The organism is Tellurirhabdus rosea (genome assembly GCF_026278345.1).
GTDB classification, from domain to species: Bacteria; Bacteroidota; Bacteroidia; order Cytophagales; family Spirosomataceae; genus Tellurirhabdus; species Tellurirhabdus rosea.
The window spans coordinates 1,870,339-1,928,009 of sequence record NZ_CP111085.1 but is presented as its reverse complement, the minus strand read 5'-3'; the positions used below and the strand labels follow the sequence as shown (position 1 = coordinate 1,928,009).

Genomic DNA, 57,671 nt, shown 5'->3' with positions numbered 1-57,671 from the left:
GACGGCGATAAACCTCGGCAAGCGTCCGGGGCGTGTGGGCAAACCGGACGGTCGTAACGCGGTCGCGCAGGGCTTCGGCCGTGCTGACGGTCTGTTCCTGGGCGCTGAAATCGTTGGTAACCAGTTGCAGGGAGCTGGCGTTGCGGAAGAGGCCGAGCAGTTCGTCCAGCTTGCCGGTGGCGATGTCGAGGTAACGTTTTTCGTTTTCCTCGTTCTGCATCGAATAGGAATTATCCAGATAAAGGCTCGTAAAACCCTGCCGCGAGACGCCCAGTCGGCTTTTGCTGGGAATGAACGGCTGCGCAAACGCCAGCACCAGACAGGCGATTGCCAGACAGCGACACGCCAGAATCAGCAGGTGTTTCAGCCGCCTGAACGATTTGGTTTCGGTCTGTACCGTCTTCAGCAGGGCGACGTTGGTGAAAAACACCCGGCGCGTCCGGCGAAAGTTGAAAAGATGGATCGCTACCGGCACCGACAGCGCCAGCATGCCAAACAAAAAGGAGGGATAGAGGAAACTCATGATATAATAACGCAATTGACCTGAAAAATACAATGAATTTTCTGAAATTCTTATTCATCATAAGGATAGATACGGTAAGTTACGTTTAATAAAAACAGGGTATAAACGTTTGGCTGATAATGGGTTACGGCTTTGAATGAAGTTGACGGAAGTTTACATTTACTTCGGCGGCATTCGTTTGGCCGTTCTTTTTTTCTCTAGTCGTACTAATCACCTCTTAACGCTTTTATCCATGCCTTATCTTAACAGACATCTGCTTTTGCTGGGCGCCCTGACGGGCGTTCTGGCGGCCTGTCAACCCCAGGACGTTACTGCGCCCGGGGCCCCGAAAGCACACAGCGCCGCCCGCACGGACGCTTCCGAAACCCGTTATGTGGTTCTGTTCAAAGAAGATTTGCCGGAGATTGCCCGGTTGCTGCCCGAGGACGAGGAAGATTACGGTAAACGGGTCGATGTAATGCGCGCTTTTGTGAGCCAGCGACTGGGCGATCAGCTCGCTGACCGGGCCGCGCAGGTATACACCTTTGCGGCGCATGGATTTGCCGCCCCGCTGACCGAGGAGGAGCGCGAGGTGCTGCTGGCTTCGCCGCTGGTGGCCTCCGTGCTGCCCGACGAGGTGATTGCCCTCGAAGAAAAGCTGGAAGACAGCCAGCCGGTGCAGCCGATGAGTACCCAGATTACGCCCTGGGGTATTCGGCGGGTCGGCGGGTTTGTGATGATGGAAAATCCCAACCGCCGCGCCTGGGTTATCGACTCGGGGATCGATCTGGAGCACCCGGACCTGAACGTGGACGTCGCCAACGGCCGATCCTTCGTGTCCTATACGACCTCGTTCGACGATGATAATTTCCACGGAACCCACGTGGCTGGGACGATTGCCGCGAAAAACAACAGTTTCGGCGTGGTCGGTGTAGCGGCGGGTGCTCCGGTGGTGCCGATCAAGGCGTTCAACAGCGGCGGTGCGGGATTTACCTCCGATATTCTGGCGGCCGTGGATTATGTGGCCGTACGGGCCAGACCCGGCGACGTCGTGAACTGTAGTTTTGGCGGTTTTGGGACCAGAACCTACAACAGTGTCATCCTCAATGCCTCCGACCGGAAAGCCCTGCGGTTCGTGCTGTCGGCGGGCAACTCAAACCTGAATGCCGCGTTGTTTTCGCCCGCTATGCTCAACGGCCGGTACATCTACACCATCTCGGCCATCGACATTGCCGACCGGAAGGCCGGTTTCTCGAACTGGGGCAACCCGCCCATCGATTTTGCCGCTCCCGGCGTCAGCGTCTCTTCGACCATTCCCCTGAATCTGTTCACGCAGTTCGGTGGCTACGCTTCCACCAGCGGAACGTCGATGGCCGCCCCGCACGTGGCCGGATTGCTGCTGAGCGGAACCCAAATCGGGACGGATGGCTACATGATCAACGACGTGGACGGCTCGCCCGACCCCATCGCCCGGCGCATCCGCGTGCCGATCAAATAACCCGCGGAGGGTACTTAAAAGCCGGATGGGTGGTCGCCCTTCCGGCTTTTCTGTTTTTAGCTGGTCCGGTCCAGAATGGCCTGCGCCGCCCGGATGCCCTGATAAAAAGCTTCTTCAAAAATGGAAATGCCGCTGAGGTCGGAGTGGGCGAAAAAAAGCCGGTCGGCAACGGGCAAAACGGGCGGGCGTTGCAGAAAACCGGGCGTCGGAGCGACCATGCCGTGGCCCCAGATCCAGATGTCGGCCTCCGAAATGCGCGGGGTAATGCCGGGGTGGGCCGTTTCCAGTTCCGCCAGCACCGCCTGCAGCCAGTCCCCATACGTTGTCTGGTAGGCGCGACGGCGGGCCTCGTCGGGAGCCTCTTCCGTCAGCGGGCGGTAGTAAGTGATCACCTTCCGCTGCGTCTGGTGGAGGTGCTGGTGACTGGCCGTAATGTACCCGACCGAGCGGGTTCCGTACAGCACATTATCCCAGCAAAGCGGGGCGCCCCTGTCCTGCGGCAGTCCGTCGATGGTCAGATTGGCGATTAGCCAGGGGGCGTAGTGCAGGTCAGGCGGGGTATACGCCGGAAGATTCCGGAGCAGCGGGCGGTTCACAAACTGAGGGGTCGCCATGATGACGAAATCCGCCCGAATCCCGGCGGTTTTCTGCGTTTCGGTATCGTACGCCGATACCAGCACCTTTTTGCCGTCGAGCCGTACGTCAAAAGCCATCAGCTTGCTCCGTATCGCCGAGTCGGCCTGCTGGCGCAGCTGACTGACCAGAAACTGGTTGCCCTCCGGCCAGGTGAGCACGGCAGAGGCGTCGGCGTTGGCGGCCTGTCCTTTCCGGGCGGCAAAATAATGAATGCCCGCCCAGGCGGAAGTCTGCCCGGTTGTGGCGCCGTAATCGTCCCGGCAGCAATAGTCCAGATACCAGCGCAGATGCGGCGAAGTGAAACCGTGGCTATCCAGAAAATCCGCGAACGAAAGTCTGTCCAGTTCCCGAAACCGGGCATCGGCCGAAGAATGGACCAGCGGGATGGCGAAGGCGTCTTTCCCGTCCGCTCCCCGTGCCTGCCGGTAACCTTCCATCAGCCGGTCAAAGCGGAGAATCTGGGCTTTTTCGTCTTCGGAAAGGCCGGTTTCCGGAACCAGCCCTTCCTGCCAGAAGCCGTTGATAAACAGCCGCTCTTCCGGGTCGTGGCACAGGTGGTATTCGTTGTAAATGGGTTTTTGGTCCGGATCAAAGCCTGTGAGGCTTCCGCATTCTTCCAGAAACTGAAGCAGTTCCCGGTTGCGCAGGTCCAGAACGGGAAGGTAGTGCGCACCCCAGGGATGAGCGGCCGTGGGTGTTTCGTCGCCCCGGGAATTTCCGCCCACGGCCTCTTCGAGTTCAACCAGCAGCACATCCCGAACGCCCTGCCGGTGAAGCCAGCGCCGGGCCGACAACCCCGCGATTCCGCCGCCGATAATGAGGACATGCGTGTCTGAGAACCCGTCGGGCACAGGCAGGCGGGCGATGTTCCGGAGCAGGTGGCCGGCCGCGTGGCTGGGGCCTTTCAGGCCGCCCCGGATGTGGGCCGTCGCGGGCTGGCAGGAAGACAGTCCGGCCGGACCGGCCAGCAGCACCCCCGCGGCCAGTGCCGCCTGTTTAAGAAAAAAACGACGCGGTATCGGGGGAAATGCCATATCTGCGAGATATGGCATTTCCCCCGATACCAGGGACGGTTTGTCGTTAGCGTGCATACGGAGCCCAGTCTTCTTCAAAATAACGAACCAGCGCCTGGTTGTTCAGCCGGTTGGTGTCGGTCGGCACCTCGGCCATATCGGGCGGAAAATGCAGCATCTGGCGGATGATTTGCGGCGTGACAAACCGCAGTCCGGCGGGCAGAGCACCGTCCCCGCGCCAGTGGCCGTTGCGTCCGGCCAGCACGAAGCCCCACTCGCCGAACGACGGCACGTAGACGTGGTACGGAAGGGTATGAAACCCGGCCGCGGCCAGTGTGTGCCGGATGCACCAGAACGCATTTCGAGCCACGTACGGCGAGGTCGCCTGTACGACAATCCGCCCGTCAGGAGCCAGTAGCTTATCCAGTTCGCCGTAGAAAGCCGTGCTGTAGAGCTTCCCAATCGAAAAATTGGACGGGTCGGGGAAGTCGATGACGATCAGGTCGTACCGGGTGGAATCCTGCCGCACGAAGCCAAACGCGTCTGCATTGATGACATGCACTTTCGGGGATTGCAGGGAGCCGCCGTTCAGCCGGGTCAGCATCGGGTTGGTCCGGAAAAGGTCCGTCATGCCGGGGTCCAGGTCCACCAGCGTCACGGACCGGATGTGCGGATAGCGGAGGATTTCGCGGACGGCCAGCCCGTCGCCGCCGCCGAGCACCAGCACCCGCCGGGCGTGGGGCAGAGCCTGCAGCGCCGGATGCACCAGCGCCTCGTGGTAGCGGTATTCGTCGGCCGAACTGAACTGAAGGTTTCCGTTCAGAAACAGGCGGAATTCGCGCGGGTTGCGGGTCAGGACAATTCGCTGGTAGGCCGTAGTTTTGCTGTAAATGACGTTGTCCTGCAAAGCCAGACTTTCGGTAAAGGTCATCAGCCGGTCGGAGCCGGCAAAACCCGCCGCCAGCAGCAGCAGACTCAGGCCGATGGTCCACAGAAACGGGCGGCGGAAAGGGCGTGTTTCGGGAAAAGGATACAGTAGAAAGGCCGCCACCCCGATGTTGAGCATGCCGAAAAAAAGCGAGGTCCGGACGAGGCCGAGATAAGGCACCAGCACCAGCGGGAAGATGAGCGAAGCCAGCAGCGCCCCGATGTAGTCGAAGGTGAAAACCCGCGAAACGAGGTCCCGAAACGACAACTGGTTTTCCAGAATCCGCATCAGCAGCGGAATTTCGAGGCCCACCAGCACACCCGTCAGACTCACCAGGGCGTACAGCATGAGCCGGAACGAAGCGGCGTATTCGAACAGCAGAAACAGCAGCGGCGCGCTGAGTCCGCCGACCAGCCCGACCAGAATTTCGATCCGGATAAACCAGCGCAGCAGATTACCGTCGAGGTAGCGCGACAGCCAGGAGCCGATGCCCATCGAAAAAAGATAGACCCCGATGATGGTCGAAAACTGCGTCACCGAATCGCCCAGCAGATACGACGCCAGCGTTCCGGCGATCAGTTCGTAAATCAGGCCGCAGGTGGCAATCACAAATACCGACAGCAGCAGGAGCATCTGACGGGAGTTCACTCGCCTCGTCTCCGCCGCCTTCGGCTCTTTTTCGTTAACCATGAATCGCGGAACTGATAATCAGTGCCAGCGACAGCATGAAGCCCGCCGCCAGAATCGCCAGCGCCACGTTCTGCTTGTCCACGATCTCTTTCCAGAGATTTTCCGGCGCAATTTTTTCGATAATCACAAAGCAGACCACCAGCACAACAACCCCCAGCAGGGAGTAAACGACGGAGGCAATCAGGTACTTGGCTTCGAGGTATTCCATGTTCGTTTGACGGTTAAGTGTCGCCAGCCGGGTTTCGGAACGGCCCGGCGACGGAGGACATTATTTATGATAAAACCGGGACGTACGGCCACCCGAACGGTGCGAGCCGCCCTGTCCGTTGACGTTTTCCGTGCGCTCTTCGTCGTTGCCTATCAGCCGGACGCCGTTCAGCCCCGCCCAGAGAAAGCCCACAAAAAGCAGGAGGATGAAAGCGATGTAAAAGCGAATCGTGCGGAACGGTCTGAGCATCGGTTACTGGTTTTCGGGGCCGTAATCACTGTTGGCCCACCGTTTCTGTTCGATGTGTTTGGTATGAAAAAACTGATACACGGGGTAAATCAGCAGCAGCAGGGCAAACAGAAGAAAATTGGACAGCAGCGACGGATTCTGCACCACCTTTACCTCCAGTTTCACGGTTTTGCCAGGGTCGGTGGTCGGGTACAGATTCAGGTGGTAACGTCCCGACGGAATGCGCGACAGAACAGCCTCGTCCTGCCGGCTGCCTTCCGACCAGCTTTCGCCGTCTTCGTAGCCCGAATAATATTCCAGAACCTTCGTCAGGTTGTAGGATTTGCCGGTTTGTTCGTTGATGAGCGACAGGGGCAGTTCGACCCAATTGTTGTCCAGCAGGGCTTCCAGCCCGATCTCGATAGCTGCCGGGCCGTCGACCGCAAAGGAACCCGTTACAAACGGCTGAAACCGGAAAGACGCCGAATCCAGGCCGACAACGAGGGATGAACGGACGAGCGTTCGTTCGGGTTTGAGTCCAATCAGAATAACCTGCCCGACCAGAAGCAGCCCCGCCATCACCATCGTAAAAAGCTGCAGGGGCTTCCAGACCTCATCCTGGCCCGAAGGTTGCAGCGCGCCAACGCCGTACCGGGCGGGCAGGTCCGCAATGCCGAAAGCCTGCTCGATGTCGCGGCGGCTTTTGTGCACGGAGCGATACCAGGTCTCTTCCTGCCGGACTTTTTCGCGGACCAGCCCGTGCGGCGGCGCGATGTACTCCGAAACCCTCATTTTGTCGTCCAGCAGAATGTTCCAGTCGAATTCGCCCACGGCGTGCAGGGTCTGGGGCGTATAGCGGTTGTAAAGCTCGTAGCGCCGGTCGTCGGCGTCCACGTACCCGACTTTGGGGTTGATGCGCACCTCGCTGAAGGTCGTTTCGGCGGGTGTAATCAGGGTCCAGTGGCCTTCAAACTCGGCCAGCTGCCAGTAAACACCGGGGCTGAGCAGCAGCATGTACTCGCTCCATTCCTCGCTGTACTGCGCTTCTTTCCGGCGGATGTGCCCGACTACCCGAACCGGCTGCCCCTCCAGCGTGCCGGTCGTGCCGATGGGCAGCAGCAGGGGCGTGGCCGGAGCCGAAAAGGTCAGGATGGGGTTTGGCGGGCCTTCGTTTTCGTATTCAAAAAAAGCATGGCAGGCCGGGCAGGCGTAAAACGAACTGCCCGTTACGTCGTAATACGGCACGGAGGCGTGACATTTCGGGCAGTCCAGCTGCGCCGGGGCCTGGACAGACGACGGACTTCCGGGCATGAATTAGCGCGAAATGGAGGCGCGGTTCTTCACTTTAGCCTCGAAAAACTGGATGGTTTCCTCAAAAATGACCCGCGTCCGTTCGGCGTTGTCGCGTTTGAAATTGGACAGAAAAATGTCAAACGTAGCCATGCCGAACTCCGGCCAGGTATGGATGGAAATATGCGATTCGGAAAGGGCGATGACGGCCGTAAAGCCGCCGTTGGGAAAGGCGTGGTAGACCTCGCCTACTTTCTGGAGCTGCTGGGCCGGAATCAGGCGGTCGAAATGGGCGCGGCAGCCTTCCAGATCGTTTAATTTTTGGCCTGAGGCACTAAAGGATGAGAGCAGGTGGGTCCCCGGTTTATAACCGTTCATCGTTTCTGATGGATAAGGTGGTTTGGCCAAAACTACTATTTTTTTGTATACACCTGTCGGCCGCTGAAAACGCTTTACTGATCGGTTGACGGTGCCCCGGCCGCCAGGGCAAAGCGGACCGAAAAGGAGCGCCAACGATGAGCGGAAATGCTTTGCTAGGGTTTACCCCAGGAAAATTTTTTAAAAAAATTGCAAAAGTGTATAAGTAACTAAGACTCAGCTTTACATTCTCTCAATTAAACAACTATAGTTATCTGATTATTAATGATTTATAAGAATTAAATTTCAATGATTTATATAAGTATTTATACTTATTAAGATTTTGCAACTGAACGACGGTTTCGGCCCGATTCCGGCCTTTTTGGTAAAATAATACAGTAGAATCCACCAATAGTTAATTTTCTCGGATAGGCTTGCTGCCGATTAGATCCTCAATCTACCTAGACTAGCCGCGATGGTGGCTGTTTTTATGAAACATTCTCTACCTCCTTCGGCCGGGCCTGGCCGTGTCCGGGGCCTGTTGCTTACGCCTATCTTACTGGCCTGTCTTATTCAACCTACACAGGCTTTCTCTGCCATCGATCCCCCGCTTTTCCGCTCCGCTTTGACGGGCGAAACGCAGCCGGCCATCAGAACTATCACCGGTCGGGTGGCGGATGAAAAGAACGAACCTCTGCCGGGCGTCAGTGTCGTGGTCAAAGGGACCACCCGCGGTTCGGTTACGGACGCGACCGGTCGTTACCGGCTTGACGTGCCCGATGAAGGCGCTACGCTCGTGTTCTCGTTTGTCGGCTACCTCACCAAAGAAGTGGCGGTCGGCACGCAGAGCAGCATTGATATTTCCATGGAAGCCGACAATAAGCAGTTGACGGAAGTGGTCGTGATCGGTTACGGTACCGCCCGCAAGTCGGACCTGACCGGCTCGGTAGCCAGCGTGAAGGCGGACCAGATCATGGAACGCCCGGCGCCGTCGCTCAACCAGGCACTGGCGGGCCGCATGCCGGGGGTACAGGTCAATACCAACTCGGGTCGTCCGGGTGGCCGTACCACGGTGCGTATCCGGGGTTTCAGCTCCATCAACTCGTCCAACAACCCGCTTTACGTAGTGGATGGGGTACTCTTGCCGCAGGGTAACCAAAACCAGTTCAGCTCGGCGATTGACTACATCAACCCCAACGACATCGTGTCCATTGAGGTTTTGAAAGATGCATCGTCAACGGCTATTTACGGAGCACGGGGTGCCAACGGGGTTATTCTCGTAACGACCAAAAAAGGTAAGGCCGGCGAGGGTACGGTAACGTACAATGCCGACTTCAGCGTAAACACCATCGGCCCCAACCGTCCGCGGGTGCTCAACGCCCGCGAATATCTGGCTACGGAAGAACTGGCGTACAAAAACATCGCCAAGTATGACCCCAAAGGCTGGGCGGCTGGTCAGTACACCTACCTTGACCCCATTGCCCGCCGGAAAACCTTCAGTGCCAACTTCCCCGGCGTGTTCGATGCTAACCTGAACCCGCTGCACGATACCGACTGGTTTAAGGAATCGACCCAGAACAAACTGTCGCAGAACCACCAGTTGAACTTCAGCGGCGGTAGTGATCGCACCCAGTATTCGCTGTCACTGGGTTATCGCGACGATCAGGGTCTGATCAAGACGTCGTACCTGAAGCGTTACTCGGGTCGTTTCACCATTGACGATCAGGTGAAAAAATGGCTCAAAATCGGTGGTACGTTGAGCTACAACACCCAGTCGGAGAACCTGGTCGACATCAATGACGCCGTAGCCCGGCAGATTGTAGAAGACTTCCCGTTCCTGCCGGTGAAGTACGCCAACGGTCAGTACGCCAACAACCGCGACTACCCCAGCGCCGAAGGAACGATGAGTTCTGTACACCGTCTGATGGGTCGCCGGTATATCCTGAACACGCAGACCCTGCTGGGTAGCCTGTACGCCAACATCAATCTGGCTAAAGGTCTGGAGTTCAAGACCATCGTGGGTACCAACATCGTAACCCAGGAGAACAACGAATCGCAGACGCGGACGCTGAACATTGGTGGCAACGGTAACGCCCGGACGTACAACCAGAAAGAAACGTTCTGGTCGCTGGAAAACCTGTTGACCTATAACCGTCAGATTGGCACCGACCACTCGATCCAGGGCTTGTTAGGGGTTTCATGGCAGGAGAATGATTTCTTCTCGATGAATGCTCAGGTTAACAACTTTGCGACAGACTACTTCGGCTTCAACAACCTGGGAGCGGGTGCCACTAACCCACAAGTTGGTTCAAACGCATCGCGGTTTGCCTTTAACTCGTACTTCGGTCGGGCCAACTATGGCTATAAAGACAAGTACCTCGTTACGGTAACAGGCCGGGCTGACGGATCGTCACGATTCGGGGATAACCACAAGTTTGCCTTCTTCCCATCAGCGGCTTTGGCATGGCGGGTATCCGAAGAGGATTTCCTGAAATCCAACTCGCTCATCTCGAACCTGAAACTGCGGGCCAGCTACGGTCTGACGGGTAACTCCGAAATTCCGACCTACCAGTCACTGGCAACGCTAAGCTCTACCTACGCAGCCGTTTACAACGATACGCGGGTGAGCGGAACGGGTATCAACCGTCTGGCTAACCCCGACCTGCGTTGGGAAAAAACGGCTCAGTCGGACATCGGTCTCGAAGTTAGCCTGTTCCAGGGCCGTGTTAATCTGGAAGCAGATTACTACTACCGCAAGACCACCGACATGCTCCTCGATGCGCCCGTACCGCAGTCAAGCGGCTATGCTACCATCCGCCGGAACGTCGGTTCAATGGAAAACAAAGGGTTTGAGTTTGGTGTGAACACGGTGAACGTCAACCGCAACGGTTTCTCGTGGAATACGTCGTTCAACCTGTCGCTCAACCGCAACAAGGTGTTGACCCTGGCAACGCCGGCTGACATCTTCAACGTAGGTGGTCCGAACTTCACCAACCCGACCAACATCATCCGGGTGGGCGAGCCGGTTGGTTCGTTCTGGGGCCTGACCCGTCTGGGTGTGTGGAGCGAAGCCGAGCGCGAAGAAGCGGCCAAGTTTACCAGCTACCGCAACAACCTGACGATTCTGCCGGGCGACATCAAGTACCTCGACGTGAACGGTGACAAGGTAATCAACGACGCTGACCGCAGCATTATCGGTAACGGTAGCCCGAAAGGCTGGGGTGCCCTGACCAACAACCTGCGTTTTGGCAACTTCGACGCCACGCTCGAACTTCAGTTCATGTACGGCAACGATGTGATGCTGATGAACCTGCACCCCAGCGAAGACCGTCAGGCACTGGCTAACAGCTACACCTCGGTCCTGAACGCCTGGACACCGCAGAACCAGAATACGATGATTGCCGAAATCCGGGAAACGCGTGCTGGTTACGTAACCAACGTAGATACCCAGTGGATCAAAGACGGATCCTTCCTGCGGGGCCGCAACATTCTGTTGGGTTACACGCTGCCCTCGCAGCTGGCGAGCCGCCTGAAAGTAAACCGTCTGCGCTTCTACGGTACGGTTCAGAACTTCTTCCTGTTGGTTGATGATCCCATCGTTGGTGATCCTGAAGTGACGCCGACCAACCAGGGTGGTGGTAACAGTGCCTTCTCGCAGGGTATGATCTGGCACAATTATCCGAAGCCAACAACCTACATGCTCGGCCTGCAGGTTGGTTTCTAAATCTTATTAAAATCTTGAAGCTATTATGCGATCCAACATTGCAAAAACTATAACCAAGGCGTTGCTGTGCGGAACCGTTCTGCTCGGTCCCGTTGGTTGTTCGGACTTCCTGGACGAACAGCCGCCCTCGAACCTGCAGCCTAACGATTTCTTTACCATTCCTGACCATGCCGAAGCAGGACTGGCCGCCGTTTACGCCGACACCCGTTTCTTCGGCGGTGGGGCCGGTATCTTCTCGTCGAACTGGCAGTTGCTCGAAGCCATGACGGGAACATCGACCACCGAAACGGCGCAGAACTCGGACCTCAATAACCTGTATAGCCTCTCGCACGATGGCAATACGGCGCATATTGTGAACTACTGGAACGGCCTGTATCGGGTTATTGCCAACGCCAACCTCGTACTCGACCGCGTGCCGGCAATCACGCCGATGCCCGAAGCGCAGAAAACCAAAATTCTGGGTGAAGCTCGCTTCCTGCGGGCATGGGCTTACTTCACAGCGGTACGTTTGTGGGGCGATATTCCTCTGATCACGAAGCCCCAAACGGCTACGTCGGAGGACTTCCTGCCCCCGCGCACGCCGCAGGAACAGGTGTACAACCTGATCGTGGAAGACCTGAAAGCGGCAGAAGCGGCCGGTCTGCCGTGGATGGATGCAAGCGGACGCGTAAACCTGGCGGCGGTGAAAACCCAGCTGGCCAAGGTGTACCTGACCATGGCGGGCTTCCCCCTGAGCAAAGGTGCCTCGCACTACAAGCTGGCAGCCGACAAGGCACTGGAGGTAATCACCTACGCCAACGCCAACCCCGCTTCGATCAACCTCTTCCCGACCTACGAGGACGTACACCGCGAAAGCCTGAAAAACCGGACGGAGCACCTGTTCCAGCTTCAGTACAACGCCGTGGTAGCGGGTAACCCGATGGATAACTTCTACGGAAACTTTAAACCCATCAACTTCAACGGCCCTACGGGTACGGGTAGCTCGATTCCGACGCTGTCGTTCTATAACTCGTACGAACCCGGCGACCTCCGGGCGAAGGACCAGGATGGATACTTCTACACGACCTACTTCACCAACGGAACCGGAGCCCGGTTTGAGTTGGGCCGTCCGTACGTGTTCAAGCACTTCAACCGGACTTCAAACGGAACGCAGGGTGTTGCCGGAACGCGTAACAACAACCTCAACGTGCCGCAGATCCGCTATGCCGAAACGCTGCTGATTTTTGCCGAAGCGCAAAATGAAGTCGGCGGCCCGACGGCCGAAGCGGTTCAGGCCCTGAAGCGCATTCGCGACCGGGCACAACTGACGACCCCTGCCCTCGGCACCTTTACGCAGAACAGCTTCCGTGAGGCCGTTTGGCGTGAGCGCTGGTACGAGTTCTGCTACGAGCAGATCACCTGGTTCGACATGGTTCGCCTGCGGAAAGTGTTCAACGAAACCACCAAAGGGTTTGACAACTTTGTGGGTCACGTCAACCTGAGCACCAACAAGGCGCTGGAGGCCAAGCACCTGCTGCTGCCCCTGCCCCGTCCGGAAATGCTCAACAACCCGAATCTGAAAACCCAGAATCCGGGCTATCCGAATTAAGTCTGAAAAAGGGTTAGGAATCGAACTCCGGCGGGTGTAAACCGGCCGGAGTTTTTGTTTTACGGGCGGCTCGACAATGACCCGGTCTGGCGGCTCCCGGAATCGCCTTCGTTCTTCACCGCATAGGCACCGATGATGGGGTAGTGGTCGGAGAAGTTATATTCTTTCAGCGTGGCAAACGAAAGGGCGTTCAGACTCCGGGAATCGTAGAACTGGTTGTCGATACGAATAAAGCCGGGCGGCTTGTGGTACGAAAAATCAACGCCCCAGCCCGCCGATTCGAAGGCATTGCTGAGCTGCCGCCGCAGCCGGCCGTACACCACGCTGTAGGGCGTATCGTTGAAATCGCCGCAGACAATGACCGGATGCGGGCTCCGGCCGATGTGTTCCTCCAGAATCCGCACCTGATCCCGGCGCAGCGTAAATCCTTCCCGCAGACTCCGGATAATGCCCCGCGCTTCCTTTTTGGCCGTAGAGGCGCCCTCCGCCTCGGTGATGCGCTTGACCCGGATGCCCATCGATTCGAGGTGGACGCTGAAAACCCGCACGGTGTCGGTCCGGGTCTTTACGTCGGCCCAGACAAACCCGTTGAAGCCGTTGTGCTTTGGATCGAAGCTGAGGCTTCCCCGGTCCAGAATCGGGAGACGGGAGAAAAGCGCGCAGCCGACAAATTTTTCGCCGTAGGGCGTGTTTTTCTGCTCCAGAAACGAATAGTAGCGGTAACCGGCCCGTTCGAGCTTCCGCGTGACGCTGAAGAGCACGGACTCGCTCTGGTTGTAATACTCCTGAAAGCACTTCACATCCGAGGTATCGTTCACAATCCATTCGATCATCGGGCGGGCCTGGTCCGGGTGCTGCGTCATGTTGACGTCGTATTTGTTGAACCCCGATACATTGTAGCTCATCACGCGCAGCACCGGCTGGGCGGCCGGCGGGTTTTCGGGCTGGTGAAAGGCAAAGGTGCGGGGCCAGAAAGGCAAACCGGCGACCATCGTGACCAGCGAGAGCAGACTGCGGTAGGGCCGCCGGACCAGCAGCCAGAAAAAGATGCAGAGCACGTTAAGCGCCCAGGCCACCGGCAGCGACATCATCATAATTCCCGCCACCCAGTGTTCGGTCTGGAGCGAATAACAGAGGTAGTAAACCAGCAGGGTGTATAGAAAAAGGAGCAGATTCAATGACCATAAAATGGAACCCAGAAACCGCGTCAGCAAATTCAGGAGTCGAAAAACGATATTCATAGGTTGTATTCATTACCGGAATGCCGGCCATGTCAGGCGGCCGGCGGGTGGATAAGTCCGGAAAAAATAACGGAATGCGGCTCCGGCCCCGGGCCTGGCAGACGCTAAAAAAAACTTGCGGGGCGGCCAACCCGGTTGTAAAACAACGAAAAAGCGTCTATATTTGCACGACTTACCAACAATTCGTTGCTTGGAAAAGGGGGAAGTTCGTTCCCCTTTTTTGTTACTATACGGTATGGAAGTTAAAGAAAAAGTCACTGAGTTACTTCAGCCATATCTGAACGAAGATCAGTATTTTATCGTTGATATACAGGTATCTCCCTCCCGTAACCGCTCAAAAATTGCCATTTTGCTGGATAGTGATACCGGTATCTCCATCGAGGAATGCGCTGCGATCAGTCGTAAACTGGGTAACCAGCTGGAAGAAATAGACCTGTTCAACGGGGCCGCTTTTATTCTCGAAGTGTCCTCGCCGGGCATCGGCGAACCGCTGACGCTCAACCGGCAGTACCGGAAGAACATCGGGCGGGAAGTCGCCGTGATGCTCCACGGTGGCGAAATTCGCAAAGGTGTACTGGAAGATGTCAATGAAGAGCGGATCGTCATCAGCGAAACGCCCGCCCGCAAGCCGAAGAAAAACGACCCGCCCGCCGGCCCCGTCGAAATACCGTTTGCGGACATTAAAAAAACCACGATACAAGTATCATTTAAATAGTCAATTAAGTTGTGAGTCGTAAGTCGTAGGTCTTCAGGAGCAAAACGGCTTACGACTTATGACTTACGACTTGAAGACTGAAAAGTTATGGACAGCGGAGTATTGATAGAGTCGTTTTCCGACTTTGCCCGTTCGAAAAATATTGACCGGCCCACGATGATCAAGATTCTGGAAGATGTCTTCCGGACGATGATTCGCAAGAAATTTGGAACGGACGAAAACTTCGATGTGATCATCAACGCCGAAAGCGGAGACCTCGAAATGTGGCGCACCCGCGAGATCGTCGATGATAACTCGGAGGACATCTGGGATTTTGACAAAATTCCCCTGGCCGAAGCCCGGCGAATCCAGCCGGACTTTGAAGTGGGCGAACAGGTGGCCGAACTGGTGAAGCTGGAAGACTTCGGGCGGCGGATCGTGCAGACGGCCCGCCAGACGCTGATTCAGAAAATTAAGGACCTGGAGAAGGAGCTTCTGTACGAAAAATACAAGAATCAGGTTGGCGACCTGATTAACGCGGAAGTTTATCAGATTCTCAAGAGTGAAGTGATCCTGCATGATCAGGAGGAAAACGAGTTAAGTCTGCCGAAAACCGAACAGATATCAAAAGACCGTTACCGCAAGGGCGAAACCATTAAGGCGGTGATTCACCGCGTAGAGATGAACAACGGCACGCCGAAGATCGTCCTCTCGCGCACCTCACCGGTTTTCCTGGAACGCCTGTTTGAAAACGAGATTCCCGAAATTTATGACGGGCTGATCTCAATCCGTAAAATTGTCCGTGAGCCGGGCGAACGCGCAAAAGTGGCCGTAGAGTCGTACGACGACCGGATCGACCCCGTAGGCGCGTGCGTCGGGATGAAGGGTTCCCGCATTCACAGCATTGTGCGCGAACTGAACAACGAGAACATCGACGTCATTAACTACACCGAAAACCTCGAACTGCTGATCTCGCGGGCCCTGAGCCCGGCCAAGATCAGCTCGATGCAGATCGACCGCGACGCCAAGCGCGTTTCGGTGTTCCTCAAGCCGGACCAGGTTTCCCTGGCCATCGGTAAAGGCGGCCAGAATATCAAACTGGCCGGGCGGTTAGTCGGGATGGAAATCGACGTCTTCCGCGATGTGGAAGGTCAGGAGGACGATGAAGACATCGATCTGTCAGAATTCAATGACGAGATCGAAGACTGGATGATTGACGAACTCCGCAAGGTGGGTCTCGATACGGCCAAGAGTGTGCTGGCTCGTTCGAAGGAAGAACTCGTCCGGATGACCGATCTGGAAGAGGACACAATCGAGGAGATACTGGCGGTTCTGCGTCAGGAATTTGAATGATGAGGTTGAATTAGAATGCTGTGAAGCAATTCAGCATTAACCAAAAAAGCAATTGATTACTCTAATCCATTAATATGGCAGAAGATAAATCCATGCGCCTGAGCCAAGTGGCAAAAATTCTTAACGTTGGAATCGGCAGCGTTGTAAAAGATCTTTCTGCCAAAGGGTTTAAGGTTGATATGAATCCCAATGCCAAGATTTCCTTCAATCAGCTGGAAATCCTGGCAAAGGACTATAAAAACACGGAACTGCTGACGAAAGCCGCTACTCCGCCGCCCCCGCGGCCGGAGCCGGCTATTGCTGTGGTTGAGCCGCCGAAGCCTTCCGAGGCCCGGCCCGCCGAAACGCGGCCTGCCGAGGTCCGTCCGGCTCCGGCTCCACAGCCCCAGGCGGTTCAGCCCGCTCCGCGCCCGGCTGAACCCGTAAAAACAGAAGCGCCCCGGCCCGCGGCCACTCAACCCGCTGCACCGCAGCCCGTTGCAACGCCACCCGCCGAGGCCCGGCCTGTTGAGGCCCGTCCGGCTCCGGAGGTAAAAGCCGAGCCTGCTCCAGCTCCCGCCCCGGCTCCCCGGCCGGTCGAAGCTGAAGCCGCCCGTCCGACACCGGCTCCGCAGCCCGAAAACCGTCCGGCACCGCAGCCGACCGCTGCCCAGCCGCCGGTGACCCCGCCTGCACCCAAACCCGCGGAAACGCCCGCCCCGGCACCCGTTGCCAAAACGGAAGCCCCCGCGCCGAAACCGCAGGAAACGGAGTCGGGTGATACGTCTCGCCCAACGGTGCCGGGATTGAAAATTCTCGGAAAAATCGACCTGAGTCAGAACCGTCCGTCGGACCAGCGCCGCCCCGAGCAGCAACGGCCGCAGGGTGGCCGGGACAACGGCCCGCGCAACGACCGCAACGGCGGCCCGCGCGAAAACGGACCCCGTGGCGGTGATAACCGCGACGGCGGATCGCGCGACGGCGGCCAGCGGAACTTTGGTCAGCGGCCGAACGAAAATCGTCCGCAGCAAAACCGTCCGGAAGGCCAGAATCAGGGACCGCGTCCCGAACGCCAGCCCGAAAACCGTCCGGCACCGCAGCCGACCGCTGCCCAGCCGCCGGTAACTCCGCCCGCACCCACGCCGGAAGCCATTGAACCGGAACTGGTTCGCGCTCAGGGCGAAAAGCTGCAGGGCCTTCGGGTTCTTGGAAAAATCGAACTGCCGGTCGAACGCAAAAACAACGGCGGTGGCTCCAACGACAACCGCGAGAAACGCAAACGCAAACGGATGCGTGTGCCCGCAACCGGCCAGCCCGGCACTCCCGGACAGGGAGGCCCGCAGGGTGAACGCCAGGGCGGCGGACAACGCGACGGCGGACCCCGCGAAGGTCAGCGCAGCCCCGACAACCGCGACGGCGGACAACGCGATGGTCAGCGGAATACCGGACCCCGTGATGGCCAGCGCGACAACCGGAACCAGCCGGGCGGACAGCCCGGTCAGGGACAGGGCGGCAACCGTCCGGCACAGAACCGCCCCGGTGGTCCGCAGGGACAGGGAAACAATGCAGGTAACCGGCCAGCCGGTACCGGAAGCACCAGCAATAACAACAACCGCAAAGGGGGTGAACGCCGCGAACGCCGCGAGGAACCGACCGAGCGCGAAGTACGGGACCAGATCAAGGCGACCAACCTCCGCATGGCCGGTGGGAAGTCCAACCGGGGTGCTGACCGCCGCCGCGACCGCCGGGCCGAACGGGCTGACCGCGAGCGCGAACGCCTTGAACTGGAACAGGAAGACGCAAAAGTACTGAAGGTGACCGAGTTCGTCTCGGCCAACGACCTGGCGTCGCTCATGGACGTTTCGATCAACGAGGTCATTGCGACCTGTATGAGCCTCGGGATGTTCGTGTCGATCAACCAGCGCCTGGACGCCGAAGCCATCACGGTGATTGCCGATGAATTTGGCTACGACGTGCAGTTTGTGTCGGCGGAAGAAGAAATCGAAGCTGGCCTGGTTGAGACCGAAGACGCACCGGAAGACCTCCTGCTGCGCGCTCCGATCGTCACGATCATGGGTCACGTTGACCACGGTAAAACGTCACTGCTTGACTACATCCGCCGGACGAAAGTTGCGGCCGGTGAAGCCGGGGGTATCACGCAGCACATTGGCGCGTACAGCGTACAGACCGACGACGGCCGACCCATCACCTTCCTCGATACGCCGGGTCACGAAGCCTTTACGGCCATGCGTGCCCGCGGTGCGAAAGTGACGGACGTGGTTATCATCGTGATTGCCGCCGACGACAGTGTCATGCCGCAGACCCGCGAGGCCATCAACCACGCACAGGTAGCGGGCGTACCCATTGTCTTTGCGTTCTCGAAAGTCGATAAGCCGGGTGCCGATACGGAGCGAATCCGTCAGGAACTCGCGCAGATGAATATGCTCGTGGAAGAGTGGGGCGGTAAGTACCAGACGCAGGAAATCTCGTCGAAATCCGGTCTGGGTATCAACGACCTCCTCGACAAGGTACTGCTCGAAGCCGAACTGCTCGATCTGAAAGCCAACCCGAACAAGCGGGCCGTGGGTACGGTCATCGAAGCCTCCCTCGATAAAGGTCGCGGCTACGTGACGACCATGCTCGTACAGAGCGGTACGCTCCGAATTTCGGACGTCGTGCTGGTGGGTGCCCACTTTGGCCGCATCCGGGCCATGACCGACAGTTTCGGCAAGCGCCTGAAAGAAGCCGGTCCGTCAACGCCGGTGCAGGTGCTCGGTCTGCCGGGTGCTCCGCAGGCAGGTGACCGCTTTAACGTGATGGAAACGGAGCGTGAAGCCCGCGAAATCGCCAACAAACGCGAACAGCTGCTGCGCGAACAGAGCCTGCGTACCCGCAAGCACATTACGCTGGAAGAGATCGGTCGCCGGAAGGCTATCGGAAGCTTCAAGGAGCTGAACGTGATTGTGAAAGGCGACGTGGACGGTTCGGTAGAAGCCCTGTCGGATTCGCTGCTGAAGCTGTCGACCGAAGAAGTACAGGTGAACATCATCCACAAGGCGGTGGGTCAGATTTCCGAATCGGACGTGCTGCTGGCTTCGGCTTCGGATGCTATCGTGCTGGGCTTCCAGGTTCGTCCGTCGGCCAACGCCCGCAAGCTGGCCGAGCAGGAGCAGATCGAAATCCGTCTGTACTCGATTATCTACGACGCCATCAACGAAGTCCGCGACGCTATGGAAGGCCTCCTGGCGCCGACGACGGAAGAAGTCATCGTGGGCAATATCGAAGTGCGCGAGGTGTTCAAGATCAGCAAGATCGGTACGGTGGCCGGTTGTTACGTCACGGATGGTCTCATCAAACGGAACAACAAGATCCGGGTTATCCGCGACTTCATCGTGGTGCATACCGGCGAGATCAGCGCCCTCAAGCGTTTCAAGGACGACGTCAACGAGGTTCGGAACGGCTACGAATGTGGCATGAGTATCAAGAACTTCAACGATCTTCAGGTCGGCGACACCATCGAAAGCTTCGAGCTGAAAGAGGTGAAGCGGACGCTGTAAGGCACGGTCGCAAGAGTCCGGATAAAGAACAGAAAACACCCCCGTCGGCGCAGGTCGGCGGGGGTGTTTTGGTTTACGCCGTATCGAATCCTAACCCCGCCGGGCTTTTTAATGGAGGCTTAAAAGTATAATTCCGGCCCGTCCGCCTTCCGTAGGCAATACTTAATCAGAAATACGCATGACATTCGACGGAATACAACGGCTGATCAAGGGAGGATTACTGCCCGGTTTGTTGCTGACTATCCCGGTCGCACTTGCCCAGAAACCGGCGCAGCCCGCCCTGGGTTACCGCTCGGTCAAAACCGTTGTTCAGCAGAATCTTACTTTCAAGGATCTGAACAAAAACGGGAAACTGGATCGCTACGAAGACTGGCGGCTCCCCGTCGAAGCGCGCGTGCAGGACTTGCTCGGGCAAATGACCCTGGAGGAAAAGGTCGGTTTTATGCTTATCAGCACTACCCGGCTGGCCGGCGACAATTCGTTTCAGCCGGGAGCCCCGAGAGGCCAGATCAGCAGCGGGTTCAACGAGGAGGACCTGATGCAGGAAATGAATATGTTCACCCGAAAACCGCTGCCCTATCCGCTGATGACCGCGGCCGGGACCACCAAGGCGGTCACCAAGTCGAACCTGCGGCATTTTATTCTACGGGCCAACACCTCCGCGCGCATCATGGCCGAATGGGCCAACAACCTGCAGGCGCTCTGCGAAGCCCAGCGGCTGGGAATTCCGGCTATCGTGGCGTCCAACCCCCGCAACCACATCACGATGGATGCCTCCATCGGCCTCAGCGTGGGCACGACCGCCTTCTCCAAATGGCCCGGTGAACTGGGACTGGCGGCCATGCGCGACCTCAGCCTGACCCGCAAGTTTGCCGACATCGCCCGGCAGGAGTGGGCCGCCGTGGGCCTCCGCAAAGGTTATCAGTACATGGCCGATATCGCAACCGAACCCCGCTGGCAGCGGATTGAAGGCACCTTTGGCGAAGACGCCGATCTGGCCGCCGACATGATGCGCGAAGTGGTGCTCGGATTTCAGGGCAGAAAGCTCGGTCCGGGTTCGGTGGCGCTCACGACCAAACATTTCCCCGGTGGTGGGCCGCAGGTGGACGGGCACGATCCGCATTTCGTCTGGGGGCAAGACCAGCACTACCCCGGCAAAATGTTCGACTACCACCTGAAGCCGTTCCGGGCGGCCATCGAAGCGGGAACCTCGTCGATCATGCCGTATTACGCCAAACCCATCGGTACGCAGTACGAAGCGGTGGCCTTCGCCTACAACAAAGGCATTATCAAAGACCTGCTGCGCGACAAAATGGGCTTTCGCGGCATCATCAATTCCGACACCGGACCGATCGAAATGATGCCTTGGGGCGTCGAAAACCTGTCTATTCTGGAGCGCTATCAGAAAGCCATCGACTGCGGCGTGGACCTGTTCTCCGGCTCGGCGGACCCCACGCTGCTGCTGGAAACGGTTAAGAAAGGCATGGTATCCGAGAAACGCATTGACGAATCCGTGGCGCGACTGTTACGGGAAAAATTTGAACTGGGCCTTTTCGAAAATCCGTACGTGGACGTAGAACTCGCCGAAAAAACGGTCGGCAACGCGACGTTTCAGGCGTCGGCCGACCTCGCCATGCGCAAGTCCGTTGTGCTGCTCCGCAACGGGGCCGGACTGCTGCCGCTGGCTCCCAAAACGAAGATTTACGTCGAAACCTACCTCGACAACGGCCGCACCAAATCACCGGCCACGGTCTACAAGCCCGCCAGCAACCCGTGGAACCTGACCTTTGTCGACAGCAAAGAAGAGGCGGACGTGGTGCTGCTGTGGCTCATGCCGACGATGGGCGGGCTGTTTTCGGCCACCGACGCCCCGATCGAACTCCAGCTTTCCAAAAACAAGATCGACGTAGCCCGCGTCAACGCCGCTACGGCCGCCAAACCCACGATCGTCGCCATCAACTACACCAGTCCGTGGATCATCGACGAGATCGACAATCCGGCCGTCAAAACGGTTCTGGCGACCTTCGGCACCACGCCCGATGCGCTGCTGGACATCGTCAGCGGGGCCTTCAATCCGACGGGTAAAATGCCGTTCACGACGCCGGTGTCGCGGCAGGCGGTGCTCGACAACCTGTCGGACGTGCCGGGCCATCTGAAGCCCAAAGGCTACGCGCTGTTCCGGTTCGGCGACGGACTGAGCTACGACAAGGCCAGCCCGACCGCCAAAAAATAATTTTGTCAGGGGCCTGCCGTCTCCGGACGGTGGGTCCCGGCAAACCGTTTTATCTTCGGGGCGTTTAGGCGATCATCCGCCTTACTGACCCCGTTGCCTATGAACCTCCTCGCCATCGGTGATATCCACGGCCGCACTGCCTGGACGCAGATCAACCCTGACGATTACGACCGCATCATTTTTCTGGGTGATTTTGTAGACAGCCATTCGCTTTCTGATTCGGAAATCCTCGCTAATTTTCAGCGCATTATCAAGCTCAAAAGGCGATATTCTGACAAGGTCGTTCTGCTCATCGGCAACCACGACGCCCAGTACCTGCATTATCCCAACTACCCCTGTTCGGGCTTTCGGCCAATGATGCGGCTGATGCTGTCCGAACTTTTTCAGCGGCACCGGGCCCTGTTTCAAATGGCTCATCAGGAAGGCCCTTACCTGTTTACGCATGCCGGTGTCTCGCAAAGCTGGCTCCGGTGGGTGACGGAGATGAAAGCCGTTCAGGAGGCTCCTTTCTACGATCAACTGACGGACCCCGGCCGACTGGCCGAAGGACTGAACCTGCTGCACGCGGCCGAAGAGGAGTTTCAGGAGTACCTGTTCGCCGTCAGTCCGTTGCGGGGCGGGGAGGAGCCGTTCGGCGGTCCGGCCTGGGCCGACCGGCGGGAAACGGAGAACGACTTTCTGCCCGGCCTGCACCAGGTGGTCGGACATACGCCCGTGCCGTCGATCACGACCGTGGGCGACGAGTCGGGGTCCATTACGTACTGCGATGTGCTGGGAACACGGGCCGATTTCTACCAAAAAACTTTGTCGAACGTCCCCGGTTAATGACGTATAGGGCTCATTCGATAAGCCCAAACCCGGATCGACAATCAGCCCGAGCGGCTTTGATATATGGCAAAAAAGCATTCATTAACCGGAAAAGACCTGCGGCGACTGGGCTATCCGGAGGGAAAAATTATCAGCATCGCGCTGGAAGTGATGCAGCGGGATTTCCGGCATTCCAAACAGTCGGAAGTGCTGGATCTGCTGGAAAAAGTGCTCAAAAGTCCGAAAGATTATCTGCACAATGCTTCGCTGAACAAGATTGCCAAACACCTGGTCGAGGAGCCGAAGGCGGTGGAGGAGTACGTCGAAATTCCGCTCCGCGAGGAACGAAAGGAGTACGCCATCTTCGGCATGGAGCATATTGAACCGGGGGCCATCAACCAGATGGAGGTTGCCATGCGGCTGCCGGTGTCGGTGGCCGGGGCGCTCATGCCCGATGCTCACCAGGGCTACGGTCTGCCCATCGGCGGGGTGCTGGCGGTCGAGAACGCGGTCATTCCGTTCGGCGTGGGTGTCGATATCGGTTGCCGGATGTGCCTGAGCCTGTTCGATCTGCCCGAACACACTCTTTACGGCGAAGCCAGCAAACTCAAGAACATCCTCCAGCGGGAAACGCTGTTCGGGGCGGGCCGCGAATTCGCCAAGCCGATGGACGACGAAGTGCTGAGCCGGAAAGAGTTCAGGGAAATTCCCATCCTGAAAGGGCTGCACAGCAAGGCCGTCCGGCAGATTGGCTCCTCGGGCTCCGGCAACCATTTTGTCGAATTTGGTGTGGTCGACATTTCGGCGGAGGACAAAGAACTGGACGTGCCGCCGGGCCGGTATCTGGCGCTGCTGTCGCACTCGGGTTCGCGCGGACTGGGGGCCAGCATTGCCGATCATTTCACCAAGCTCGCCATGCACAAAACGCCGCTGCCCCGGGAGGCGAAGCACCTCGCCTGGCTGTCTCTGGATACCGAAGAAGGGCAGCAGTACTGGCTTTCGATGAACCTGGCGGGGGATTATGCCTCGGCCTGCCACCACCAGATTCACCACAAAGTAGCCAAAGCGCTCGGCGAAAAGCCACTGGCGATGGTCGAAAACCACCACAATTTTGCCTGGAAAGAGGCGCACGAGGGCCGGGAACTGATCGTCCACCGCAAAGGGGCGACCCCGGCCGGAAAGGGCGTGCTGGGCATCATTCCCGGCTCCATGACGCAGCCCGGTTTTGTGGTGCGCGGTCGGGGCGAGGCGACGGCCCTGGACTCGGCCTCCCACGGGGCCGGACGCCGGATGTCGCGGTCGCAGGCCAAAAACAGCATCACCCACTCGCAGCTGAACCAGGTGCTGAAAGACAACGGCATTACCCTCCTCGGCGGCGGCCTCGACGAAGCGCCCATGGCCTACAAAGACATCCACCAGGTGATGAGCTTCCAGCAGGACCTGGTCGAAGTCGTCGGCACCTTCCAGCCGAAGATCGTGCGGATGGACGAGTAGGGGAATGACTGAATTTTGAATGACTGATTGATTGGTCTTGTAAATTTTGGCATTGCGGAGCCATTGAACCATTCAGTCATTCAGCCATTCAATCATTTGCCGCTCCGGCAGACCGCCATTCAATCTATCAATCATTCAACATTCAAAATTCATTCAATCCTTCCTCATCTTCAGGTAGTAATGCACCGCTACGCGGGGGGGCGCGAACATGTATTTCAGGGGGTTTCCAGGGGCAAAAAGGAGCGGAATCAGTGGCATCAGCATCGGATGACCGATTTCCAGCTCCCACTGGCGTTTGTAGCTCAGTCCGGTTCCTATGAAAAAGCCTATGTCTGCCTTGCCGCCCCGGATTGTGAGGAGGGTGCTGGTCGCGTAAACAAAAGGACGCAGCGCCCGCCGACCGAAGTAGGAGCCGCCCGCAAATTCCAGAAAGTGTAAGGGGCGGTGCGCGGTCCGGGATGAGTAAAGCGACTGGACTTCAATCGGGAAACCCGGTGTGACGATCCACGTCAGTTTGATGAAGCGGTTGTAATTCCGCCGCGGCTGGCTCAGGCGCAACGAAACGCCGAACGTCGGACGGACCCGCTCGAACTTGTCTTCGTCAGAAAAGCTGGGAGACAGGGTTTCGGCACCGCCCAAAAAGCCGACATGAGCCTGAGCGCGCTGCTCGGTGGAGGTGTAGGTTACCGTTTCACCGACAAAACAGGCGTTGTAGCGCTGAAAATAGCGGCGCATGGACGTTTCGTTGTATTGCGGCAGATTGCTGGCCCGGAAGGAAGCCGCATCACTGCACAGCAGAGGCAACTGCTCCCGGTAAAGATCGCCCGGAACGTAGAACCTGCCCTGGTCATTGGCCCGGTAAAAAGGCTGGTTGATCAGTTCCAGCAGGTCGCCGTCTTTTTCGATGAAAAAACGTCCGTTCTGGCTGCCGTCCCGCATCTGGTACACGGAAGCTTTCGGCCCGGTCAGCAAAACCTGCATGAACACGTGCAGATTGAGCAGTGTATTCGGGGCGATGTGATAGTCGCGGTCTGTAACTTCCAGGATAGTCACTTTTCTTGAAACATACACCTGATTGACCGCCGGAATACCAAAACTGCGGATTTCATGAACCGACATTTTACGAAAATCCGCCGCCGTGTCGGCCCTGAAGCGGATGGAGGTGGGCATCTTATCCCAATCCAGAAAATCGATGGAACCCCGGAGGGTGTCTCCGGCCTGAGTGACAATATACCCGGCGGGCGTAGTTGCATTCTGACCTTTCTGGGCCAGCGCTCCGCCGAAAAGCAGCAGCAGGGCGACCAGCTTCAGGTACGTATAAGGTTTCCTCATTTCTGTTTTTTGGCAAACGGATTCAGGTAGTAGTGCAAAGACACGCGCGGCCCCGGAACGAGCGTCATTTCCCTGTTCAGGAGTTTGTTCAACGGCATCTGGAGCAGGTGCCCCAGGTCGAGGTCCAGTTTGCGCCTGTAGCTGAGTCCGCCGTTGATGAAAAGCAGCGCCCCGGTGGCATGGTAAAAGTTGAAGAGGGTTCCCGACAGGTAGACGTAGGGCCGGAGAGCGCCTTTGCCGAAATAACTCCCGCCGCTGAACTCGACGATCTGCAGTGAACTCCGGCCCCCCTGTTCGTAGGTCCCGTAATCGTAGTTGAACCGGATGTTGGGCGTGATACTGGCATTGAACCGCAGAAACTGGTTGTGAAAGTGGCGCGGCAGACTGACCCGCAGACCGAGGCCGTAGCTCGGATACACCCGCCGGGCAGCCGGTTCAGAAATCAGCAACCGAACGTTGGTTTCCACGCCCGCACTGACGGACAGGTCGAACAGGTGACGGGGCGCTTTGGATTCGTACGTAATGGTTTCGGCCGAGAAACATCGGTTGTAGGCCAGCAGGTATTTTTTCAGCGAACTTTCGGTATACTCCGGCGCCGTTGCCCGAAAAGTCGGGGCGTCGCTGCACAAGGTCTGCAACTGCTGCCGGTAGGAATCGTCGGCCACGATATAGGTCCGTTCGCCACGTACACGCAGAAAACGCTGGTACACCAGTTCGGCGAAATCCCCGTTTTTCTCGACAAAAAAATGGGTTTTATCGAACATGTCCTTCATGCGGTAGAGCGCCGCCCCCTTTCCGGCCAGAACCACCTGCATGAACACCGTGACCGAAAAGCGGTCTTTCTCCTGCGGACCCAACTGGTACGCGCCCGTCGACATCCGGGTCAGCCTCGCCTGCCGGGTGACGTAGAGTTCGTTGGCGGCGGAGATGTAAAAACTAGTAAGCTCGTTAACGGAATAAGTGCTGAATTCGCTCTTTCCAGCCGGTTTAAACGATATTTTGGAAGGACTTACTTTCCAGTCCCCGTACTCAATCTGTCCCCTCAGCGTATCGCCCTGGCTGGTGACTGCGTATCCTTCCTGTACCTGTTGGGCAAACGCGGCCGGGCAGATGCCCAGCCCGGTGAGCCAGAGACCCGCCATCCATTTCTTCATTCGTTACGGTGATTTTTCTTAATTATCAGACAAAGATAGGGCCAAAAAAAGAGCGCTGCCCGGCCGGATGGCCAAACAACGCTCCTCTTTTAGCAAGCGGAAAAATGCCCTTAATGCCCGCCTCCGTACGACGGCTTGTCCAACTGCGGCTTGTCCACGTTGCGGTTGGTGTCGTTGCGTTTGATGGTCGGGTCGGGGTGGCCGGTCGAGTCGAAGGACTGTTCCTTCAGCACCGTCGGCATGTCGTCGGTATCATCCTGCGGAATCACGTCTTCGTCCGGAAACTTCGCGCCCGGTCCGCCGGATTCGCCTTCGGCTGACATATCGCGCAGCGCATTCGGCGCAATGGCCTGTTTGGCTGCCTGCTGGTTCTGTTTTGATTCTTCTTCCTCCGTCATAACGTTGTGTGGTTTTTCAACTATAACCCCGTGAAAAGACGGTTGTTTGAACCGGCCGCCGGTAATTCGTCGGTCGCAGGGCCGAAAAGGGGCGGGATTCAGGCCCGGTAGCGTAGGCTGAATTCGTCGTAGTAGTTGCTGCCGACCGGAATTTCCTGTTTGCCGATGAACAGCCGCGTCCGCTGAAACGAGGTGATTTTGTTCAGGGCCACGATGAACGAACGGTGTACGCGGCAGAAATCCCGGGCGGGCAGGCGACTTTCGACCGCTTTCAGACTCAACCGGCTCAGAAAGGGCAGGCTTTGCTGCGTGGTAAAGATTTTGACGTAATCCTTCAGCCCTTCGACGTACAGCACTTCGCTGAAATAGATTTTCACCTCGCGGTATTCCGTAAAAATGAAAAAATGGTCGGTGGTCGGGCCAGTCGGAGCTTCCGCCGTCTCGGCCGGAGCGGCGACTTCCGGATGGCCCGGAACGGCCGCATGGCGCAGCTGGTACAGGGAAAGAGCCTTAGTGACGGCTTTCAGGAAACGGTCGAAGGGAATCGGTTTGAGCAGGTAATCGACTACGGACAGTTCATAACCTTCGAGGGCGTATTGTTCAAAAGCCGTGGTCAGAATCACCATCGGCGGCCGGTCGAGCGTCCGCAAAAACTGCATGCCCGTCAGCGTCGGCATCTGAATATCCAGAAAAAGCAGGTCTACGGCCTCGTTTTGCAGCGTGCTGACCGCATCCAGCGGACTGCTGAAGGTTCCGACCAGCTCCAGAAAAGGGACTTTGGCAATATCGTCGGCCAGGATTTCGAGCGCAAAAGGCTCGTCGTCAATGGCGATGCAGCGCAGTTTGTTCATGGTGAAGCAGCAGGGTGAGCGTCACCCGGAAAATCGTTTTGTCTTCCCGAATATCCAGCAGATGCCGGTGCGGGTAATGCAGCGCCAGCCGTTTCCGCACGTTGGTGATGCCGATGCCCGAATCTTCGGGGTTTTCGGCCACGGCCGTTTCCGGGTTCGGGTTGGTGGTTTCAAAAACCAGTTTTTCGTCCGAGACGGTCAGCCGGATGACGATGGGACCGCCTTCGCGCACGGCCGGGCCGTACTTGAACGCATTTTCCACGAAAGGTATGAAAAGAAGCGGTTCAATGCGGTAGGCGCTCACGTCGCCTACCACCGTGAAAGTAACCGGGTGACGGTCGGTCAGCCGCATTTTCTGCAATTCGATATAGTGCTGCAAATGCTCGACCTCCTGCCGGAGCGCCACCTGTTCCTGCTGCGCCTGGTAGATCATGTACCGGAGCAACTGCGCCAGCGTAACGACCGCCGATTCGGTCTGTTCGGACTTTTTGCGGGCCAGCCAGCGGATGTTGTTGAGCGTATTGAACAGAAAATGCGGGCTGACCTGGAGCTTGAGCATGGCCAGCTCGGTCGATACTTTTTCCAGGGCCATCTGCTGCCGGATTTCTTCCGAACGGACATTCTGCCGGAACAGGGCCATCAGCGAGGCGACCAGCATGGCAAAAATGAACGAAATGGCGGCACCCGGCGCCCCCGGCCAGGGGCTGTGCGGCCCGCGTCTGGGGGATGTCAGGCCGCCCGACGGAGTTGGCGGGCGATTCTCGAAGGCCGGCGGGAAAATATAAAAGCACGCCATTTTCACGGCTACCACTGCCACCAGCATCGCGAGCATCGTCAGCCAGAACCGGTTTGGGGAGCCGCCCTGCAACAGACCAGGCGTCAGGCGGTTCAGGTTCTGGTAGAAACAGACCATGATCAGGATGCTGGTCACCAGCTGGGCCATGCCGATACTGTAAAGGTCCTTCGGGTTCCACAAAAAAGGCGGCAGCGTCAGCAGCGGCAGGCTGATGAATACTGCCCAGCCAATGACGTGCAGCCAAGTTCCGTAGCGTTGCAGAAATTTCATGAATGCAAGTTACGAACCGGACGGGCTTTCGGTGCCGGTAGGCGATCGTCTGCCGACGAGGAGCGCTTTTCCGAAGACGAAGCGGATTTTTCTGTCGTTCACGAACCTTGAAATCCTGCCGTTTGGCCGTAAAACGAGCGGGTCGGCGGTCCCGGTTCCGGCCTCGTCTGGCGGGAAATCGTGGTGTTCGGTGGGTTGGTCGGCACATTCCGGTTCTATTGCGGCACTCGTTTTTTGTTTCGTATAACGCCCGCGTTCTTTGAGTCAACAATTCGATGAACGCACTTGATATGAAACCCTTCGTCAGTATTATCCTCGTCTTTTTCAGCCTGTTGGCGCCGCCCGCCCGGGCACAGTTCGGACCTCCGCCCGGCGGGGGCGGTCCCGGTGGCCCTCCGGGCGGCTTCAGCGGCTCCGACGACCGGCGGAAAAAGGAATTCGTGCCCGGCCTGACGGACGAAACCCCGAAAGGGAACGCCCGAATCTCCGGCCTCCTGACCGATTCGACCACCGGTAAACCTGTCGAATACGCCACCGTCGCGTTGCTGAACCCTAAAACCGGCAAACCCATCGACGGTACCACCTCCGACGCGAAGGGCAAATTCGCGTTGACGAAGCTCGCCCCGGGTGAATACCGGCTCCAGTATTCGTTTATCGGTTACAAAACGGTCGAGTCGAAGGTGCTCAGGCTCGACAAGGCTACCGATCTCAACGTGGGTTCGGTCAGTCTGCCGCCCGACGTGCGGGTGCTGGGCGAAGTGTCCGTGACGGGCCAGCGGGCCATGATCGAGGAAAAAGTGGACCGGCTGGTGTACAATGCCGAAAAAGACCTGACGGCGAAAGGCGGCGATGCCAGCGACATTCTGCGGAAAGTGCCCATGCTTTCGGTCGATCTGGACGGCAACGTCAGCCTGCGCGGCAGCCAGAACATCCGGGTGCTGATCAACAACAAACCCAGCACCATTGTCGCCGCCAGCGTGGCCGATGCCCTTAAGCAGCTTCCGGCCGATATGATCAAATCGGTCGAGGTCATCACCAGTCCGTCGGCCAAATACGATGCGGAAGGCGCGGCGGGAATCATCAACATTGTGACCAAAAAGAACACCCTGCACGGCCTGACGCTGAACGTGGACGCGGGCGTGGGCCTGCGGGCTTCCAACCTCGGCCTGAACGGCTCGTACCGGCAGGGCAAACTGGGCATTACGCTGGGCGGTTTTGGCCGGGCGATGTACAACCGGGCCTCGTCGAGCCTCGACCAGACGACCTTCCGCAACGGAGAGTCGCTGCGGTCGGTGCAGCAAGGCACGGCCTTCGACAAGCCGCTGTTCGGGCAGTATTCGCTTGGGCTGGATTATGATCTGGCGAAAAATCAGTCGCTGACGGCCAACGTCCGGTTCGGCACCCGCAACTTCCGCCAGGAGCAGAACCAGCTGACCTACAACTATGCGGGCCTGAATGCCGGATTCGTTCCGCTCGATACCACCAGCCGCGACGTGGACCGGAAAGACCTGTCGAACTCGGTAGACATCAACGTAGACTACATCCGGACGTTCAAACCCCAGCAGGAATGGACCATTTCGACCCAATACAGCCGCACGGGGCTGGTCAACAACTTCGACGCCGACATGCTGGGTGCGTTCGGCGACCCGACCCGCCACCAGCGGAACATCAACCACAACATCAACGGCGAACTGACCTTCCAGACCGATTACCAGACACCGCTGAAAACCAATCAGCTTTTCGAGGTGGGGGCGAAAGTCATTCGCCGCCAGGTGGATAGCCGGTATGAATACCAGACGGCCCTCGGCGACGGCAACTACTTTCCGGACCTGACGAATCCGTCCGGCTCGCTCAACTACCAGCAGACCATCGAGGCGGGCTACCTTTCGTACACCTACGTAACGCCTTCGAAATACACCTTTAAAATCGGCACGCGCTACGAACACACGGGCATCACGGCCCGGACAAACGAGAATGTTACGCTGAACATTCCGGATTACAGCAATCTGGTGCCGAGCGTAAACATCTCGAAGACCATCAAGGGCACGACGCTGAAAGCCGCTTACAACCGGCGGATTCAGCGCCCCGGTCTGCAGCAGCTCAACCCGAACGTCAACGCGGCCAACCCGCAGCAGATTTCCGTCGGGAATCCCACACTGAGCCCGGAACTGACCGACAATGTGGAGCTGAGCCTGAGCAAAAACATCCGGAGAGTATACCTGAACGCGGCCCTGTTCGGGCGGTTTACCAACAACGCCATCACGATGGTTCGTCTGCCGTCGGACACGCTGGCGGGCGGTATCATCTCGACTTTCCAGAACATCGGCGTGCAGCGGACTTACGGCGCCAACCTGTTCTTCAACGCGACCCTGACGTCCCGATGGACGCTCAACGGCGGTCTGGACGGCTACTACGTATACATGCAGGGCATGACGCAGGGCGTTGACGGGAAATCAGTTACCATCAGCAACGACGGGGTGAGCATCGGCGGTCGGCTGATGACGCAGGTTCAGTTGCCCAAAAACTGGAGTATTCAGGGCTTCACGTTCTTCCGGGGCGGCACGCCGCAGCTACAGGGTCGGATGGGCGGCATGTACATGTACTCGGTGGGCATCCGGAAAGACGTGGCCCAGAAGCGGGGCAGCATCGGACTCGCGGCCGAAAACTTCCTCGGCAACGGCGTCCGGATGCAGACGGTACTGAATTCGCCGACGCTCTCGCAGGTCAGCGTGATGAACCTCTACAACCAGAACGTGAAGCTGACATTTACGTACCGCCTCGGCAAAATGACCTTCGAGCCGCCCCGCAAACGGGCCAAATCGGTCAGCAACGACGACGTGAAGAGTGAGGGCTGACAGAATTCGAAGAATTTAATGTGAATTCCGGATTATTGTAGATACATTTAAAACGATTATTCACCTTTTCTTTAACCATATGAAACGTCTGTTTCTGACCCTTGCCCTGGCGGCTACCTCCATGGGCCTGTACGCCCAAACCTGGACCACCGACAAGGCGCACAGCCGGGTAGGCTTCACCGTAACGCACATGATGCTGACCGATGTGGACGGCAATTTCAAGAACTTCGAGGCTTCGCTGACGGCCGCCAAGCCGGACCTTACGGATGCCGTCTTTGAACTGACGGCGGATGTCAACAGCATCAACACCGACAACGAGCGGCGCGACGGCCACCTGAAAAGCCCCGACTTCTTCGATGCGGCCAAGTTTCCGTCTCTGGCCTTCAAAAGCACCTCGTTCCAGAAAGTGGAAGGCAAAAAGTACAAGCTGTCGGGCAACCTGACGATGCATGGCGTGACCAAACCCGTCACGCTGGACGTGACCATGAACGGCCCGGTGACGATGGAAAACCAGCGCGGCAAACAAACCAAGGTCGGTTTTCGGGCGTCCGGACAACTGAAGCGGTCGGATTTCGGCGTCGGCTCGACGGGCGGCATGAGCCCGGTCAGCGACGAAGTGGAACTGAAGATCAACGGCGAGTTTGCCCGGCAGGATGCCGTGGCCGCCGGCAAATAATCGGCGCACAAAAAATGGTGGCATGACTCCGGTCGTGCCACCATTTTTTGTGCCCGACTGGACCGTTCAATCACTTTTGACGGCACAAACGGTCCGTTTGTCGACACTTCGGCAACGGAGCGCAACGCGTTGAAAAACAAAGTCGTATTTAAGGTTAGGGAAGTTGATTCGACGACGTCTCGGAAAACAGATACGGTTTTGACAAGAAAGCTACTTTACCTGTTCGCGGGTCTGCTGGCCGGAATGATTCCGGCCTTGGGCCAGACCGTCGATTGCGGCAATCTGGGTTTTGAGGAAGGCACGACCCGGGGCTGGGTGCTCACCAACGGCGTCGTGTCGGACGTGGGAACGCAGGCCGTGTTTGGTTCCGAAAATGCCGGGACGTTCGAGAACGGCCACCGTCTGATGCAGCCCGGCGAGGGCAACGACCCCAAAATCACGGCCGAGGCCATCCCCGTGGTGCCGCCCGGATCGAACTACGCCATCCGCATCGGCAACGTCACGCGCGGCACCCGGTACGACCGCATCCGGACGTCGATGCTCATCACGCCCGACAACACGCTGCTTCAGTATAAATTTGCGGTCATTCTGCAAAATCCCAATCACGAGCCGTACCAGCAGCCGGGTTTCAGCCTGCGCATTACCGACAAAAGCGGCAGCACCATCGCCTGTAGTTTCTACAACGTAACGGCTTCCGGCAGCATCGACGGCTTCCGCAACCAGGGCGATCTGCGTTACCGCAACTGGACCACCGGGGCCGTAGACCTGCGGGATTTTATTGGGCAAACCATCACCATTGAGGCCACGGCTCACGGCTGTACCGAGCGCGGCCATTTCGGCTACGCTTACTTCGACGCGCAGTGCCTCAAGGCGGAAATCACCCAGGGGCTTTTCTGTCCCGCCTACGACCAGACCGTCACGCTGAAAGCACCCGATGGCTTTGCCAGCTACCAGTGGAGCAACGGAGCTACCACGGCCACCATTCAGGTGCCACCCAGCCAGGGGGCTCGTTACTGGGTGAAAGTAAAGCCGTATTCCAGCCTGAACGCCTCCTGTGAGTTTCAGTTCGACCATGTGGTGAGCGTGCCGCCTGCCGAAGCGCCCACGCCTCATGCGGCGGCCATCTGCGAGGGCGACGCCTTCCGGCTCGGCGATTCCACCTACACCCGGGCCGGCACATACCTGACCCGGGTCCGGCGCGGTGCAGGCCGCTGCGACAGCCTGGTCCGGCTTACGCTGAGTGTCCGGCCTCTGGGGCGTTTTTCCGAAAAAATCACCATTTGCGAAGGCCAGAGCTACCGGATCGGCAGCGCCGAATACCGAAGCAGCGGCACGTACACGACGCGGTTTGCCCGGACCGGAAAATGCGACAGCCTCGTCACGACCGAGCTGACCGTGCGGCCTTTGAATCTCGCGGTCAGCCGGGACACCCTCATCCGGCCGGGCACCCGGACGCTGCTTCAGGCCGGTGGCCCTTCCGGCGGGCCGTACCGTTACACCTGGTCGCCCGAGTCGGGTTTGTCCTGTCCCACCTGCCCCGTCACCTGGGCCGCGCCCGACTCGACCACCCGCTATACTGTCACGGTGGAGGATACCGAACTCGGCTGCGTCCGGACGGCGTCTGTGGTGCTGACGGTTGGGCATTGCGTTTTCTTCGCGCCCGACGCGTTTACGCCGAACGGCGACGGGACCAACGACCAGTTTTTCATCCAGGGAACGGCCTGCGTCCGCCAGATTCGGGAGCTGATTATTTACGACCGCTGGGGCGAAGTGATTTATCATCGGAAGAACCTGCCACCTTCGCAGCCTGACTCCGGCTGGAACGGGCTGTACAAGGAAGCCTTAGCGGAGGCGGGCGTCTACGCTTACCGCGTTGCCGTCGAGTTTGTCAACGGGCAGGTGGTGCAGCAGCGGGGTACGGTGACGCTGCTGCGGTAAGGCGGCGGGCACTACCGACAGGCTTCGTCTGCACATCTGCTCCGTTCGTCTACACAAGCGGAAAGCCGACAACAGGTATTGGACAAAAAGGCGTTACTTCAATAAAATCTGCTGGATGTCAGCCCGATTGTTTCACTTTTAGCAGCCTCGCCTGTGTTCTTCCGCAAACGCTCTTCTTTCTCGGAACAGGACCTGGACAGCGTCCTGACGGCTTGCCTGGCGGGGGAAGCGCAGGCCCAGCGTACCCTCTTCCGGCAGTTCTACAGCTACGCCAAGAGCGTCTGCCTGCGCTATGCCGCTTCCGCCGAAGAGGCCGAAGAAGTTCTCAACGACAGCTTCCTGAAAGTCTTCCAGCGGCTGCACCAGTACGACCGCGCATACGCCTTCAAGGGCTGGCTGCGGGCCATCGTTATCAACACGGCCATCAGTTATCACCGAAAATACCACAAGCTGGACACGGTGGCGGGTCTGGAGGCGGGCATGGACGCGACCTTCGACGAGAGTGTGGTCGATCGCATTGCCGCCGAGGAGATTCTGGCGATGGTCCAGCAGTTGCCGCCTTCCCACCGCACGGTGTTTTCGCTGCATGTGGTCGATGGCTACAGCCTCCGCGAAATTGCCGATATGCTGGAGAGCAACGAGGCGACCATCCGTTCCCAGTTCATGCGGGCGCGGCGGCGGTTGCAGGAAATGATCCGGGCGGCGCACCCGGATTTCCGGCCCCGTGAGGCGCTGGAATCTGCGCCGGTTTTTACCCTCAACTAGCGGTCCGACAGCCTCTCCTCGTTCCCGCTCCGGGGCTTTTCGCTGTGCCGCGTTCCGGCGGCCTGCCAACCGCTTGTCCCAACCTTTTCCGCGGAAACCGCCCCGATTCCGTACCTTGCCGGAAATTTTAACATCATCCTCTTTATGAAGAAAACAGTGCTAACCTTCGCCCTGGCGCTTTGCCTCGGCTCCCTGTCCTATGCCCAGATTCAAACCCCGCAGGCCAGCCCGGCAGCCTCGGTGGGGCAGTCGGTAGGGCTGGCGAAAGTATCGGTGACCTACAGCCGCCCCGCGCTGAAAGGCCGGAAGATGTTCGGCGACCAGATTCCCTACGGCAAAGTATGGCGCACGGGGGCTAACATGGCGACGAAGCTGACCCTGTCGGAAGAGGTGCTCATCAGCGGCCAGAAGGTCCCGGCGGGCAGCTACGCCATTTTTACCATTCCCAACGCCAGCGAGTGGACCGTCATCCTGAGCAAGAACGCCAATACCTTCGGGTCTTTTGAGTACAAGCCCTCGGACGACCTGCTGCGTTTTACGGTAAAGCCCGTCAAACTGAAAACGCCGTCGGAGTACTTTACGGTCGAGTTCACGGACTTCACGCCGACCAGAACGAACCTGGTCATGCGCTGGGAAAATGTAGAGGTGAGCTTCCCGATCGAGCATAATCCGGACGAAAAAATCATGGCGCAGATTAAAGAGGAACTCGCCAAACCGGACGTCAAGCCGGGTACCTACTTCGCGGCCGCCGATTATTACTACGAAACGAACCGCGACCTGAAACAGGCCATGGCGTGGGCCAACAAGGTGGTCGATAACGACAAAAAATACTGGACTTACTACCTCCGGGGCAAAATCGCCGCCAAGATGGGCGACTGCCAGACCGCCAAAGCCGACGCCACCACCGGCCTCGAACTGGCCAAACAAGCCGGCGACGACGCGTACATCAAGAATCATCAGAAGCTGCTGGCGCAGTGTAAATGAATTGTTGAATGACTGAATGACTGAATGGTTGGATGGCTACTCAGCGGAGCAACCATCTAGCCATCCAACCATTCAGTCATTCAGTCATTCAGTCATTCCCTAAGATAGCCAAACAAACCCCCGCTCCTCCGGTTGAGTAAACAAGATGATTACTCGACGTTTATGGCTATCAATCTGATAAACTACCTGCACGAACAGTTTACGCCGCGGGTGGTAGACCAATTAAGCAGTCAGCTCAACGAAAATCCGGACGACCTGAAACAGGCGGTAGAGGCAGTCGTGCCCGCCGTGGTGGGTGGTCTGGCCCGCCGCGCCCACGAATCGGGCGGGGCCTCGGATGTTCTGAGTGTACTGGAAGACGAAAAATTGCGCGATATTCCTTACGAAATCAGTCAGGTGGCCGACAATCCGCAGGCGGTCAACAGCGCCATTGCTTCGGGCAGCGGACTGCTCGACGAGGTGCTGGACCGGGATGCGGGCACCGTAGCCAGCAGCATTTCCGCCTACAGCGGCCTGGCCCAGCAATCGACCCTGACCCTGATGGGGCTGGCCGGTTCGGTCCTGATGGGAATGCTCGGACGCCTGCATGCCGACAAGGCGCTGTCGGCCGACAACCTGCGTACGCTGCTGGCCGGACAGGCCAATTCGATCCGGACGGCCCTGCCGCCGCAACTGGCTTCGCTGGGCGACCGCCTGGATTTCGACCAGCTGGGCGATCCAACCGGCGGCGAGATGGAGGCCCAGGGAACGAATAATTTCAGCAGTACGCCCGTCAATCCCAACATTCCGAAAACGCCCGAAGTCGATCAGCAGCGCGAGAACAACTGGCAGCGGTACGTGCTGGCGGCCGTGGCCGCCCTCATCGTGCTGATGCTGATTCAGAAATGCCGCGAACCGCAGTCGGGCACCGGGGGCTATACCGACACCACGGCCGTAGACCCGCAGCGCTCCGGCGATTACGAAACCCCCGCCTCGGGCACCAACGTCCCGGAGAAGATGAAGCAGGAAGCGGACTCGATGAAGAATGACTGAATGAGTGAGTGACTGAATGACTGATGAGCCGTTCGGGCATTGCACGAATCATTCAAAAATCAGTCATTCAGCCATTCAGTCATTCAATCATTGCCTATCTTGCGCCTTCGTTCTTACCCACGTAGCTATGTTTGTTGAAGCGATTGAGCGCGTAGATCCGTTTGTCCGGCCCATTCTGTCCATTATGCGGACGTACGGTGGGAGCGAGATCATTCCGGCCTGTTCGACCATGTTTTTCGTCAACGAGCAGGGGTGCGCGGTCACCTGTCGGCACGTCGCCGAAAGTCTCCAGAATGCGGATGCCATCTATCAGAATTTTCTGGGTTTTCAGGGAGAGCGCAAACTGCACCAGCGCGACCGGAATTACCTTCAGAAGCTGGCGCAGCTGGAACAGAAGTACGGCCTGAAGCCCGAAACCGTGATCCGGATTCGCCACCAGTTTATGCAAGCCGTCGAGCAGCCCGCGCAGGTGGTCTTTCACTTTCATCCGACGCAGGACCTGGCCGTTATCCGCTTCCTCGGGTACCGGAAGACGCTGTACAGTTCGTACGCTGTTTTTCTGCGGGATAGCTCTAAAATCAAACAGGGAAAGTATCTTTGCCGTCTGGGTTACCCGTTTCCGGAGTTTCGGAATTACCGGTACAATACGGATCTGGACGACATCGAATGGACGAATGACGGCCGGGCCGATACGCCCCGGTTTCCCATCGACGGCATCGTGACGCGGCTGCGGGCCGAAAACGGGCAGATTGTGGCGGTCGAGATGAGTACGCCCGGTCTGCTGGGCCAAAGTGGTGGCCCGCTTTTTGATACCAATGGAATAATTTACGGGATGCAGTCCATTACCCGGCATCTGCACCTCGGGTTTGATGTAGTCGACCGGGAAGTGGTGGTCAACGGCCGCCGCACCAAAGTATCCAACCATCCCTTCCTCAACGTGGGCGATTGCGTCCACGTCGATGTCATCAAACAATTTTTGCGGGAGTTGGGAATTAAGTATTATGAAGAATAGAGCAGGGGAGAGTAAGTAGTGGTCAATGGATAGTAGACAGTGGTTAGTGGCTCTGCCGGTCGTAAAATGACGGCGAGTCACTAACCACTATTCACGAACCACTTACCACGACGGATTACGCTCCGCTGACGTACACTGTAACTTGACATGGTTTCACAATTAACGGCTTATTCCTTGGAGACACTTTCCGAATCAGCCATTTACCTGCTCAAACGGCTGATTGCGACGCCCTCGTTCAGTCGGGAAGAGGATAAAACGGCCCTGCTGATCGAAGACTTTTTCAGAGAGCGCAACATTCCGTTTCGTCGGACGAAAAACAACATCTGGACGCATAACCGCTATTTCGACCCGGCCAAGCCGACGCTGCTGCTGAACTCGCACCACGACACGGTGAAGCCGAATCCGAAGTGGACGCTGAATCCGTTTCACCCGCTCGAACGCGACGGCAAACTCTTCGGGCTGGGCAGCAACGACGCGGGCGGCTGCCTGGTGTCGCTGATGGCGACCTTCTGCCATTTTTACGACAAGCCGGGCATGGCCTACAACATCGTCATGGCCGCCACCGCCGAAGAGGAAATTTCGGGCCGCGACGGGCTGGAACTGATCCTGCCCGAGCTGCCGCCGATCAGTTTCGCCATCGTCGGGGAGCCGACCCAGATGCATCTGGCGATTGCCGAAAAAGGGCTGCTCGTGCTGGATTGCACCGCGCACGGAAAAGCCGGGCACGCCGCCCGGAACGAGGGCGAAAACGCCATTTACAAAGCCATCCGGGACATTGAGTGGCTGACCAGCTACCAGTTCCCGAAGGTGTCGCCGACGCTCGGGCCGATCAAGATGTCCGTCACGGTGATCAATGCGGGTTCGCAGCACAATGTGGTGCCGGATGCCTGCACGTTCACGGTGGATGTCCGCGCTACGGAGCAGTATTCGCTGGAGGAAATTGTGGAGATCATCCGCGCCCATGTTCAGTCGGAGGTGACGCCCCGCTCGATCCGGCTGAAGCCGTCGAGCATTCCGGAGGACCACCCGATTGTGCAGGCCGGGCTGTCTCTGGGTCGCCAGACGTACGGCTCGCCCACCACCTCCGACCAGGCCCTGCTGAACTGCCCCTCGCTCAAGTGCGGTCCCGGTCATTCGGAGCGGTCGCATACGGCCGACGAATACATTTACCTGCAGGAAATCGAGCAGGGAATCGAGTTATATATCCGGATGCTGGAACAGGTTCTGTAAGGCAGAATTGGGCTTTAGCCCGGGAAAATACAGGGCTAAGCCGGTGTAGTGTGCCGTCGTCGATAATACAATCAAACAGTCACGGGCTGAAGTCCGTGGATACTATGCTATATCCTCTCACGTTCAACACCATCTTCAAGGATAAGATCTGGGGTGGTCAGAAAATGAAAAACATCCTGGGCAAGGATTTTTCGCCCCTGCCCAACTGCGGTGAAACCTGGGAAATCTCCGGCGTCGAAGGCAACGTCTCCATCGTGAAGGAAGGGGCGCTGGCGGGGCGTTCGCTGGAAGACCTGCTGCGCGAATACAAAGGCGATCTGGTCGGCCAGCACGTCTACGAGCAGTTCGGCGACCAGTTTCCGCTGCTGATCAAATTTCTGGATGCGGCCGACGACCTCTCGATTCAGGTTCACCCGAACGACGAACTGGCTCAGGAACGGCATAACGGCTTTGGAAAAACCGAAATGTGGTACATCCTCCAGGCCGACGAAGGCGCGAAGCTCAACTCCGGCTTCAATCGCCCCGTCACCAAAGACGAATACCTGAAGGCTGTCGAAAACAACACGCTCGGCGAGATTCTGAATATGGAGGCGGTGCAGCCCGGCGACGTGTTTTTCCTGCCTGCCGGACGGGTTCATTACATCGGGAAAGGCTGTCTGCTGGCCGAAATCCAGCAAACGTCCGACCTCACGTACCGGATTTACGACTTCGACCGGACGGACGACAAGGGCCAGAAGCGCGAACTGCATACCGAACTGGCCGTCGATGCCATCGACTACACGTTCCACGACGAGTACAAAACGCCGTACGAGCGGAAACTGAACCAGAGCGTCAACGCCGTGGCCTGTCCGTATTTTACGACCAACGTCCTGCACTTCGATCAGGAGGTGATGCACGATTTCGCCCATATCGATTCCTTCGTGATTCTGATCTGCGTGGACGGCGGCGTCACGATTCAGGCCGACAGCTACCAGACCACGCTCAAAATGGGTGAAACCGCTCTCATCCCCGCCGCCCTCAAGCAGGTTTCGCTGATTCCGGACGGAGAAATGACGCTGCTGGAGACGTATGTACCCTAAATCAATTATGAGTTAAGAATTAAGAGTTATGAGTTGGTTGACTGTGGGGACCGCTCAAAACTTTTAATTCTTAACTCATAACTCTTAACTCCAATATGCTCTACTACTTCCTCGCCTTTCTCACCGGCATTGCCAACAGTACGCAGTCGGGGGTGAACTCGCAGTTGCGGCAGGGGCTGGCCAATCCCATTCTGGCGGCCGTGTGCTCGTTTGGCATTGGTTTCCTGACCCTGATCGGGATTCAGCTGGTCATCGGCCAACCGGCTCCGCCGCTGGAAGTGATCCGGCAGATCAGCTGGTACAAGTGGATCGGCGGTCTGCTCGGCGCCTTTTACGTGACCACGGTTATCCTGACCGTGCCGCGCATCGGGGCGGCGAGTCTGCTTAGCCTGAGCATTGCCGGACAGTTGCTGGCGGCGGTTCTCTACGACCACTACGGGCTGCTGGGCTTTGCCGTTCACCCGGCCAATGGCTGGCGGATTCTGGGCGTTATCCTGATGATCGTCGGAGTAGTGATGGTGGTGAAGAATTGATGAGGAATGAATAATGAACGAGGAATAACCACTCGCCCATATTCATTGTTCATTATGCATTATTCATTCATCCATGATCCGCTACCGCTTTTACCCGACCCTGCTGAACACCTTTTCCCGCTACCTTGGCGGCGCAAATATCTCCGTGCAGCAACTCATCGACACCATCAACCGCGTGCCCGTCCCGACGACCGAAGCGCAGGAGCGGGGAACGACCTTTGAAGAAGCGGTGGTGAAAGGCGAAGGAGAGGAGCGCTTCCAGAACGATATTCTCGAAAAATTCCGCAAATACCTGCCCCGCCCGATTGTCGAAACGCAGGTTTACTGCCAGTACCAGATCGACGACGTGCTGTTTTACGGCTATGTCGATCTGATCGGCAAATTCAAGGCTGTAGACATCAAGACGACGGCTTCGTACCGCCCCGGCCGCTACGTGCACAACCACCAGAACCTGTACCTCCACGCCCTCAAAAAACGCGGCATCCGGCTGATGGAGTACCTGATTACCGATTTTCGGGAGGTCTACGTCGAAAGCTACCCGCTCACCCATCCCATTGATAAACAGCTGGAAGAAATCCGGCTGTTCAAGCAGTTTCTGGAAGAACACCGGGAACGGATCACGGACAAAAAGATTTTCATCGGGGCGAATGACGATCCGGACGCACGGCGGAAATAAGCAAAAGGGCCCAGCCGAATATCGGTGGGCCCTTTTGCTTATCCGGTTAGCGACGCCTTAGCTCGGATCGGTAGGCGGGGTAGACGTGTTGTTGTCACGCTCCGTAAACGGATACGGCAGAAAATTCCGCGTCCGCTCGGCATTGGCCTGGGGCGTCGTATCCGGGCCGGGCCGTCCGAATCGGCGGCTGTCTTCCAGCCGGAAACCCTGATAGGCCAGTTCGATCTGCCGCTGCCGGAAGATTTCCTGCAAAACCGCCTGCTGGGTCACCGGGCCGCTATAGGCCGCCAGACCAGCCCCCACGCCCCAGGCATCCTGAGCGGGCGTTTTGGTCAGCACGCGGTTCAGTTCGGTCACGGCGTTGGCCAGGTCGTTTTTGCGGGCGTAGGCTTCCGCGCGGATCAGCAGCATTTCGCCGGGCAGATAAACCGGAACGGCGGCGTTGTTGGCCGTGTAAAAGCCCGTGCCCAGGTTCTGCTGGGCCGTGGCGTTGCTGCGCAGGTAGAACGCCAGACGCCGGTCGGCGGGGTCCGGTATCAGAGCACCCGCCAGACCCAGACTGGCGTTGGTCGGGGCAAAGACGTTCACGTTGCTGAACGCCGTCTCGAATACCGGGTTCCGGGTATTGTCGTCAAAGGCGAACGACGAACGCACGGCCAGATTGACCCGTCCGGCGGCGGCAATCGCCTTGTCGTTATCACCCGCAAAGAGGGCATACCGGGCAATCAGGGCCTGAATCGTGTTCGGAATGTCGATACCGGCCGGCACCCGCGCCGTGAAGGCGGCGGAAGGCGGGGTGGCCGCTACCAGCGTCGCGGCCGCTTCCAGTTGCTGAATGGCCGCCGCCAGCAATTGCGCCCGCGGAACAAAGGCCGCGTTGGTGCCCGATGTGATCGGGGCCTGCTCGAAAAACTGGGCCAGCGTACCCAGCGAGAGTGCCCGGAAGATAGCCGCGTAGGCCACCACGCCGCTTTTCAGACCCGGATCGGTAATCACCCGGTCGGCGTTGGCCAGCACGATGTCGGCCGTGGCGCGGGTAAGCTGGGCGCTGGTCCAGAGGTTACGCACCACGACATTGCTGCCCTGCACACTGGCAAAGCCCTGTTCCAGAAAGAGCTCGTCGGTATTACCGGCGTTCAGAACGCGCAGTTCCCGCGTTGCCAGGCCACTGGCGGCCACGGCATTGTAAATAACACCCGTCCGCCCGAAGGTGTAGCGGTATTGCAGCCCGTTCACCAGTGTCACCAGCCCGTCGGGCGAGTTAACGACCTGCTGTTCGCTGGCGGCACTCGGGTTCAGATATTCCTGGTTGCAGGCGTTCTGCGTCAGCAACAGGGAAGTCAGTAAAATCGGAACAATGTATTTTTTCATGATCAAATCCTGTTTTAGAAGCTTGCCGTCAACTGCACCTGGTACGTACGCGGGATGGGGACGTTACCGAAATCGACGCCCCGCACGAGGTCAGCGTTGCCGCCGGAGTTGGTTTCCGGATCGAAGCCGTTGTAATTATCCCATGAGATCAGGTTGCGGCCAATCAGGGAAATGTTCAGGTTGTTGAGGCCTTTCACAAAACGCGGCAGCTGGTAGCTCAGTCCCACTTCGCGCAGCTTCACAAACGAGCCGTCGTCTACCCGGAACTCACCGATCGGGCCAATGGCGAAGATATAGCCCCGGGGCAGGTCGCCCCGCATTTCGGCTTCCGCCAGTCGGCCGATACCCACGTTTTCGCGCGTCCGCTTGTCGGCGTTGAACACCTGATTGCCCTGCACGGCGTCGAGCAGGAAGCGGAACGACAGCTTTTTGTAACTCAGGTTAGAGGCAAACGAGCCGGTCCATTTCGGATTCGGGTCGCCGATGATGCTCCGGACGAAAGCCCCGGCCGGCTGCCCATTTGCCCGGTTTTCGGGACGAATTTCGTAGGAGTTGCCCACCTGCGTACCCCGCTCGCGCTGCGGCAGGCCCTGCGGCGTCAGCAGCAGCGAGCCGTCCGGGTTGCGGGCATACGGGAATTCGTAGAACACAGAAGCCGGTTCGCCTTCCAGCAGGAACACCGGAGCACCCGATACGGTCGAGATTTCGATCCGCGGGCTGCCCAGCTTCAGGATTTTGTTGCGGTTGCGGTTGAAGATCAGCGTCACGTTCCAGGAAAAATCCTTCGTTTTGACCGGCGTTGCGTCGAGCATCAGTTCGACTCCCCGGTTTTCCATGCTGCCTACGTTGGTGATAATGCCCGTACCGCCGCTCGACGGAGCCGTTGTCCGGTTGACGACGAGGTCTGTAATCTGCTGGTTGTAGGCCGTGGCGCTCAGGCTGAGGCGGTTGTTGAGGAACGACAGGTCCACGCCGCCTTCCAGTTCGGCCATCCGCTCGGGCCGCACGGCGGGGTTCGCCAGCGTCGACGACGGAATGATTGTGTTGCGGCCCAGGAACGCAATCGGCTGGAACTGCCAGAAGCGGCTGTACGAACCAATCCCCGACAGGTTACCCGATTCGCCGTAGCTGGCGCGCAGTTTTACGTCGTTCCAGAACCGGTTGATGCCCGACTGCTTCCAGAAATCCAGGTCCGACAGGACGAACGAACCGCTGAATTTGGGATACAGCTGGTTGGTTTCGGAAGGCGAGAACTTCGACGAGGCGTCGCGGCGCAGGGCCGCCGTCACAAACGCGTAATTGCGGAACGAGAACGTGGCCTGACCAAAATAACCGCTCAGGTTGAAGCGGTCGAGGCCGTAACCCAGCGCGTAGGTGGTGTTGGCCGCTCCGCTGACCGTTTCGATGAACGGCGCGAGGTTCTGCCCTTCGTTCCGGTTGAAATCCTGCTGGCTGAACTGGTAGTTGAAACCCGCGATCAGGTTCATCTTCAGGTCGTTGGTCAGGTTGCGCTCGTAGCCCGCCGTGATGTCGGAGTTCAGCAGGAAAACCTGGTTGGTGGCCGTCGCCGCGTAGCCGAACGGATACCGTTCCAGCGGCAGACCGGCCGTTGCCTGATAGGGATAAGGCCGGATGTAGTTCTTGCCCAGCTGGCTGTAGGTATCCACGCCCAGAATCCAGTCGAAGCTGAAGCCTTTGAACGGCGTCAGATTCAGTTGCAGATCGCTGATGGTCCGGTTGACCGACTGCGTAAACTTCATGTCTTCGATGGTCGACAGCGGGTTTACCCGGGTGGGCTCTACGGCCTGCAGGTTACCGGCGGCATCGCGTTGCGTGATGTTCCAGATGTTGTTGGTGATGTTGACCGAGTTGATCGGGCTGTAGAACACGTTGCCGTTGGCCTTTTCGTTCGAGAAGCTATTCGAGTAGCTCAGACCTGCCGACACTTTGGCCCAGTTATTCAGCCGCTGGTCCAGCCGCGCCCGGAAGTTGTAGCGCGTGAAATCCGTGTCTTTGATGATGCCCTGATTTTTGAGGTAGCCAAAGGAAACGAAATACGTCGTGTTGTTGGTGCCGCCCGAAACCGCCAGGGAATTGTCCGTACCAAGGCCCGTCCGGAAGATTTCGTCAAAGTAGTTGTACCGGGTTACGTCCACTAGGTTGGTGGCTAACTGCGAGGTGACGCCATCCCGGACAATGCCCGTCGTGGTGGTGCCGGGGTTGGCGGCAATCTGCGCGGCCGATATGGCACCGATGGGGTGCAGCCGCAGACCGGCAAAGCCAAACTGCTTGTTGAGCGTTCCCAGCGGTACGGATTTGCGCAGTTCGTTGACGTTGAAGCTGGTCGTAAACGAAATTCGGGGGGCGCCCGTTTGTCCGCGTTTGGTCGTGATGAGCACCACGCCGTTGGCCGCCCGCGACCCGTACTGCGCCGCTGCCGCCGCGCCGTTGACGACGTTGATGGTGGCGATGTCGTTCGGGTTGAGGTCAGCGAGGCGGTTCTGGCCCGCATTGGCTCCGCCGATCTGGTTGCCTACGGCCAGCTGCGAAACGTTGTCGCTGGCGTTGCTGACAATCACTCCGTCGATGACATACAGCGGGTCCGACGAACCCGAAAGCGATTTGACGCCCCGCAACCGGACGCTGATGCCGCCCGCCGGGTCGCCGGAGTTCTGGGTGATCTGCGCACCCGGCACCTTGCCCTGCAGGGCATTGATCAACCCGCCGGTGCCCGCCTGAGTCAGTTCCTGGCCTTTGATGGTATTGATGGCGTTACCGAACTGACGGCGCGGTCCTGACAATGTGGCCGCGGCTACGACCACTTCATCGAGGGTCTGGTTTTCTTCCGAAAGTGTGGCGTCAACGGAAAGGGTCTCCTGGTTGCCAAGCGTTATGGCTTTCTCCTGCCCGGCATAGCCGATGGAAGAAAAGGCCAGTGTGTAGGAGCCCGGGGCCGTGGTAGCGGTGAGGGTATAGCCGCCGTCGGCATTCGTTGCCGTGCCCAGCTGGGTGCCGCGCAGCAGGACCGTTACACCCGGAAGTCCCTGCCCGGAGGGGTCGGTGACGCGGCCGCGAACGCTGTAGCGCTGGCCTTGCGCCCAGGCTTGTCCGGCCAGGAGCAGGAACAGACTGAGGGCGAGTAACCACCCCGCTGGTCGTACGTTCTGATAGAGATGTTTGCACATAGGTTAAAAAATTAACAATGGGTAAGTAAAATTACTTCTAAGACAAAGAACGATAACAGACGCTGCATCTCATAAGCCTATTTTTAAAAAATTGAAAAACGCCTGCTTTGTAAATAATTCCATGCCAATAGGTTACTTATTTCATGTAATGGCTAATTTAGCACTCACTTAAAGTACTAAGTATAAAGCGCTAAAAGCCCAGGACCGGGAAAGCCTGCCCGCCGAAAGTCATCGGCAGAGGTCGGGTTGAACGGGTAACCGGGTTTTTGATGCAGGGAGCCGGGGCAGCAGACAGGAGAGGAAGAAACGACCGAATACCGCCGCCCGATCGACGTACACAGGGTTGCGTTAACCGGTTCTGGCGCTCTGACCGACGAGCAGTTTGAAGGTTAAGGCCTTGTCTGGTGCCGCCCGGACAATTCCCGGAAAAACGACAGTACGGGGCCACTAAAGCGTCAAAAAAGGGGCTCAAACGCAAAACGGAAAAGAAGTTTAAACGAAAAAATAGAGGAACGTATAAACAGGAGACAACTGTTTAGGGTTCAATAAGTAATCAGGGTAAATTAGGCAATGGGCCGTCAACAAACGTACGGACGTACCGGACAGTACCAGCAACAAAATAATGTCAAGCAAGCATTTACAATCGAGTGAGAAACAGGCCGGTGAACGAGACATTCGACAGGGAATTGCGCTGGATGCTGCTTATGTCAAAACGTTTATCGATCACGCACCTGTTATTCTCTGGATCACAAATCCCGATGGGTATTGTGTGTATCTGAATGAGAAATGGTATGAATACACCGGCCAGTCGATAGAAGAAGCTGTCGGACGGGGCTGGCTTAATTCGGTGCATCCGGAAGATCTGAGCCGAACGGGCGACATCTTCCAGGAGGCCATTAGCGCGCAGAAGACGTTTCGCTCCGAATACCGCCTCCGGGACCGCTTCGGCAATTACCGCTGGATGCTGGATGCCGGTTCGCCCAAATTTGATTCCGAAGGCCAGTACGAAGGCTTTGCCGGAACCGTAATTGATATTCACGACCGCAAACTGGCCGAATCCCGTCAGCAGGAAAGCGAAGAACGCCTCCGGCTCGCCGTCGAATCGGCCGAACTGGGCACCTGGGATTTGAATCCGCTGACCGGAGAACTCACCTGGTCGGACCGCTGCCGGGAGCTTTTCGGCCTCCCGGCGGGCTCCCCGGTCGATTATAATCTTTTTCTGGCCGGACTTCATCCCGAAGACCGCCAGCGCACCGACGACATTGTGCAAACCGTGCTGCGCCCCGGTAGCGACGGCCTTTACGATATTGAATACCGGACGGTTGGTCTGGTGGACAACAAACTGCGCTGGGTGAAAGCCAAAGGCCGGGCCCTGCACGAAGACGGCGCGCCTATCGCCCACCGCTTTATCGGGACGGTACTCGACATCACCGAAGTGAAAGCCAAAGGCGAGGAACTGGAGCAGCACGTGGCCGAGCGGACGCGCGAACTTCAGGAGGCCAACACCAACCTCGAACGGTCCAATTATTCGCTTCAGCAGTTTGCCTACGTGGCCTCCCACGACCTGCAGGAGCCGCTGCGCAAGATTCAGGCGTTCAGCGACGTGCTGGAGCAGGAATACGCCGCCCATCTGCCGCCCGGCGCGTACGATATTCTGAACCGGATGCGCAAGTCGGCCCAGCGGATGAACAGCCTCGTCCGGGATCTGCTGTCCTTTTCCCGGCTCACCACGCGGCAGGAGCCGTCGCAGCAGGTGCCGTTGCAGGAACTGATCGGGGAAGTGCTCGGCGATCTGGAAACGACCCTTCAGCAGACCAGCGCCGAAGTGACCGTCTGTTCGCTGCCCGTCCTGACCGGCAACCGCACCCAGCTCCGGCAGCTTTTTCAGAACCTGCTGACCAACGCCATCAAATTCACGCAGCCCGGCCAAACGCCCCACGTCCGGGTTTCTTCCCGGAAAGTGGCCAGCGCGGAACTGCCCGAGCCGACCACCGAAAACCGGCAGTGGCACCTCATTGAAGTAAAAGACAACGGCATTGGCTTCGATGCGAAGTACATCGAGCGCATTTTCGAGCTTTTCCAGCGGCTGCACGGCAAAAGTCAGTACGAAGGAACCGGGATCGGACTGGCGATCTGCAAAAAAGTAGTCGAAAACCACGGCGGCCAGATCACCGCCCACAGCCAGCCCGGACAAGGCGCCACGTTCCAGATCTACCTGCCGGGGTGAAGGGGAAGAAGAGGGTTGAAGGTTGAAAGTTGAAGGTTTAGAGTTTATAGTGGCTCCGCCGGTCTACAGAATTTGCGAAGCAACTATAAACCCTAAACTATAAACTATAAACCTTCACCCTTTAACGTTAAACTTTCCGCCTTTTCCCTTCCTTTGCGGCATGATTGGCCCTTTTTTACGTACCTATCGCAATGCCTTCCGGGGACTGTCGCCTTCTGTCTGGCTGCTGGCGGGGGTGATGCTCATCAACCGCAGCGGCACGATGGTGCTGCCTTATCTGACGCTTTACCTCACCCAGCACCTGCATTTCAGCGTGACCGACGCGGGCATTGTTATGGCCGTTTACGGAGCCGGGGCTTTCTGCGGAACCTTCCTCGGCGGGCGGCTCACCGACCGGCTGGGCTTCTATCCGGTTCAGTTTCTGAGTCTGCTCACGGCCGGGTTCTTCCTCATCGGGCTTCAGTTTCTGCACGATTTCTACGTCATCTGCGCCACGGTTTTTGTCTACACGCTGGTCGGCGATGCCTTTCGGCCGGCCAACTCGGCGGCGGTGGCCCATTACAGCACGGCCGAAAACCGCACGCGGGCGTATTCGATGAACCGGCTGGCCATCAACCTAGGCTGGTCGGTGGGTGGCGGACTGGGCGGCTTACTGGCGGGCATCGATTACAGCCTGCTGTTCTGGGTCGATGGGCTGACCTGTGTGGCGGCGGCGGCCGTGCTGCGCCTGTATCTCCCCAAACCGGCGGCTCCGGTGCTTTCCCGGGACCCATTGGCGGAAGACGTGCCGCCCATTCGTTCGCCGTACCGCGACGGGCTGTACCTGGCTTTTGCCTTCTTTACCATGCTCAACGCGGTCGTGTTCATGCAGTTGTTCAGCCTGGTGCCGCTGTATTTCAAACAGGTGCTGCTGCTGAAGGAAACCCAGATCGGCCTCCTGATGACGATGAACGGGCTGCTGATCGTGGCCGTCGAAATGGCGTTTGTGTACGCCGTGGAGCGGCGGTATCCGGCCGGTAAGGTCCGGCTGATCAGCGGCGGCGTGGCGGCCATCGGCCTGTCGTACCTGCTGCTGCTGACGGGCAACTGGCCGGGAGTGGCCGTGGTGATGGTGCTGCTCAATACGTTCGGCGAAATGATGTCGATGCCTTTCATGCAGGCCTTCTCGGTGGAGCGCTCCGACGAGCGGAGCCGGGGGCAATACCTGGCGGTGTACTCGATGGCCTACGCCATCGCCCAGATCGCGGCCCCGGCCCTCGGTTCGCAGATTGTGGAGCGGGCGGGCTTCCTGACGCTCTGGGTGGCGGCGGCCGGGATATGTGCGTTGTCGGCGGCCGGATTCTGGTGGCTCAGTGGGCAGGTGCGGACGGGTGTGTCCAGGGAGGTTTCTGTGTCGTAAAACCAGTATATTGGCAGACTTTCTGCATTTCTACTCCCGAAATCTGCTACCAGACATGCAAACCCAGCCCGTCTTTTCCTCCCGAATCCAGAAATTCGACTCCCCGCTCTGGGGCTTTCATTTTGTCGTGCCGGCCGACGTCGCCGGGCCGTTCATCTCCGGCAACGACCGCCGCGTGGTCTGCACCCTCAACGGCCGGGCCGAATTTCAATGCGCCCTGATGCCGCTGAGCGGGGGTGGCTTTTTTATCAATGTCAACAAAAAGATTCGGGATTCGCTGGGCCTGGCTATTGGCAGTGAGGTGCAGTTTACCCTTAAAAAAGACGAGAGCGAGTACGGCCTGCCCATGCCCGAAGAAATGCACGAACTGCTGCAGATGGACGACGAAGGCCACCGCCTCTTTCACGCCCTGACGCCCGGCAAGCAGCGGACGCTCCTGTACTTCATCGGCAGCGTCAAAAGCATGGATCGCCGCATCAGCCGGGCCCTCGCCGTCGTGGACCACCTCAAAATCACCGGCGGCAAAGTGGACTTTCGCCTGCTGAACGAATCCGTCCGGGTGAAGGTGTAATCGGTAATTGTTCTACCTTTGCAGAAAGTGACTGAATGAGTGAATGACCGAATGACCGAATGAGCAAATCCGTTCAGTCATTCGGGCATTCAGTCATTCGGTCATTCAACATTCAATCATTCCATTTTGAAGCTCTGGCAAAAAGAAGGCACGGTTACGGCCGAAAATATTGAACGGTTTACGGTGGGGCGCGACCGTGAAATGGACCTGTATCTGGCGCCGTTTGATGTTCTGGGCAACCTGGCCCATGCTCGGATGCTGGAAACGATCGGCCTGCTCAGTAAAGCCGAACTGGACTTGCTCAATGCCGAACTGCGGGCCATTTATGCCCAGATTGGGGCGGGGCAGTTTGTGATCGAAGACGGGGTGGAGGACGTGCATTCGCAGGTTGAACTGCTGCTGACGCGCAAACTCGGGGATGTCGGGAAAAAGATTCACTCAGGCCGCTCCCGCAACGACCAGGTGCTGGTGGACCTGAAGCTTTTCACCCGCGACCGGCTCTGGGCGGTGGCCGAAGCAACCCGCCGCGTATTCGACCGGCTGGTGGAGCGTTCGGAGCAGCACAAAGACGATCTGCTGCCGGGCTACACGCATCTCCAGATTGCCATGCCCTCGTCGTTCGGGCTGTGGTTTGGGGCCTATGCCGAGGCGCTGGCCGACGACATGCTGACCCTGCAGACCGCCTACCGGCTGGCCAACCGCAATCCGCTTGGCTCCGGGGCGGGCTACGGCTCGTCGTTCCCGCTCAACCGCCGCCTTACTACCGAACTGCTGGGCTTCGAAGGCATGCACGTCAATGTCGTGTACGCGCAGATGAGCCGCGGCAAAACCGAACAAACCGCCCTTTCGGCCCTGGCAACCGTTGCCGCCACGCTCTCGCGGATGGCGATGGATATCTGCCTGTATAATTCGCAAAATTTCGGCTTCCTGACGCTTCCCGACGCTCTGACGACCGGCTCCAGCATCATGCCGCACAAGAAAAATCCGGACGTAGCCGAGCTGCTTCGGGCCAAAACCAATCGCCTCAAAGCCCTGCCGATGGAAGTGACGCTGGTGCTGAGCAACCTGCCGTCGGGCTACCACCGCGACATGCAGATTCTGAAAGAAGTGCTGATGCCCGCTTTCGACGAGCTGCTCGACTGCCTGAACATCTGCGCGTTTATGCTCGAACAGCTCCAGGTGAAACCCAATCTGCTGGACGACGACAGGTATGACCTGCTCTTTTCGGTCGAACGGGTGAACGAACTGGTCTTGCAGGGTGTCCCGTTCCGGGAGGCGTACCGGATCGTCGGCAAGGAAATCAACGAAGGCAGCTACCGGGCTCCGCGGCAGCTGAACCACACCCACGAGGGAAGCATCGGCAACCTGGGGACCGGGGAAATCATCGCCCAGATGGAGGCCGCGACTGCCGGATTCGGGCGGCAGCGGGTAGACGAGGCAGTGGCCAACTTGCTGGCCTGACCGGCGACCCTGTTTCGTTTGCCGAAAGCCGTAAAAAACAAAGCCCGGACCATCGCTGGCCGGGCTTTTATCGTTAGTTCTGGTTAATTATAACGTACTCAGCACGTTCAGGGCAATCATAGCCAGGTTGACAACCAGGCTGATGAGGAAGCCGCCGAAGACGTACTTCATTTTCTGGGCGCCCAGAATCGGCACGATCACCAGCAGGAAGGTGAGCATCCCGGTCAGAAACTGCCAGTCGCCACCGCCAAAATACATCATGGTCAGCAGCAGGACGGGTGACAGCAGACAGCCCTGAATCATCATGGCCGTTGCGGTCCAGCCTACGCGGTTAAATTCGGCCGCTTCGGCAAACTGGTTGTATTTTTCAGTTAAGGTAGCAGATTCGTTATACGATGTCGTTGACGGCGAGAGGGTTGCCATAACTTTAGAGTGTTTGGTGATTTGTTTTGAACAGAACAAAATTACCGCCCCGGCCCTCCGCGCTGTATGATGACTGTCAGGTTGCTGGCTGATTATGAACAGAGTCGGCCCCCGGTAGCCGCAGCGTTTGGGAGTGCGCCCGGGCCTCGCCGCTGTTTTTGAAATAACAACAGTCAACCCCCGCCGCCCTGATCTGTTCGACCTGTTGCCAGGTCTGCTCCCGGTTTTTCTCCTCCACCTGCCGAAGGTAGACGCAGATGATCTGCCCGGGAAAATGCTCCGCCAGGGAGGCATAAATCGCGGGGTCCTCCTGCGTATCGTCGCCCAGCAGAATAAACTTCAGCAAAGGATAAGCCTCCAGAATCCGCACAATCCGGGAAAACTTGGTCATGTGTTTGCCCTGCCCGGTCCGGGCGACCTGCCGCAGCCGCTTGAGTTCGCTCAGCAGATACACCCCTTTCGGCATTTTGTTTTTCTGCGAAAAGTCGCAGATGTAATCGTAGAGGTTCCATTCGCTGCTGGAAACGTAGAAAAACGGGTTTGGATGCTCGGCGTCCGTGCCCAGTTGCGCCAGCAGCTGGTAATGTTCCACCACGCCTTCGAACGGATCGCGGCTCAGCGCGTTTTCGGTCAGCAGAACGTGCAGCCGCTTGCGGAGGTTGGACGAGTGGGAGACCAGAAACGTGTCGTCGATATCCGAAATGCAGCCCAGATGGGTCCGGTGAGGGATAAAGACTTCGCCCTCTCCCGTCGCGAAGGTTTCCTTCCGGCTGGTGTAGGTGGTGATGAGGCTTACCCGGACGGGATGCCAGCCCGGCGGCAGCGGCTGTTCGGGCACCCATTCCAGCCGGAAAAAACCGTTGCGGTCGGTAATGGTCTGAGGCGACGCCGCATCCCCCTCCAGCCGGACGGTGACATTGCCCACCGGCCGTACCATAAATAAACGGAGCAGCGCCAGGGTGTTGGAAAGCACCGTCTGGCGGTACTTGCGCCGCGGCAGCGGGCTCAGTCTAAACACGTGCCCGTAAATCAGGACCTGATTTTCGCTGCCGTACCCCCGGTAAACTTTGACAACGGGCCGGTCTGCGATACCGAGCCTTTTCCAGATTTTTCGTCTTAAGGATGTTTTTCGACCCATACATTCACTAGATTGCACCAATGCACTCCCAACGTTCGATACCCCATAACCAATCGGTGCCCCCCGAAGGGATGCTCAAACTCCTGTTTGTCATCAATCCGGTATCGGGTGGCCGGGCCAAGGACGACTGGGAAGAACAAATCAGGGATTTTTTTCGGAATAAACCATTTTCACCTGATTTCCTGGTCCTGAATGGTCAAAATGACGAGGAATCGGTACGAAAAGCGGTGGAATCGCTCAAGCCCGACCGCGTCGTGGCCGTTGGCGGAGACGGAACCATCAAGCTTGTGGCCGAGCAGCTGCTCGAACCGGAGATTCCGCTCGGAATCCTGCCCGCCGGCTCGGCCAACGGAATGGCCCGGGAACTGGGTCTGCCCTCCGCACTGGAAGAGGCCCTGGAGGTCATCGCCAGCGGACATATACAGCCCCTGGACGTCATTCTGATCAACAAAAAAGACATTTGCCTGCACCTGAGCGACATTGGCCTCAATGCGCAGCTCGTAAAGTACTACAAAGACAACAACTGGCGCGGCAAGCTGGGCTACGCCCGGGGTATCCTGCGGGTGCTGCTGAACCGCCGGTCGCTGCACGTCCGGCTCATTACCGACGAACGGGTGCTGCACCGTGAAGCCGTCATGGTGGTGCTGGCCAACGCGCGCATGTACGGCACGGGCGCCATCATCAACCCCGAAGGAGAACTCACCGACGGTCAGTTTGAAGTGGTCGTCATGCGCGAAGTCTCCTATTTCGAATTCCTGAAAATGTTCTGGCGCTTCCGGCCGTTCGACCCGACCAAGATCGAAATTCTGAAAGCCAGCTCCCTCGACATCACCACCCGCAAACGGGCCTATTTCCAGATCGACGGCGAATACCGCGGCCGCATCCGCCAGGTCACCGCCGAAATGCTGCCGGGAAAACTGAAAGTGATAACCAGAGAAGAGGAGGCGTGAGATGATAGGTATGAGGTATGAGGTGGCTTCGCCCAAAAGTCAGCTGCCCGGCGGAGCCACCTCATACCTGTTTCCCTCGTTTTCCCCAGGTGATGCGGTAGCCGGCGATGGGGAGCAGGCGGAATCCGTAATAGTCGTTTGTCAGCAGACGGGTGGAGGCTTCGTAACGCTCGTTGAGGGCGACCTGCTTGCTGAACAGGTTGGTTATATCCGCAAAAACATAGTGCGTAACGGCCGGGCGATTTACCCGGAACGAAATCTTGACATCCGTCCGGTCGAACGGGGCAAGGCGGGACAGGTAAGCCCGCTCCGAATCGCGCACCTCGCGACCCGCCCGGACCGAAGCGGCAAAATGAACCGGAATAAACGGCTTGCCGCCCGTGGCTGAGTAGCGCAGATCAAACAGGAAAGCGCTGTTCTTCTGGCGGCCAATGCGCCATTCACAGCCCCCCAGCACGTTGAAGACATACTGGTTGCCAAACGCGGTATGACGCCGCACCCCGTCGGCACCCCGGTAGGTGGACTCAAACAGCGACAGCGTCGTCAGCAGGTACGAATTCCCCGAAAAAAACTTTTCGAGCGTCAGCTCTACTCCCCGGTTCCGGCCGGTTCCGGCATTGACAAGGCTATCCGGAACGGCCAGAATGCCCTGCTCCACCGAGCCGGTATTGAGAGACGAAAACGTGGATCGAGACTGGCGCGACACCGGAACGGCTGAAAGCGCCTGGTCGTAAAGCTCGGTCTTCAGCCGCCAGTTGGGCAGAAACGCCCAGTCGTGGGCCAGAACGAAATGGCGGCTGCGGGTAGGCCCGAGGTGGCGGTTGTTCTGTCGGGGCGGCTGGCTGGCGTACGTGTACTGGCGGGTGTAGTGCGCCAGCGGCTGCGTCTGGCTGTGCAGGCCGAAGCCCGCCGAGAGCCGGTGGCTGGCGGACACCTGCCATTGCAGGGAGCTTCTCGGCTCCAGCCGCTGGGTCCTGTTCAGCCCGAAAAACTGATAGTAAAGGCCGTTGTTGATCGAAAAACGGTCGCTGAACCGGTGCTGCCAGTGCCCGAACGCCTGCCAGAGGTCCGTCCGGCTGTCGTCCTGCGACCGGGTCTGGAGCGCGTTGTTCTGCCGGTTCTGCTCCAGAAAGCGGAAGCCGATGCCGTTCCAGACCAAACCCGTTTTCAGCAGGTTGCGGCTGCCGGGCCGGTGAACAGCTTCATAACGCAACTGCCATTGCCCGTTGGTCGTTTCGAGCACCCGCCGGAGCTGGCCCATGCGGTTGAAGTCATTCTCGTCGCTGAACGCCCCGGAAACCGAAAGCGCCAGCTTGCCATACGTCTTGTTTGAAAAATGATGCGTGTGGACCAGCCCGCCGACGCCCATGCCCGAGCGCAGGTGCGAGCTGTTTCCGGAGGCACTTTCGTCCCGGTAGCGTCCCCGGCCGCCGAGTCCGAAAAGGACCAGCGTACCCCATTTTTCGGAGGGCAGATGAATCTTGAACGTAGCGTCCTGAAAGGTCGGCAGCCCGCTGTCTACGGCCAAATCAATGCCGACGCCCTGCAAGGCTTTCAGCGAGAAACTGCGCGCGTTGAGGAGAAACGAACTGTGTTTTCCGGCCTGTATGGGGCCTTCAAGGCCAAGTTCGAGCCCGCTGATGCCAAGCTGCCCGGTGTATTCGGTTCGGGCGCTGTTGCCGTTGCGGAGGTTGAGGTCAAAGACGGCGGCCGTGCGGTTGCCGTATTCGGCCGGAAAAGCGCCCGTCAGAAAGTCGGAGTTGGCGAGGGTATTGGTGTTGAGCATGCTGATGCCGCCCGAAGCTCCCAGAAAAGCGAAATGGGTAGGATTGGGAATATCGACGCCTTCGAGCCGCCACAACACCCCAAGGGGCGAGTTGCCGCGGACAACGACATCGTTGCGGTCGTTGCGCGGGCTGAGTACGCCCGCAAAATTGGTCGCCAGCCGGGCGGGGTCCATAAACGCCCCGGCGTACCGGCTCGTTTCCTCCACCGTAAACATCCGGGCGCTGACGCCCGCCAGCTCGTTCAGCGGCCTGTCCTTGCCGGCATGGGCTTTGACGACCACTTCGGCGGCCTGCACCACACTTTCCTCCAGTTCGGCCTGCACGACCAGTTCCTTGGCCGAATCGAGGATGAGGTTGTTGAGCACCACCGGGCGGTAGCCGACAAACGTGATGCGGAGGGAATGACGGCCTACGGGAATGTCGGGCAGGCGGAAATAGCCCTGGGCGTTGGCGGTCGTTCCGCCCGGCAGCCCAGCAACCTGCACGGTAGCCCCCGGCAGCCCGAGCCGGGTCGCTTTGTCGGTGACCCGGCCGCGCACCGTCTGGGACAGGGATTGACTCAATGCCGGTAACGCGGCCAGCAGCAGCAGTCCGGCAATACAGCGAATAAGGCGCATTCGGTGTACTCAGTTAAGGCTGCGAAATGACTTCAAGAAAGTAAAAAAGGGTAAATTTTTTCTGCATACAGTTCTGCGGGCGAATGTTCCGAAATTACTGCTTCTGCGCCAGAAAGGCACAAAAAAAGCTCCGCCTCATGGAGTCGGAGCTTTCAGTACCCACCGTAACTTGTACTTAACTCTTTCCCAAAGCTACTGAGTAACAGCAGACTTAGGGTGTTATGTTTACAATACGAATCTAGTGATTAAAAAGTTCTTAAATGAAGTTTTTTTGTAACATATTTTTGCTGAACCTCAATCGACCCGGTACGCCGTCAGCGTATTTTTGTAAAAAGTAGGAACGAGGACCAGCTTTTTGCCGGGAATATAATCGATGTCAGCCGCGTGGATTTTGTCCGGCCGGGTGTCGAGTAATTGCTGTTTCTGACCATCCTGTCCGACGAAGAAAACCTGCCCGTTCCAGTCGGAAACGAAGAAATTCTTCTTGCCGTCGGGCACAATGCCGTCCGTTGCGGCCATGCCGTCGGCGATGGTCTGCATCGTTTTGGTTTCGGTGTTCAGCGCCCGCAGCGCCCCGATTTTGGTGCTGCCGACCATCAGCGTTTTGCCCATCGACAGCAGGCCGTTCGGGTTGTTGAGCGCGTCGCCTTCCATCCAGACTTCCCATTTATCGTCCTGAAGGCGATAAATCTTGTTGTTGCGGTTGTCGGAAACATAGACAACCCCGTCCTTGTCCACCGTCACGTCGTTCAGAAAAGGCTTTTCTCCCACGCCGTCCCAGTGTTTGATGGCCTGCCCGGTGGCCAGGTCGATGGCTACCAGCCGGAATACGTCCGTGACAAACAGGCGGTTTTTGTGGATGCCCATGCCTTTCGGCGCATTCAGCCCGACCACCCATTTCAGGTTCTCAATTTTACCTTCGGTCGTCACGCGGGAAATAA

At 58.2% G+C, this 57,671-nt stretch carries 44 protein-coding genes (2 of these 44 only partly in view); 25 read left to right on the top strand and 19 right to left on the bottom strand.

From position 1 onward, the window contains the following. On the bottom strand, positions 1 to 523 hold the beginning of the coding sequence (locus ORG26_RS08050) for a BatA domain-containing protein (protein ID WP_266368301.1). It extends 1,568 nt beyond the left edge of the window; only the first 523 of its 2,091 coding nucleotides appear in the window; it begins with the start codon at positions 521 to 523; the stop codon falls past the left edge of the window. 232 nt (positions 524 to 755) lie between these two features. Here ORG26_RS08050 and ORG26_RS08045 point away from each other — a divergent pair, with 232 nt between their 5' ends. Beyond that, complete coding sequence (locus ORG26_RS08045; RefSeq protein WP_266368299.1) at positions 756 to 2,000, top strand: S8 family peptidase; 1,245 nt, start codon at positions 756 to 758, stop codon at positions 1,998 to 2,000. Between the two features lie 56 nt (positions 2,001 to 2,056). Here the strand turns inward: ORG26_RS08045 and ORG26_RS08040 are convergent, their stop codons facing one another. From ORG26_RS08040 to ORG26_RS08015, 6 genes are read right to left on the bottom strand one after another with little or no spacing between them, the layout of a single operon-like run. Next, positions 2,057 to 3,670 (bottom strand): FAD-dependent oxidoreductase, encoded by a 1,614-nt coding sequence (locus ORG26_RS08040; protein WP_266368298.1) that lies wholly within the window; start codon positions 3,668 to 3,670, stop codon positions 2,057 to 2,059. 46 nt (positions 3,671 to 3,716) lie between these two features. Next, the gene (locus tag ORG26_RS08035) at positions 3,717 to 5,267 is read right to left on the bottom strand and encodes a polyamine aminopropyltransferase (RefSeq protein WP_266368297.1); all 1,551 of its coding nucleotides are present in this window, start codon (positions 5,265 to 5,267) and stop codon (positions 3,717 to 3,719) included. Further along, positions 5,260 to 5,475: a DUF350 domain-containing protein gene (locus ORG26_RS08030; RefSeq protein WP_266368296.1), complete on the bottom strand. Its 216-nt coding sequence runs from the start codon at positions 5,473 to 5,475 to the stop codon at positions 5,260 to 5,262. Before ORG26_RS08030 ends, ORG26_RS08035 begins: the two co-directional genes overlap by 8 nt. Before the next feature lie 60 nt (positions 5,476 to 5,535). Then, the gene (locus ORG26_RS08025; protein WP_266368295.1) at positions 5,536 to 5,724 is read right to left on the bottom strand and encodes a hypothetical protein; all 189 of its coding nucleotides are present in this window, start codon (positions 5,722 to 5,724) and stop codon (positions 5,536 to 5,538) included. Between the two features lie 3 nt (positions 5,725 to 5,727). After that, positions 5,728 to 7,014, bottom strand: a complete 1,287-nt coding sequence (locus ORG26_RS08020; RefSeq protein WP_266368294.1) for a DUF4178 domain-containing protein — start codon at positions 7,012 to 7,014, stop codon at positions 5,728 to 5,730. Between the two features lie 3 nt (positions 7,015 to 7,017). Then, positions 7,018 to 7,371, bottom strand: a complete 354-nt coding sequence (locus ORG26_RS08015) for an S-adenosylmethionine decarboxylase family protein (protein ID WP_266368292.1) — start codon at positions 7,369 to 7,371, stop codon at positions 7,018 to 7,020. 469 nt (positions 7,372 to 7,840) lie between these two features. Here ORG26_RS08015 and ORG26_RS08010 point away from each other — a divergent pair, with 469 nt between their 5' ends. Together ORG26_RS08010 and ORG26_RS08005 are read left to right on the top strand one after the other, a co-directional pair. Further along, positions 7,841 to 11,074: a SusC/RagA family TonB-linked outer membrane protein gene (locus ORG26_RS08010; protein WP_266368290.1), complete on the top strand. Its 3,234-nt coding sequence runs from the start codon at positions 7,841 to 7,843 to the stop codon at positions 11,072 to 11,074. A 25-nt stretch (positions 11,075 to 11,099) separates the two neighbouring features. Further along, positions 11,100 to 12,662: a RagB/SusD family nutrient uptake outer membrane protein gene (locus tag ORG26_RS08005; RefSeq protein ID WP_266368288.1), complete on the top strand. Its 1,563-nt coding sequence runs from the start codon at positions 11,100 to 11,102 to the stop codon at positions 12,660 to 12,662. A 59-nt stretch (positions 12,663 to 12,721) separates the two neighbouring features. Here the strand turns inward: ORG26_RS08005 and ORG26_RS08000 are convergent, their stop codons facing one another. Then, positions 12,722 to 13,903: an endonuclease/exonuclease/phosphatase family protein gene (locus ORG26_RS08000; RefSeq protein ID WP_266368286.1), complete on the bottom strand. Its 1,182-nt coding sequence runs from the start codon at positions 13,901 to 13,903 to the stop codon at positions 12,722 to 12,724. 190 nt (positions 13,904 to 14,093) lie between these two features. On the opposite strand from ORG26_RS08000, the gene ORG26_RS07995 reads away from it, so the two are divergent. The 6 genes from ORG26_RS07995 to ORG26_RS07970 all read left to right on the top strand — a co-directional run bounded on the left by ORG26_RS07995 (position 14,094) and on the right by ORG26_RS07970 (position 24,020). Beyond that, on the top strand, positions 14,094 to 14,618 hold the full coding sequence (locus ORG26_RS07995; protein WP_266368284.1) for a ribosome maturation factor RimP: 525 nt from the start codon (positions 14,094 to 14,096) through the stop codon (positions 14,616 to 14,618). 87 nt (positions 14,619 to 14,705) lie between these two features. After that, the gene (nusA, locus tag ORG26_RS07990) at positions 14,706 to 15,950 is read left to right on the top strand and encodes a transcription termination factor NusA (RefSeq protein WP_266368282.1); all 1,245 of its coding nucleotides are present in this window, start codon (positions 14,706 to 14,708) and stop codon (positions 15,948 to 15,950) included. A 179-nt stretch (positions 15,951 to 16,129) separates the two neighbouring features. Next, positions 16,130 to 19,486 (top strand): translation initiation factor IF-2, encoded by a 3,357-nt coding sequence (gene infB / locus ORG26_RS07985; protein ID WP_323134386.1) that lies wholly within the window; start codon positions 16,130 to 16,132, stop codon positions 19,484 to 19,486. Positions 19,487 to 19,664: 178 nt separating this feature from the next. Then, positions 19,665 to 21,719: a glycoside hydrolase family 3 protein gene (locus ORG26_RS07980; RefSeq protein WP_266368278.1), complete on the top strand. Its 2,055-nt coding sequence runs from the start codon at positions 19,665 to 19,667 to the stop codon at positions 21,717 to 21,719. Positions 21,720 to 21,818: 99 nt separating this feature from the next. Continuing rightward, positions 21,819 to 22,544 carry a metallophosphoesterase gene (locus ORG26_RS07975; RefSeq protein WP_266368276.1) on the top strand — a complete coding sequence of 242 codons (726 nt, stop codon included), beginning with the start codon at positions 21,819 to 21,821 and terminating at the stop codon, positions 22,542 to 22,544. 66 nt (positions 22,545 to 22,610) lie between these two features. After that, the gene (locus ORG26_RS07970; protein ID WP_266368274.1) at positions 22,611 to 24,020 is read left to right on the top strand and encodes an RtcB family protein; all 1,410 of its coding nucleotides are present in this window, start codon (positions 22,611 to 22,613) and stop codon (positions 24,018 to 24,020) included. Positions 24,021 to 24,173: 153 nt separating this feature from the next. Here ORG26_RS07970 and ORG26_RS07965 read toward each other — a convergent pair whose 3' ends face one another. The 5 genes from ORG26_RS07965 to ORG26_RS07945 form a co-directional block, all read right to left on the bottom strand. Continuing rightward, positions 24,174 to 25,352 carry a hypothetical protein gene (locus ORG26_RS07965; protein WP_266368272.1) on the bottom strand — a complete coding sequence of 393 codons (1,179 nt, stop codon included), beginning with the start codon at positions 25,350 to 25,352 and terminating at the stop codon, positions 24,174 to 24,176. Further along, a complete protein-coding gene (locus ORG26_RS07960; RefSeq protein WP_266368270.1) occupies positions 25,349 to 26,506 on the bottom strand; it encodes a hypothetical protein in 1,158 nt (385 codons plus the stop codon). Before ORG26_RS07960 ends, ORG26_RS07965 begins: the two co-directional genes overlap by 4 nt. A 110-nt stretch (positions 26,507 to 26,616) precedes the next feature. Further along, entirely contained in the window at positions 26,617 to 26,904 is a 288-nt protein-coding gene (locus tag ORG26_RS07955) for a hypothetical protein (RefSeq protein ID WP_266368268.1), read from the bottom strand. Between the two features lie 98 nt (positions 26,905 to 27,002). After that, a complete protein-coding gene (locus ORG26_RS07950; RefSeq protein ID WP_266368266.1) occupies positions 27,003 to 27,755 on the bottom strand; it encodes a LytR/AlgR family response regulator transcription factor in 753 nt (250 codons plus the stop codon). After that, the gene (locus ORG26_RS07945; protein WP_266368264.1) at positions 27,727 to 28,821 is read right to left on the bottom strand and encodes a sensor histidine kinase; all 1,095 of its coding nucleotides are present in this window, start codon (positions 28,819 to 28,821) and stop codon (positions 27,727 to 27,729) included. Before ORG26_RS07945 ends, ORG26_RS07950 begins: the two co-directional genes overlap by 29 nt. A gap of 290 nt (positions 28,822 to 29,111) precedes the next feature. On the opposite strand from ORG26_RS07945, the gene ORG26_RS07940 reads away from it, so the two are divergent. The 11 genes from ORG26_RS07940 to ORG26_RS07890 all read left to right on the top strand — a co-directional run bounded on the left by ORG26_RS07940 (position 29,112) and on the right by ORG26_RS07890 (position 41,601). Further along, the gene (locus ORG26_RS07940; RefSeq protein WP_266369343.1) at positions 29,112 to 31,676 is read left to right on the top strand and encodes a TonB-dependent receptor; all 2,565 of its coding nucleotides are present in this window, start codon (positions 29,112 to 29,114) and stop codon (positions 31,674 to 31,676) included. A gap of 79 nt (positions 31,677 to 31,755) precedes the next feature. Further along, positions 31,756 to 32,352, top strand: coding sequence for a YceI family protein (locus ORG26_RS07935; RefSeq protein WP_266368262.1), 597 nt, complete (start codon positions 31,756 to 31,758; stop codon positions 32,350 to 32,352). A gap of 198 nt (positions 32,353 to 32,550) precedes the next feature. After that, positions 32,551 to 34,290, top strand: a complete 1,740-nt coding sequence (locus ORG26_RS07930) for a gliding motility-associated C-terminal domain-containing protein (RefSeq protein WP_266368261.1) — start codon at positions 32,551 to 32,553, stop codon at positions 34,288 to 34,290. Positions 34,291 to 34,443: 153 nt separating this feature from the next. Continuing rightward, entirely contained in the window at positions 34,444 to 35,055 is a 612-nt protein-coding gene (locus ORG26_RS07925; RefSeq protein WP_266368260.1) for an RNA polymerase sigma factor, read from the top strand. A gap of 144 nt (positions 35,056 to 35,199) precedes the next feature. Beyond that, positions 35,200 to 36,039 carry a DUF2911 domain-containing protein gene (locus tag ORG26_RS07920; RefSeq protein WP_266368259.1) on the top strand — a complete coding sequence of 280 codons (840 nt, stop codon included), beginning with the start codon at positions 35,200 to 35,202 and terminating at the stop codon, positions 36,037 to 36,039. Positions 36,040 to 36,201: 162 nt separating this feature from the next. Next, the gene (locus tag ORG26_RS07915; protein ID WP_266368257.1) at positions 36,202 to 37,071 is read left to right on the top strand and encodes a DUF937 domain-containing protein; all 870 of its coding nucleotides are present in this window, start codon (positions 36,202 to 36,204) and stop codon (positions 37,069 to 37,071) included. Positions 37,072 to 37,198: 127 nt separating this feature from the next. Then, positions 37,199 to 38,083, top strand: coding sequence for a trypsin-like peptidase domain-containing protein (locus ORG26_RS07910; RefSeq protein ID WP_266368255.1), 885 nt, complete (start codon positions 37,199 to 37,201; stop codon positions 38,081 to 38,083). Between the two features lie 147 nt (positions 38,084 to 38,230). Then, entirely contained in the window at positions 38,231 to 39,313 is a 1,083-nt protein-coding gene (locus ORG26_RS07905; RefSeq protein ID WP_266368254.1) for a M20 family metallo-hydrolase, read from the top strand. 104 nt (positions 39,314 to 39,417) lie between these two features. Next, complete coding sequence (locus tag ORG26_RS07900; protein WP_266368252.1) at positions 39,418 to 40,392, top strand: type I phosphomannose isomerase catalytic subunit; 975 nt, start codon at positions 39,418 to 39,420, stop codon at positions 40,390 to 40,392. 95 nt (positions 40,393 to 40,487) lie between these two features. Beyond that, positions 40,488 to 40,925 carry a DMT family transporter gene (locus ORG26_RS07895; RefSeq protein WP_266368251.1) on the top strand — a complete coding sequence of 146 codons (438 nt, stop codon included), beginning with the start codon at positions 40,488 to 40,490 and terminating at the stop codon, positions 40,923 to 40,925. Between the two features lie 73 nt (positions 40,926 to 40,998). Next, the gene (locus ORG26_RS07890) at positions 40,999 to 41,601 is read left to right on the top strand and encodes a PD-(D/E)XK nuclease family protein (protein ID WP_266368249.1); all 603 of its coding nucleotides are present in this window, start codon (positions 40,999 to 41,001) and stop codon (positions 41,599 to 41,601) included. A gap of 57 nt (positions 41,602 to 41,658) precedes the next feature. Here ORG26_RS07890 and ORG26_RS07885 read toward each other — a convergent pair whose 3' ends face one another. Further along, complete coding sequence (locus ORG26_RS07885; protein ID WP_266368247.1) at positions 41,659 to 42,972, bottom strand: RagB/SusD family nutrient uptake outer membrane protein; 1,314 nt, start codon at positions 42,970 to 42,972, stop codon at positions 41,659 to 41,661. 14 nt (positions 42,973 to 42,986) lie between these two features. Further along, positions 42,987 to 46,157 (bottom strand): SusC/RagA family TonB-linked outer membrane protein, encoded by a 3,171-nt coding sequence (locus ORG26_RS07880; protein ID WP_266368245.1) that lies wholly within the window; start codon positions 46,155 to 46,157, stop codon positions 42,987 to 42,989. A 622-nt stretch (positions 46,158 to 46,779) separates the two neighbouring features. Here ORG26_RS07880 and ORG26_RS07875 point away from each other — a divergent pair. The 4 genes from ORG26_RS07875 (at position 46,780) to argH (ending at position 51,815) form a co-directional block, all read left to right on the top strand. Continuing rightward, positions 46,780 to 48,384 carry a PAS domain-containing protein gene (locus ORG26_RS07875; RefSeq protein ID WP_266368244.1) on the top strand — a complete coding sequence of 535 codons (1,605 nt, stop codon included), beginning with the start codon at positions 46,780 to 46,782 and terminating at the stop codon, positions 48,382 to 48,384. A gap of 160 nt (positions 48,385 to 48,544) precedes the next feature. Then, complete coding sequence (locus ORG26_RS07870; RefSeq protein ID WP_266368243.1) at positions 48,545 to 49,783, top strand: MFS transporter; 1,239 nt, start codon at positions 48,545 to 48,547, stop codon at positions 49,781 to 49,783. A gap of 55 nt (positions 49,784 to 49,838) precedes the next feature. Next, on the top strand, positions 49,839 to 50,354 hold the full coding sequence (locus tag ORG26_RS07865) for a YdeI/OmpD-associated family protein (RefSeq protein WP_266368241.1): 516 nt from the start codon (positions 49,839 to 49,841) through the stop codon (positions 50,352 to 50,354). Between the two features lie 126 nt (positions 50,355 to 50,480). Then, a complete protein-coding gene (gene argH / locus ORG26_RS07860; protein ID WP_266368240.1) occupies positions 50,481 to 51,815 on the top strand; it encodes an argininosuccinate lyase in 1,335 nt (444 codons plus the stop codon). An 87-nt stretch (positions 51,816 to 51,902) separates the two neighbouring features. On the opposite strand, the gene ORG26_RS07855 is transcribed toward argH, so the two are convergent. Together ORG26_RS07855 and ORG26_RS07850 are read right to left on the bottom strand one after the other, a co-directional pair. After that, positions 51,903 to 52,238 (bottom strand): hypothetical protein, encoded by a 336-nt coding sequence (locus tag ORG26_RS07855; RefSeq protein ID WP_266368239.1) that lies wholly within the window; start codon positions 52,236 to 52,238, stop codon positions 51,903 to 51,905. A gap of 76 nt (positions 52,239 to 52,314) precedes the next feature. Beyond that, positions 52,315 to 53,376: an App1 family protein gene (locus ORG26_RS07850; protein WP_266368237.1), complete on the bottom strand. Its 1,062-nt coding sequence runs from the start codon at positions 53,374 to 53,376 to the stop codon at positions 52,315 to 52,317. 20 nt (positions 53,377 to 53,396) lie between these two features. Between ORG26_RS07850 and ORG26_RS07845 the strand changes: the two genes are divergently transcribed. Beyond that, positions 53,397 to 54,326 carry a diacylglycerol/lipid kinase family protein gene (locus tag ORG26_RS07845; RefSeq protein ID WP_266368235.1) on the top strand — a complete coding sequence of 310 codons (930 nt, stop codon included), beginning with the start codon at positions 53,397 to 53,399 and terminating at the stop codon, positions 54,324 to 54,326. 61 nt (positions 54,327 to 54,387) lie between these two features. Here the strand turns inward: ORG26_RS07845 and ORG26_RS07840 are convergent, their stop codons facing one another. Together ORG26_RS07840 and ORG26_RS07835 are read right to left on the bottom strand one after the other, a co-directional pair. Next, a complete protein-coding gene (locus tag ORG26_RS07840) occupies positions 54,388 to 56,730 on the bottom strand; it encodes a TonB-dependent receptor (protein ID WP_266368233.1) in 2,343 nt (780 codons plus the stop codon). A gap of 294 nt (positions 56,731 to 57,024) precedes the next feature. Further along, positions 57,025 to 57,671, bottom strand: the 3' portion of a protein-coding gene (locus ORG26_RS07835; RefSeq protein ID WP_266368231.1) for an SMP-30/gluconolactonase/LRE family protein. The gene runs 205 nt beyond the window's last position; only the last 647 of its 852 coding nucleotides appear in the window; the start codon falls outside the window, past its right edge; its stop codon occupies positions 57,025 to 57,027.

Bases quoted from the DNA above. Each gene is read 5' to 3' on its own strand.
- ORG26_RS07940 (WP_266369343.1), top strand. From the start codon at position 29,112: ATGAAACCCTTCGTCAGTATTATCCTCGTCTTTTTCAGCCTGTTGGCG.
- ORG26_RS07885 (WP_266368247.1), bottom strand. From the start codon at position 42,972: ATGAAAAAATACATTGTTCCGATTTTACTGACTTCCCTGTTGCTGACG.
- ORG26_RS07980 (WP_266368278.1), top strand. From the start codon at position 19,665: ATGACATTCGACGGAATACAACGGCTGATCAAGGGAGGATTACTGCCC.
- ORG26_RS08015 (WP_266368292.1), bottom strand. From the start codon at position 7,371: ATGAACGGTTATAAACCGGGGACCCACCTGCTCTCATCCTTTAGTGCC.
- ORG26_RS07865 (WP_266368241.1), top strand. From the start codon at position 49,839: ATGCAAACCCAGCCCGTCTTTTCCTCCCGAATCCAGAAATTCGACTCC.
- nusA (WP_266368282.1), top strand. From the start codon at position 14,706: ATGGACAGCGGAGTATTGATAGAGTCGTTTTCCGACTTTGCCCGTTCG.
- ORG26_RS07920 (WP_266368259.1), top strand. From the start codon at position 35,200: ATGAAGAAAACAGTGCTAACCTTCGCCCTGGCGCTTTGCCTCGGCTCC.
- ORG26_RS07955 (WP_266368268.1), bottom strand. From the start codon at position 26,904: ATGACGGAGGAAGAAGAATCAAAACAGAACCAGCAGGCAGCCAAACAG.
- ORG26_RS08010 (WP_266368290.1), top strand. From the start codon at position 7,841: ATGAAACATTCTCTACCTCCTTCGGCCGGGCCTGGCCGTGTCCGGGGC.
- ORG26_RS07950 (WP_266368266.1), bottom strand. From the start codon at position 27,755: ATGAACAAACTGCGCTGCATCGCCATTGACGACGAGCCTTTTGCGCTC.
- ORG26_RS07960 (WP_266368270.1), bottom strand. From the start codon at position 26,506: ATGAAGAAATGGATGGCGGGTCTCTGGCTCACCGGGCTGGGCATCTGC.
- ORG26_RS07910 (WP_266368255.1), top strand. From the start codon at position 37,199: ATGTTTGTTGAAGCGATTGAGCGCGTAGATCCGTTTGTCCGGCCCATT.
- ORG26_RS07845 (WP_266368235.1), top strand. From the start codon at position 53,397: ATGCACTCCCAACGTTCGATACCCCATAACCAATCGGTGCCCCCCGAA.
- ORG26_RS07850 (WP_266368237.1), bottom strand. From the start codon at position 53,376: ATGGGTCGAAAAACATCCTTAAGACGAAAAATCTGGAAAAGGCTCGGT.
- ORG26_RS07970 (WP_266368274.1), top strand. From the start codon at position 22,611: ATGGCAAAAAAGCATTCATTAACCGGAAAAGACCTGCGGCGACTGGGC.
- ORG26_RS07840 (WP_266368233.1), bottom strand. From the start codon at position 56,730: ATGCGCCTTATTCGCTGTATTGCCGGACTGCTGCTGCTGGCCGCGTTA.
- ORG26_RS07975 (WP_266368276.1), top strand. From the start codon at position 21,819: ATGAACCTCCTCGCCATCGGTGATATCCACGGCCGCACTGCCTGGACG.
- infB (WP_323134386.1), top strand. From the start codon at position 16,130: ATGAATCCCAATGCCAAGATTTCCTTCAATCAGCTGGAAATCCTGGCA.
- ORG26_RS08000 (WP_266368286.1), bottom strand. From the start codon at position 13,903: ATGAATATCGTTTTTCGACTCCTGAATTTGCTGACGCGGTTTCTGGGT.
- ORG26_RS07945 (WP_266368264.1), bottom strand. From the start codon at position 28,821: ATGAAATTTCTGCAACGCTACGGAACTTGGCTGCACGTCATTGGCTGG.
- ORG26_RS08020 (WP_266368294.1), bottom strand. From the start codon at position 7,014: ATGCCCGGAAGTCCGTCGTCTGTCCAGGCCCCGGCGCAGCTGGACTGC.
- ORG26_RS07895 (WP_266368251.1), top strand. From the start codon at position 40,488: ATGCTCTACTACTTCCTCGCCTTTCTCACCGGCATTGCCAACAGTACG.
- ORG26_RS08045 (WP_266368299.1), top strand. From the start codon at position 756: ATGCCTTATCTTAACAGACATCTGCTTTTGCTGGGCGCCCTGACGGGC.
- ORG26_RS08040 (WP_266368298.1), bottom strand. From the start codon at position 3,670: ATGGCATTTCCCCCGATACCGCGTCGTTTTTTTCTTAAACAGGCGGCA.
- ORG26_RS07880 (WP_266368245.1), bottom strand. From the start codon at position 46,157: ATGTGCAAACATCTCTATCAGAACGTACGACCAGCGGGGTGGTTACTC.
- ORG26_RS07855 (WP_266368239.1), bottom strand. From the start codon at position 52,238: ATGGCAACCCTCTCGCCGTCAACGACATCGTATAACGAATCTGCTACC.
- ORG26_RS07870 (WP_266368243.1), top strand. From the start codon at position 48,545: ATGATTGGCCCTTTTTTACGTACCTATCGCAATGCCTTCCGGGGACTG.
- ORG26_RS07890 (WP_266368249.1), top strand. From the start codon at position 40,999: ATGATCCGCTACCGCTTTTACCCGACCCTGCTGAACACCTTTTCCCGC.
- ORG26_RS08025 (WP_266368295.1), bottom strand. From the start codon at position 5,724: ATGCTCAGACCGTTCCGCACGATTCGCTTTTACATCGCTTTCATCCTC.
- ORG26_RS07965 (WP_266368272.1), bottom strand. From the start codon at position 25,352: ATGAGGAAACCTTATACGTACCTGAAGCTGGTCGCCCTGCTGCTGCTT.
- ORG26_RS07915 (WP_266368257.1), top strand. From the start codon at position 36,202: ATGGCTATCAATCTGATAAACTACCTGCACGAACAGTTTACGCCGCGG.
- ORG26_RS07905 (WP_266368254.1), top strand. From the start codon at position 38,231: ATGGTTTCACAATTAACGGCTTATTCCTTGGAGACACTTTCCGAATCA.
- ORG26_RS07900 (WP_266368252.1), top strand. From the start codon at position 39,418: ATGCTATATCCTCTCACGTTCAACACCATCTTCAAGGATAAGATCTGG.
- ORG26_RS07935 (WP_266368262.1), top strand. From the start codon at position 31,756: ATGAAACGTCTGTTTCTGACCCTTGCCCTGGCGGCTACCTCCATGGGC.
- ORG26_RS07875 (WP_266368244.1), top strand. From the start codon at position 46,780: ATGTCAAGCAAGCATTTACAATCGAGTGAGAAACAGGCCGGTGAACGA.
- ORG26_RS08035 (WP_266368297.1), bottom strand. From the start codon at position 5,267: ATGGTTAACGAAAAAGAGCCGAAGGCGGCGGAGACGAGGCGAGTGAAC.
- ORG26_RS08030 (WP_266368296.1), bottom strand. From the start codon at position 5,475: ATGGAATACCTCGAAGCCAAGTACCTGATTGCCTCCGTCGTTTACTCC.
- ORG26_RS08005 (WP_266368288.1), top strand. From the start codon at position 11,100: ATGCGATCCAACATTGCAAAAACTATAACCAAGGCGTTGCTGTGCGGA.